Source organism: Marinococcus luteus (assembly GCF_900106595.1).
Classification (GTDB): Bacteria; Bacillota; Bacilli; order Bacillales; family Marinococcaceae; genus Marinococcus; species Marinococcus luteus.
The window spans coordinates 113,072-170,742 of the sequence record NZ_FNNC01000007.1; the positions used below are offsets into that span (position 1 = coordinate 113,072).

Consider the following 57,671-nt stretch of genomic DNA (forward strand, 5'->3'; position numbering starts at 1 on the left):
CCGAAAAGTTCGCCATCTTCAGCAGTCAAAGCATCGCCGGCAATAAGCGTATGGCTGTTTTCATGATACAGGCTGATATGTCCGGGAGCATGACCGGGCGTATGCACTGCGGTCAGCCCTTCCACAGGTTTATTTCCTTCTTCCACGGTTTCACTGATAAGCGATGGTTCGGTTTTATCGAGCATATAGCCAACTCTGTTCCGCTTTTCTTCCGGAAGGGTATCGATCAGGTTTGCTTTAGCGTTACTGCTAAGTTTAATCAATGGTTCTTCTCCGTCTACGTAAGGTTTGTCCGCATAGTGCGCGAGAATACGCAGTTTGGGATGATCGTGAAGAATTTCGGGGAGGCTCCCGATGTGATCAATGTCCTGATGGGTTAAGATGATAGTATCAAGGTGATCGGGATTCAAATTTTCTTTTCGTATCAATTCATATATTTCTTCCTCGTATCCGGGCATACCTGTGTCAAAGAGAATAAGACGGCCATTGTTATTCATGAGGGTTAAGTGTAATACCATGGTATCTTTTCCCTGGGGCACAGAAAGCTCGAGCACGTGCATGGTTTCTGTCAGCTTCATAGCGGCCGAAGCACTTGGCTTCGGTTCACCTCCTTGTAGTAATAATGAACCTAAAAGAATTATTCCTCATTTTCTTTTATCTATAACATGTGCATAATAGAAAAATGTGTGCATATGGACAAGGGCGGAAATATGGTACCGTATCTTTGGCCTTATTTTTAAGACAATGGAGAGAAAGGAGGAATATCGATGGCTTCGAAAAAAAACAAACATTCTCTGGACAGCTATACTCTCGGACTGATAGCCGCTCCGGAGCTGCCAAAGGAAATCTGCGACGAGATGGCAGAAGAACTTCCCGATTTACTCAAAAACTATGTAGATGACCGGAGAAACTGGGAAGTGGAAGTGGTTCTTGACCCTTTTGCCGGGGTGATAGAAAAATCAGAGCCGGTGATTGAGGAAGCACAAAAACATAAACAAAAACATGAATGGGATTATGCCCTCTGCTTTACGGACCTGCCAATTGTAGACGGCAAAAAACTGGTGATAGCTGACGCCAGTTCGGACCGTGAAATCGGCCTTATTTCCCTGCCGTCCCTTGGAGCAATGCCAATGAGAAAGCGTGTTCGTGAGGCGATGATGCAGCTTGTAAATGAAATGCACCACGGAAGCTCTGAAGAAGAGCGGGAACGGCAGAATGAACGTATCGCAGAAAACCAGGAGCAGCTTGAGAATCATGAAGATGAACATTCCTATCAGGTCCGGGGCAGAGGATCAAGGGAACTGATGGGGAGCCGTTTGTATGAGCGCTTTTCCCCGATTAAACGTACGGTGTATTCTAACGAAGAAGAAAGCCAGCATGTCCGCTTCTATGCTAACCTGAATATGAGAGGACGCACGAGGCTGCTTTCCGGCATGGTGCTGGCAAACCGGCCCTGGACGATTTTTCCGGCCTTTAAGCGTGTGATTGCTTTAGCTTTTGCTACCGGAGCTTATGGACTGATCTTTCCAAGTTTCTGGATGCTGAGTGACACCTATGGCTTCTGGCGTTTTCTTGCTGTTATGTTTACGGCCATGGTGGCCATGACTGTATGGTTTATCGCCGCCCATGGGCTGTGGGAAAAAGAGTCAAAAGCAGAGTCCAAATTTTTAGTCCGTTCTTACAATAAAGCTACAGCCGCTACAATCGGCATTGCTATTATTCATTATTATATTATTCTATTTTTAATGTTTTTGGTAGTTTCTCTGCTGTTTATCCCAGCTTCCCAGCTGGCATTGAATTTACAGGGGGCCGTGACATTTGCGACGTATCTGAAAATATCCTGGCTTGCCTGCACGGTAGCTACGCTTGGCGGGGCGCTTGGAGCAGGACTTGAAAGTGAAGAAACGGTGCTCAAAGCGACCTACGGCTACCGTCAGCGTATCCGCAATGAACGTGCAAAATCGGAAAAACGGCAGGAATCTTCCTCTTAAAGAAGGTGAAAGAAGGCGTCTATGCCTTTATGGTGGAATTAGAATGCCTGTTTCTGTGCCTATGACTTTTCTTCACATATTACAGCGAAAAACAGCTGAATACGCCGTCAACGGAAATTATTATTCCTGGAAACAAAGTGGTAAAATGATGACAGACCTGTCATTTACAGCCATCATAGGAACAATAATCTTGCCTCACTGATAAAGGGTGATTACGATGTCCAGGCAGTATTCCATTTACACCGTAATGGGGACGCTAGCTGTTTTTGCTGCTGTATTAGGCTTTTTAGTCTATAATGTGCATGAGCGAAGCCAGACAGCCGAACAGGAAGCAGAAGAAAAGCAACAAGCTGCAGAAGAAGAGACAGAACAGAAAGCAGAGGCACCTGAACCGGAGGAAGAAAGAGTAGCCTCGAGTGAAGTGCCTGAGGTGGAAAATGAAGAACTGCTTGAACGGGCTGTTCATGCAGAAGCCAAAGATGAAACTTTTGAAGGCATGGTGGCCGTGGCAAGTGTCATTTTGAACCGCATTGAATCTGAAACCTTTCCAGACGATGTCGAAAGTGTCATATACGAAGAAAACCAATTCCAGGTAGTAGATAACGGAAGTATAGAAGAATCTCCTTCTGAGCGTGCAGAAGAAGCAACAGAAGAGGCTCTGAATGGATCGGAGCCGGTAGGGGATTCATTATTTTTCTGGAGTGAAGACGTGCCGAAAGACAACTGGCTCTGGGAAACAAAGACCGTTGATTACGAAATTGGCGGACACGTATTCTCAGAAGACGTATAAGAAGGGCCAGCGGTGACCAGCCGCTGGTCTTTTTTTGTTTATATTGGTTAAAATCATGCTTACAGGATAACTGGGCAAGGAATATAGTAGAAGAGCAGCATAATAGTGAAGGGGAGGATAAGATGAAATTTTCGGTATGCAGCTGGATTTTTGGAGACCAGCCAATTGAACAGACAATACGCGACGCAGCTTCCATGGGATACGATGAAATTGAAGTTCACGCGAAGGATTATAACTGGGAGGGATTAATCCAGCTGGCGGATACCCTTGGTATCCGTATCCGGGGTCTGTGCGCGGATGCAGGCTGGCCGCGAAAAGAAACAGATTTATCACAGATTGATCCTTCCATGCGAAAAACAGCTGTAAATTATTTTAAAGAACAGATCAGCCGTGCATACCGGGCCGGAGCAGAATATATGGTGCTGTCCCCATGCGCACCGGGCAAATCAGAGCCGGAAGGAAGCGGCAGAGAGGAATGGGAAGCAGCAGTTTTATCACTTCAGGAAATAGCTCCCTATGCGGAAGAAAGAAACGTTGCTCTGGTGATTGAGCCATTAAATCGTTACGAAAGCTGTATTATTAATACCGGATGGCAGGCGCTTGTGCTCGTGGAAGAAACCGGGCACCCATTTGTGACGACGATGCTCGATACATTTCATATGAATATTGAAGAAAGCAGCATGGAGGCACCTTTTCATCATCTTGGCCCAGCCCTCAGCCATATACACGTGGCAGATACTAACCGGCAGGGTCTGGGATACGGAAGACTTCCCTGGGACGCGATTGCCGAAGCTGTTAAAGCAACAGGGTACGAGGGGACGATCACAGTAGAATGCCTGGCCCCGGAATTGAATATATTTCCTTCAGCTGAAAAAAAGGCCAGTATAGATTACGTTAATGAATATGCCGAGAAGTCGCTTGAAAAACTGCAATATCTTTTCCGGTCATAAGTAAGCTGCGTACTGTTAATTACATGAATAACAAATAGAAATCTAAGAATGAGGTGAAAATATGGACAAACACCGTTTTCCTATCGGAACATTTGAATGGCCGAAAACGATAAGTGCTGAAAAACGAAAAGAATGGACTATAACATTGGCGGCTGTTCCTTCGCTTTACAGGGAAGAGGTGGAGCATTTAACGAGGCAGCAGCTGGATACTCCTTACCGGGAAGGCGGATGGAGCATCCGTCAGGTCGTCCATCACGTTCCTGACAGTCATTTGCACGGTTATATACGCTTTAAACAGGCATTAACGGAGGAAGAACCTGAAATTAAACCATATGATCAGACGGCGTGGGCTGAACTGACGGACAGCAGCGGAGAAATAGAAATTTCTCTTAAACTGCTCGAGGGCCTTCACCAACGCTGGGTGCTTTTATTAGATGAATTACAGGAAGACGACTGGCTCCGCACTTTCCGTCATCCTGAATCAGGCCGTTCCACACTTGAGGAGGCCTTGAGTCTTTATGCCTGGCACAGCAGGCATCACTTAGCCCATATTACATCTCTGAAAGAGAGAATGGCATGGGGTTAAATAAGAGATATAAATTAGTATAAATTAATTATTAGTTAAAATTCCCGCCTCTTTTGTACATACGGAGGCAGGAATTTTTATTTGTCGTAAAATGTATAATAATGATAACGCTTACCATTTTGAAAAGTTTTCTTACATAGAAAATAAAAAATAGTTTGAATTCTTATTGGACGAAAAGAAATTATATGCTACTGTACTAATTAAGGAACATTTAAAGACAATGTCCTAAAAGGAGTGTATAATGAAATGAGTTTAGAAAATGGAAAAAAATCTGTATTCATGAAGTTTCTTGACGGAGTGGAAAGAGCGGGGAATAAACTCCCGCATCCATTCATGCTGTTTATATATTTAGCAGCAGCTGTCATTTTAATTTCTTCGGTCGTCGGATGGGCGGGGGTTTCCTTCGAAGACCCCCAAAATGGAGAAACAGTAGCTGTGCAGCCGTTAATTTCTGAAGAAGGTTTGGAGTATATATTATCTTCAATGCTGGATAACTTTACTGGATTTGCTCCCTTAGGTCTTGTACTTGTAATGATGCTTGGCATCGGGTTAGCTCAAAAAGTCGGGCTTATGGAAACGTTTATGACTTCTGTCATATTAAAGGCACCAAAAAAATTAGTTACATACGCAGTTATTGGTACAGGCATTATTGGAAATCTGGCCTCAGACGCAGCATTTGTTATTATCCCTCCTCTGGCAGCTATGGTCTTTTATGCGTTGGGCCGTCACCCTCTGGCCGGAATTGCTGCTGGCTTCGCCGGTGTAGGGGCAGGCTTTACTGCTAATATTATTATTACCGGCACTGACGCTCTGCTTTCAGGTATTTCAACGGAAGCAGCGCAGACCGTAAACGAAAGTGCTAACGTCACACCGGTTGATAACTGGTATTATATGATTGCTTCTGTGCCCATGTTAATGATTGTAGGGGCGTGGCTTACGGAGAGAGTAATAGAGCCAAGACTTGGAATATATGACGGAAGCTACAGTGATGGTACTGTTCTGGGTAATCAAATAGAAGAAATTACTCCGGAAAGGTTCCGAGGGATGAGAAACGCTGGTATCGCCGGCGCGGTATATTTAGTTTTGATTGCTATTATGGTAGTACCTGCAAATGGCTTGTTACGCGGAGAAAATGGAGCGATTGTAGAGTCACCGTTCATTTCAAATATTGTGCCACTGATACTGTTTTTCTTTATCATCGTAGCTGTTGCTTACGGGGTGACTACGAAAGTAATTAATTCTACCTCGGATGTGCCGGAATTTATGGCGCAGTCCATGAAGGATATGGCAGGCTACATTACATTGATTTTTGCTGCTGCCCAATTCATTGCTTACTTTGAATGGACAAATTTGTCTTCTTACATGGCTGTGAGCGGGGCAAACTTTTTAACAGCAGCTGACTTTAGCGGTCTACCAGTAGTAGTCGGTTTTATTCTCCTTGCGGGTGTGCTGAATATGTTTATTTTCAGCGGCTCCGCTCAATGGGCCTTAATGGCTCCTATATTTATTCCGCTATTCATGTATTTGGATTACAACCCGGCTTATATTCAATTAGCTTATCGTCTTGCGGACTCTACAACAAATGTTATTACACCGTTGAATCCTTACGTACCAATGATTTTAGCTTTTATGAAACAATATGATCACCGTGCCGGATTTGGAACATTATTTTCTATTATGCTGCCGTATACTCTCGTATTTTTGACCCTTTGGATTGTTATGTTCATCGTTTGGAATTTATTAGGGCTTCCTATAGGGCCAGGAGTTTATATGGATTTGTAATTGTATAAAGGGAGAGACCACAATGAACATCAAAAGATTAACAGAAGAACAAATAAACGAAGCAATAGATACAGCTTTAAAATACAGACATTACTTTCACCAGTATCCTGAATTAAGCGGGGAAGAGTACCAGACTTCGGAAACAATACAAAATTTTCTTTATGAAGAAAAGATTGAATACACAACTGGTTTTGCCGGGACTGGAATTCTTGCCATCATTAAAGGTGACCGTCCTGGAAAAACGATAGCTCTCCGCGCGGATATTGATGCTCTCCCTATCGAGGAAAAGCCATCTCCGTCATATCGATCAAAAAAGAAGAAAGTTATGCATGCATGCGGTCATGATGCTCATACAGCTATGTTGATGAGCACTGCATCCCTGCTTCAGAAAAATAAAAAGGAATTAGAAGGTACAGTATTATGTGTATTCCAGCCTGCAGAGGAACAGGCTCCTACAGGCGGAGCAGCTAAAATGCTCGAAGACGGATTATTTGAAGTTTATCAGCCGGATGCTGTTTTAGCTCAGCACGTATGGCCGGATCTCCCTGTGGGGAAGTTCGGAGTGATGAGTGGTCCTATCATGGGGAACTCTGATCGGTTTGAAATCATAATAAAGGGAGCAGGAGGCCACGCTAGTATGCCGCATCAGACAAAGGATTCGATCGTAGCGGCAGGTCAGCTGATTGGTCAAATCCAATCTATTATCAGCAGGAATATCAATCCACTGGATGCGGCAGTTGTTACTGTAGGTACGGTCCGGGGCGGAGAGCGTTATAATGTAATCGCAAGTGAAACTACTCTCGAAGGCACGGTGCGGACATTTGAAGATGGAGTGAAAGAAAGAGTTAAAACAAAGCTTGGCCAGCTGCTGACAGGGATAGAAGCATCATTTGAAGTGATCTGCCAGATAAAATATTTTGATGGCTACCCGGCTACAATAAATACACCTGTGTGGGCGGAACATGCCAGAGAAACCGCCCGCCGTTTGTATGGTGAAGAGTCGTTACCGCAGGTAGAACCGAGTCTTGGCGGGGAAGACTTTGCCCGTTTCCTGGAGAAATACCCTGGAAATTACCACTGGCTTGGGACTGCTATTCCTGAACGGACAGTCCAGAAGCCTTTGCATGATCCTTCCTTTGATATTGATGAGCGAGCTCTTGGTTATGGTATCGAATTTATGTACCATGAAGCGGTTGAAGGCTTAAAACTGCTGAAAGATGAGGAGTAGTTAGACATGTCTGTAAACAAAATCGATGAGTATATCCAAAAGCTTCTCCCGAAGCTCAAGGAATGGAGAAGGCATTTTCACAAATATCCAGAGGTAGGCTGGACAGAAATCTATACCACTTATGTCATTGCGCAAGAGCTGCAGCAGCTTGATGGTAAAGTCATTTATGGTAAAGAACTGACCAAATCAGATGCCAGGCAGGGTGTGCCGGACAAAAGCACGTTAAAAAAAGCAAAAAAGCGGGCAGAGGAGCTTCAGGTTCCTGAAGAGTTTATTAAACAGACAGAAGACGGGCATACGGGGGCGTTAATTCAGTTTGAAGGAAAGGAAGAAGGCCCGCATGTGTGTTATAGGGTGGACATTGATGCACTTCCTATCACAGAAACTTCTGCAGCTTCTCATTTTCCTAATAGGGAAAATTTTGCTTCAGCCTTTCCAGGAGAAATGCATGCCTGTGCCCACGATGGTCATATTACTCTTGGTCTCGGTCTGGCCACATTTCTTTCAGAGCACCCCGAAGAATGGAATGGTAAGGCTACTATCATATTTCAACCAGCGGAAGAAGGCAGCAGAGGTGCAAAAGCAGTCGTTGCAAACAGGTGGCTGGACGATGTCGATTATTTTATGAGCGGCCATATCGGTATTACAGATATGAAGGTAGGGACTATAGCCGCCACTGCTGCTAAATTTTTGGCTACTACTAAGTTTGACGTTATTTTTAAGGGTGTCTCCTCCCATGCTGGAGCGAAGCCCGAAGAAGGTGGAAATGCGTTATTGGCAGCAGCGGCGGCAGCTGTTCATACTCAGGGTATTTCCAGACATTCTAAAGGAGACACAAGGATTAACATTGGGGAACTGAACGCGGGTTCGGGGCGCAATGTTGTTGCCGATTATGCGAAAATTATTGGGGAAACACGGGGAAGTTCTACACAGGTAAATCAATATATGATGAACGAAGCAGCACGTATGATTGAAGCGAGTGCATTTATGTATGGAGTGGAAAGTCAAATAGAGTATACAGGGGAAGGGATGGCCGCCGAGTGTGATTCTGAATGGCAGGAGTGGATAGCATCAGCTTTGGAAAAAAGCAGCTTAGTAAAATACGTAGAACCGTCGAGAGAAGTGGGGGCTTCAGAAGACGCTACAGTAATGATTAACCACGTCCAAAAACAAGGTGGAAAAGCTACCTATATGCTTTTTGGAACAGAGCTTGCTGCTGGTCACCACCATCCTTCATTTGATTATGAGGAAGCAGTATTCGGTCCAGCGCTCGCAGCTTTTATCTATCCTCTTGTTAATTCAATATGGAAGGAGGAAGAAAATTGAAGAAATGGTTGGAAAAAAACTTACTGCGATTAAACGTTACTTCTACAATGAACAGGCCGGAAGGATTTAACCGGCCTGGTTATTCGGATCAGGAAATGGAAGCAGTGCAGGAGTTTATTCATTTAGCAGACAGCCTGGGCATGCAGGTGCAAAGAGATGAAGCGGGAAATATTCTGGCTGTGTGGAATCCTGGGCAGAGTGAAAAATCAAGTATAGCTTTTATTTCTCATCTGGACACAGTTACTAGTGGAGGCGGATATGACGGTGTTGCCGGAGTATTGTGCGGGCTCGGTGTTATTCAATATTTAAAGGAAAAAAATTGGACACCGTCCCGTCCTGTGACGGTGATCTGTGCATCTTCTGAGGAATCCTCCCGTTTTGGCGTATCGACAATTGGAAGTAAAGCAATGGCCGGTTTGCTGACTCCTGTACTGCAGAATGAGTTAATAAATTTGAAGGATTCTGAGGGCATGACTCTGGAAGAGGCGGTACGCAGCCAGGGGCTTGATTGGAATAATATGAACCTGGCTGAACAGCCAAAAGATGCTTTCCACCGGGTAGTAGAACTTCACATTGAGCAGGGAACTAAAATTGAAAATGCCCAAAAAGACGTTGGTATTGTAGGAGGCATAGCATGTCCGCTTCGTTTGTCTTTTGTATTTACGGGAGAGGCTGGTCATACCGGAACAACGCCTATGAGCAAAAGAAAAGATGCGTTGGCTGCTTCTGCTCCTTTTATTCAAACGGTGGCGGATACTGCCAAGAAAATTGAGGCAGCAAGCGGAGAAGAAATTGTAGCTACGGCAAGTACTATTGAATGTGAACCGAATGAAATGAATGTTATACCGGGAAAAGTTACTATTGGTGTCGATATTCGAAGTGTAAACGATAAACGTAAACAGGAAGCCGGAGACATTCTCCGCACAAGTGCCACTGAATTAGCTGATAATCAAAATATCCATGTAGATATTGAAACGTTGGTCGATAATGCTTCAGTACTTCTTTCTCCGGAAGTAGCCGATGAATTACAGGAAGCTGCCGTAAAAGCAGGTTATCACTATCATGATATGGACAGTGGGGCAGGGCATGATATCATGAACATAGCTAAAAAATGGCAGGCGGGGCTGGTCTTTATTCCTTGCAGGGAGGGGAAAAGCCACGTGCCTGAAGAACATGCAAGTATTGACGATCTTTATAAAGGTGTTCAGGTTTTAGCTAATTATGTGATGATGCAGACAGGAGAGTTGAAAAAGTGAATATACGTATAGGTGTGGTCGGCCCGGAAGATTCTGTTCAATCTATGTTAAAAGAGCTGGATCCGTATGAGGATTTTCAGGCTGTACCGCTCACCTACGAACAGACGAGTGAAATTAAAGAAATTGTACCAGAAAATCAGCACAAGGTTGATTTCTGGTTTTTTTCCGGCCAGTCCCCCTATGATGTGGCAGTTTCCAATCAACTGGTGAGTGAAAAAGATGCAAGCTTTCCGCCTCTTTACGGGGCAAGTTTATTGGGAAGACTGCTCGAAGCCCAGTATAAAGAAAATCAATTATTGCTGCACATTAGTTTAGATACTATTCAGGAAAATGAAATTCAAGAAATACGTGAAGAGTTTTTAGGGGAAGATATTGAAATATTCAACCTTTCTTACAAAGGGTATATTTCTCCGGGTAAAATAGTTTCTTTTCATGAAGATTTGTACAATGAAGGGAAAATTGATGCCGTATTCACGAGTATCCGGGAAGTGTACTTAGCTATGAAAGAAAAGAATATCCCTTGCTACCGGGTGCGTCCTACAAAACTGTCCATACAACTCACGCTTAAATATGTTAAAGAGCGTGCACAATCGATGCTTTATCGAAAATCCCAAATAGCCATAGTGGCGATCGAAGTGGCTAAAGACCAAAAAGCTCTGCAGGAAGAGTCTTATTCTTTTAAGCGCAAGCACAGGGAATTAGATCTGCACCGGTGGCTTCTTTATTATGCAGAAAAGGCCCGGGGCTCCTATGTGCAGATGGGAGACGGCCTGTATTTTATATATACCACCCGGGGAGAAATCGAATTCGAAAGTGAACAATTATGGTTTCAATTTGTGGAAGATGCCCGGGTTAATACGGCTCTTGAGGTACGGACCGTCATTGGATACGGAAGAACGACTCTTGAATCCGAAGAGAACGCCCGGCGAGCCTTGCAGGAAGCAAGGGAAACGAAAACCAATTCTATTATTATTGTGGACGAAGACCTTCGTATTACAGAATACGAAGCTGCAGTTGGTTCTTTTACTTATGAGCAAAGAAATATGAATAGCGGAGAGGAAAAAGGCATAGAAAACAGCTTGAGCCCTGCCTTTCTATCCAAACTTCATTCATTATCGCGTTATTATTCTCAGGATATTGTGACTGCTCAGGATATCGCGCGGTGGTTAAACAGTTCTCTGCGAAATGCACGTCGAATATTGTTGAAGCTGGAAGAAAATCAGATAGCGGTGCAAACAGGAGAAGAGCAGTCAGGGCACCGGGGGAGACCGAGAAGAGTTTACCGCTTAAAATTCCGTGAGAAATAATAAAATTAAGATCGATTTGAAAAGTAAAATTATTCCTTATGAGGATGGCGCTGAAATTAAAAGAGCGTTTATGGAAATGTGTTTAAAGGAAGTAGAAGGGTAGCCAAGCATTAACAGAATAAACGAAGGCAGCAATCGCGGGATTAAGCCTTGCGGTAAGCCAGGAAAAGAGATACGTCTTTCCCTGGCTTTTTGTGTTTTATAAGCCAGGTTCAGAAAGGAGGGGGAATATGAAACACGTTAAAGCATTAACCGGAAAAGGCCTGTTCACCGCAGCTCTGTTGTTTTTGGTGCTCGGTATCGCAAACGGGGTCTCTGTTTGGAATGTACTGGTGCTTGCTATTATTATCGGGGCACTCAGCTATCCGCTCGGTGATCTCGTGCTGCTGCCCCGTGTAAAAAGCCTGATCGCAGCGGTTGTAGATACCGGTCTGGTATTTGTGGTTATTTTAATTGCAGGTGCTGTGATTTCCTTTTCAGGCTCAGTGCTGCTTGCAGCAATAGTAGCCGCTGTGCTGATGGGGGCGGCAGAATATATGTTTCATTTTTATATGGGCACGCACGTGCTTTTTTCGAGCAATCGCGTAAAGACGGATATGTAACGTAGGAGGTTTAGTCATGTCAGAAAAAAATGAAGCGATGCTCCGGAGAAACCAGGCGAATTACGCCGGAAGAAATGTGTTATCCGGCTTTCTTTTTGGTCTCGGCCTCATCGCTTTTATAGATGAAGTAGTTTTTCATCAGCTGCTGAACTGGCATCATTTTTATGATTTATCGACAACGGCTGTCGGGATCGTTTCAGATGGCTTTTTTCATGCATTCAGCTGGTTTGCTACAGTAGCTGCCCTGTTTATGGTTGCTGATCTCCGGCGCCGGCAGAGCTTTTGGCTGCGCCGGTGGCTGGGGGGGATGTTGACCGGGGTTGGCTTTTTTCAGCTGTATGACGGGATCGTTCAGCATAAGTGGATGGGAATCCATCAAATAAGATACGGTGTGGACATTCTGCCATATGACCTGGTATGGAATATCAGTGCGTTCGTACTCCTTATTGTTGGAATACTCATATGGTGGCAGACTTCGCAGATAAAAAAGCAGAGAGCAGTCGTATAAACCGATGACTACTTCACATTATATGGCAGAAGGGGTGCTTGCAGCCCCTTTTGTAATTGTCTGTCTCTTGTATCTTGCTGCGGCTTTTCGGGACGCCGCGTGGCCGGTATACCGCATCGGCCTGTTTGCTGTTGGTACAGCGGCAGCAGTCGTTTCTGTGCTTGGGCCGCTTCCCCGTATGGCACATGATTCGTTTGTCATTCATATGACCGGGCATCTGCTGCTTGGTATGCTGGCCCCGCTTTGTATGGTACTCGCGGCTCCGGTGACGCTTGCTCTCCGCACTCTCCCGGTACCTTCAGCGAAAAAACTGTCTAAATTACTGCGGAGCCGCTTTGTGGCAATAGTATCTCATCCGCTGACGGCCACAGTGTTAAACATTGGCGGTTTGTGGCTTTTGTATACGACTGGATTGTACGCGTCGATGCATGAGTCCGTTGTTGTTTATACCGCCGTTCATATTCATATTTTTTTAGCGGGATATGTTTTTACAGCTTCTATTATTTATATCGATCCGGCGCCGCACCGGTATTCTTTTCTTTTTCGGTCCGGGGTGCTTGTAACGGCACTTGCAGGTCACGGCATTTTGTCCAAGTATTTGTATGCGTCACCGCCGCCCGGGGTCGGGCAGGAAGCTGCTCAGGCAGGCTCAATGCTGATGTATTACGGGGGCGATGCTGCGGATATTGCCATTATGGTTATTCTCTGCTGGCACTGGTATAAAGCGGCCCGCCCAAGACAGGAAGAAGCAATGGCCGCCTGAATAACTATAAGGAGGAACTATAATGACTAATAGTAAACGTGTCCCTTTATATCCAAATTCTTTATGGCTTAAGGAGAGCGAAACTACACACATGCCCGCACACAGCGGAGAAGACACGGCTGAAGTTACTATCACAGGAGCCGGGGCAGCCGGCATCACAGCAGCTTACTATTTAGCGAAGGCTGGAACGAAGGTGGTGCTGCTCGAAGCGGGCAGGGTGCTGGAAGGTACAACCGGGAATACAACGGCAAAAATATCCTCCCAGCACGGGATGGTGTACGATGAACTAATTCAGAATCACGGCCGGGAAAAAACAAGCCAGTACTTTGAAGCTAATGAAAAGGCGATCAGCGATATGCGCAAACGGGTTACTGAGCTTAATATTGACTGTGAATGGGAAGAGCGGGACGCTTTTATTTATACGAAAAGCGAGCAGCAGAAAAAAGTGATGGAGCAGGAAGCGGAAGCATACCGGTTATTAAATGTGAACGGCGGCGATGCTTTGGAAGAACATGATCTTCCGTACGCTGTCGAGCGGGCCCTCGTTATCCATGATCAGGCTCAGTTTCAGCCAGTACATTATTACCGGGCGCTTCTTGAAGAAGTTGTTCGTCTTGGCGGTCGTGTGTACGAGAATACACGCGCAGCTGATGTAAATAAATCCAACGGAAAAGTAGTGGTAAATACAAACAACGACAGCACGATTACCAGTGACTATCTCCTGGTAACAAGTCATTTCCCTTTTAATGACGGTATGGGGAAATACTACAGCCGTCTGCATGTGGAGCGTTCCTACATCATTGGGGCAAAAGTTCAGACGATGCCAAAGCACATGTATATTAGTGTAGATACCCCTTCGCGGTCACTTCGTACAGCAAAGGATGAAAACGGGGAGGAACTGCTTTTAATCGGCGGGGAAGGCCACACGTCCGGAAAAAATGAAATAAATACGTTCGAACGGTACGAAGCACTGCGCGCCTTCGGGGAAGAATATTTCGGTCTGCAGACAGTACCTTACCGATGGTCGGCACAGGATATGATCACTCTGGATAAAATGCCCTATGTGGGCCCAATGACATCCGGGGAAGAGCAGATTTTCACTGCCACCGGATTTATGAAGTGGGGAATGAGTAACAGTGAAGCAGCAGGGAAAATGCTCGCCGATTACGTACTCGGTAATGAAAATGTGTACAAGGAAGCTTTTGATCCGACGCGTTCTGAACTGAAAAAGAAAAACATTCAATCCTTTGCAGCCGAAAACATGGACGTGGGAAAAGAAATGGTTAAAGGAAAGTCCAACCGGGGCGATAAAGAAAAGAACCTGGAAAATGATGAAGGGGCTTTAATTAATACTGAAGACGGGAAGGCAGGAGCCTACCGGGATGAAACAGGAAAGCTGTATGTTGTCGACACCACCTGTACGCATATGGGCTGTGATCTCTCCTGGAACAACGCAGAACGGAGCTGGGACTGTCCGTGCCATGGTTCGAGATTTTCCTACGATGGAGAGGTTATTGAAGGGCCGGCAGTAACGCCGTTGAAGCGTAAAACAGATCTTGAATAACAAAGAAGGCCGGGAGAAAAATCTCCGGGCCTTCTTACTCGTATTACAGCTTCAATTTCTCTATTTTCCAGGTCGCAAGATAAAAGCCGTTTTTGCTGTGAAGCAATAAAATCGCTTGCAGCCAAATAGTTTCAATGGTGGAGGTGTATTTGTTATATGGATCGTTACCAACCTGTGAAATCATTCATATAAACATTTTTCCAAAAGTGAAGCTTTTTATAAAATCTTCCGAAAATTTGTTTATGTTCTTCCCAAAAAAGGGAATTGGTAAGAAGAATTTCCTAAAATGGCGAGGAGGTATCATGATGGCTTCAACAAAGGAAATATTAGGACAGGACGCGGATTATTTATTAAATCATGAAAGCAAAACAGTGCCGAAAGAAAATCTTTATGTGCCGGGGCCCGACTTTGTCGACCGAGTGTACAAATCAACAGATCGTTCTCCGGTAGTTCTGCGCAACCTGCAGAGCCTGTTTGATCACGGGCAGCTTGGCGGTACGGGTTATTTATCCATTCTGCCGGTGGACCAGGGCATAGAGCACTCGGCAGGCGCTTCGTTTGCCCCGAACCCGATGTATTTCGATCCGGAGAATATTGTGAAGCTTGCAATGGAAAGTAATTGTAACGCGGTAGCTTCAACGGTTGGGGCACTTGGCTCGATCGCAAGAGACTATGCGCACAAAATCCCTTTCATTGCCAAAATTAATCACAATGAACTGTTAACGTACCCGGAAACACACGACCAGATTATGTTCGGCTCTGTCGACCAGGCCTACAACATGGGCGCCGTAGCAGTCGGGGCGACGATTTATTTTGGTTCAGAGCAGAGTGACCGGCAGATCCAGGAAGTATCGAAAGCCTTCGAACGGGCTCATCAGCTCGGTCTTGGCACTATTCTCTGGGCTTATCTGCGTAACCCTGGCTTTAAAAAAGACGGCACCGATTATCACACGGCCTCCGATCTGACGAGTCAGGCGATCCATTTATCAGCAAGTCTGCAGGCTGATATTGTGAAACAAAAAATGCCGACTAACAACGGCGGCTATACGGCTGTCGGCTACGGCAAAACACATGATAAAGTATATTCAGAGCTTACAAGTGACCACCCAATTGACCTGACCCGTTATCAGGTAATGAACTCGTTTATGGGACGGGCCGGCCTGATCAACTCTGGCGGCGGTTCTGCAGAATCGGATTTAGAGGATGCTGTAAAAACAGCGGTAATTAACAAGCGTGCCGGCGGCATGGGACTGATTATGGGACGCAAAGCGTTCCAGCGTCCGATGAAGGATGGTATAGAGATCATCCGCTCTGTGCAAAGCGTCTATGCGGATGAGTCGATTACTTTAGCATAAGGAGTAGAAAAAAAAGGGGGGGGGGTTCCTCCCCTTTTTTTATCTGATATATTCAGAAAATTTAAACATCGTCTGCTGTGTCTCTGGCTATCTTTATAAACAGGAGGATTTTATATGCCGAAAAAACTGTTTGAAGTAGACCTCAACAAAACAATGGACCAACAGACGACGCCGGGGCATAACAGGTGGCACCCGGACATTCCTGCCGCCTTTTCCGTAGAACCGGGGGAGACGTTCCGGATGGAATGCCTGGATTGGACCGATGGCCAGATCAGCAACAATGATGACCCTTCAGATATTAAACATGTGAACCTGGACCGTGTGCACGTACTAAGCGGGCCGGTGCACGTGAACGAAGTGGAGGCGGGAGACCTCCTCGTTGTTGATATTTTGGATATCGGAACGTTTCACTCGCATGAATGGGGATTTAACGGGATTTTCGCCAAAGAGAACGGCGGGAGTTTTTTAGTGGATCATTATCCGGAAGCGGCCAAATCCATTTGGGATTTTGAGGGTATTTATGCGACTTCCAGACATGTGCCGAATGTAAAGTTTGCAGGCATTATTCATCCGGGGCTGATCGGCGTGGCACCCTCACAGGAGATGCTGAATGAATGGAACCGCAGGGAAAAGGAGCTGGTGGATACAAACCCTGACCGGGTGCCCCCGCTTGCGAATCTTCCAACGAAGGATTCGGTCGTGCTTGGTGAGCTCAAAGGAGAAGAGTTCGAACGGGTGGCAGCCGAAGGAGCAAGAACCGTCCCGCCCCGGGAAAATGGGGGGAACTGTGACATCAAGAACCTTTCGAAAGGATCAAGGGTATACTTTCCGGTGTTTGTAGATGGGGCGAAGCTTTCCGTAGGAGATCTTCACTTCTCGCAGGGAGACGGGGAAATTACGTTCTGCGGGGGGATTGAAATGCCCGGCTGGATTGACCTGAAAGTGCACGTGATAAAGAACGGCATGGAAAAACACCGTATTAAGCGTAATCCTGTCTTTAAGCCAGGGCCGGTCATGCCGCATTATAATGAATTTCTCGTTTTTGAAGGCGTGTCAGTGAACGAGTTTTCGGGCACCCAGACCTATCTGGATGCCAACGTCGCTTACAGGAATGCGTGCCTGAATGCGATTGATTTTCTGAAAACACTCGGTTACACAGGCGAGCAGGCCTATATGCTTTTAGGTACTGCGCCGGTGCAGGGCACTGTAGCAGGCGTTGTAGATATACCGAATGCGTGCTGCACACTCGCCCTGCCTAAAGATATATTTTATAAAAATATTTTGCCGGAGCTTGATTAATATGGCCCAGTTTACTTTTAAATGCCGGACATGCGGCACGTTTGAAAGCTGGATGGTAACAAAAGGAGCCCGTGTTAATGAAGCACCGTGCCCCTTATGCGGGGAAACGTCAGGGAGAGTCTTCCAGCCGGTGCACGTGTCAAAAATGGATGCGAAAGTAAAGTCCCGGATTGAAAGCGGAATGCAGCCGAAAACAGTACAGCGAAAAGATCTGCCCGCAAAACAAAGACAGCTGCAGCGGGCGCCCCGCCCGTGGCAGGCGGGACACTAGAGAAAGGAGACCCGGACAGACGGGTCTCCTTTAACTGTTTTTGACTCCCTAATTAATTTGTATCTTTCTCTTTTCCGGCTATGCCAATAATCGCTATGACGGTCAGCATCACACCATACACAATAGAAGAAGAAAGAAGAGGCCTTTTAGTGATTTTAAAAAATAAACGGTTAGACTTACCAGCTTTGTTCCCTATGTTTTTGTTCATACATACCTCAGCCTCCTTCAGGAGATTTGCATAACTTTACCCGCGGAAAGCATAGTTCAATCGCAGCCGGAAGAAAATCGGGAACAGCTGTTGTAAACGAATTCTATTAATTTTCTTTCTTCGTGTAATCAATACCGTAATGGTGAAAGAACAATTGGTTGTCGTTTTGGTACTTTTCCTGAAGTACCTGCTGCAGAGACTCCGGGAGATAATATTTTTGGTGGTGAAGCTTAAAACTTGTCCGGCTTTGCAGCATTACCCGGGAGAGGGGACGTCCTCTTTTTGTTGGCACAGGGGCGTTTGGGTTAAACGGAGTTTTCAGGAAATAGTTCATTTTTCTGGCCGCCTTCACCTGCATCGTGCCATAGCTCCGATTTACTTTTGTATTGCTGTAGGAGGGAACTTCTTTAATGCCCATATACTGGAGCAATTCAGTAATTTCCTTCATTTCATTTTCCCGGAACTGCTCGTACTGCATAAGATAATAGTTGTTTTTGCCAAAAAGCTGCGTGGCACGCTCCATATAGCTGAAATAATAGTAGCCATTGAGTACCCCGAGCTGCTCCCACTCTTCAAATACGGCAGCGGCTTTCTTGTACCCGCCCTGGTGAATATACTGCACATAAAGGGAAGTGAGAAGGTCAAGCTGGCGCCGTACTCCAACAATGATATGCACGTCATAGCTTTCCTCAGGGAAGATCCGGCGGAGATCCTTTAAAATAGTGTGGTTGTCTTTGACCTTTTTTTTCGTGGACATTGGATTGCCGGAGAGTCCCTCGTACGAAATAAGGAGCGGTTTTTTCTCCTCCATCATTGACTCAAAATCGTTACGTAAATCAGTAATGGCTTTATCTGATAATTTTTTGTGACGTATTTTATACAAATATGGCTGAATATGTCCCCGGGAGAGATATGTAATTTGGGGCGCCAGTTTTGGATAAATGCTTTTCTGTAAAAAAGTAGTAGCTGTTTTGTGATAACCCACATGAATGTAAATGGTTTTGCGCATTGCCCTGCCTCCTACGGAATGAATGCATCCATCATACCGAAATCCATAGGAGCAATCAAAGTAAAAGGACCAGGGAGTTTGGTCGCATATACGTTCACTGATAAGGGTAAATTCTTCTTGAATTGCGCGGATATCGGAAAAAGGCTTTTAAATCCCCCTGATAAAGGTATAGAATGCGTATATACTAAAATTAGGACTACAGGACGCGGTAAAAGGTCCCTGTCTCCTATTGAAAGCTTTTTTCATTCAGTATACAGACAGCAGCAAGGTCAAAAACAAAGCACTGGGGGCAGTATCCATGGGGAATCAGCGTACAGATATAATGGAGGAAGTACAGGGGATGTATACTTCCTTATATAATGTTACTTTGGTAGTCGTCGACGGCCTGGGAAACGAAGCTGCTTTTACCGATGGGGAAAATAAACTATTCGCAGCATTGGATGCTGTCCCCGAGGCAGGACTTAGAGATAAAATAAATCATATGTTTGAAGGAAGGTTAAGTGCACGAGAGCCTTTTTTCTACGATCTTTTTCCGGGGGTTCATATGGCAGTGGTGCCGCTGCAGAAAAATGAAAATCCGGACTATTTTTTATTGGCTGGACTGCTGGTTGAAGAAGGGGCTCAAAAAACGGTGGAAACAAGCCTTGAATCAGCATATGGAAAAAAGAACGACTGGAAGGAAATAATCAGGCAGACACCGGCGTTTTATATAGAGGAAAGAGAAAAATGGCTTGCCCGCTTCCAAAAGGCGGCTAATGTTCTGGCGCTTTGCTTTGACGGGCAGTCTTCACCCGAAAATCACGCCAGGTTAATGCACCGGGCCCTGCAGCGGCATTCTACTGAAGAATTACTGGATCTGCTTATCGATGGTCTTGAAGAAGCAGAGGTACTCGGAATAGCTGAAGAGGGAGAAGACGGTGTGTACGAAACGACGTCGGTGACAGGAAAGCATAAAGAGGCAATAGAGCCTATCTCATTCTATCCAGGGGAAGGACCGCTTGGCAAAGTACTGCTGTCAGAGGAGCCTTTATTTCTGGAGAATTTAAAGGACCGCCCCCAAAGTTATTTTTGGCAGCGCTACGGGCTGTCTCCTCACTTGTTTTTTGCGCTGCCGATCCAGAAAACAAAAGGCGCCTCCGGTGTCATATTTGGAGGAAGTTTTTCACGCGGATTTTTAACCGGGAAGGGGAAAGATTTTTTACTCACCATGGTCTCGGTGATAGAAGCTAAAGTGAAAACAGACTGGCTTGCAGAAGAAAATAGTCGTCAAATTCAGCAGCTGGAGTCCCTGGTCGAAATAGGCAGGCAGATGGCAGCCGGACCGAATATAAAAAAAGTCAGCTATATACTTATAGATGCCAGCCTGAGCATGAGTCGGGGGAATTTTGCCATGCTGCTTTTGAAAAAGAAAGAGCGTGGAAAGTACCGGATGATTTCAAGGGGGTATTCCCGGCAGGAGCTGGAGTTTTATGCAGAAAGTGCCGCGGCAGAATACTTTTCTGGACTGGATACAGAGCTTGAAAAAGTGAAGCAGGCAGAAGCACCGTGGAAGGAGCCGGTGCTCGAATGCCCTTTAGTTTTTCAGGGGGAAATACTTGGAGTACTCTGCGTAGGTACGCAGGAAGTGAGAACCCGGAAGATGGAAGAGTTTTTGGAAGCTCTCTCTGTAATTGGCGGTGTGTCCATGAAGCTTGCCGGGGAGGAGTCGGGGCTTAGTATGGACAAGCAGCTCGGCGCTATGCATTTGGCGGTAAAGCAATTTGATCCGGAAGCCTTTGCCCTGTCGAGCCGGGCAGCGGAGATTGCTGAGCAGTATACAGCTGATGGGAAATTTTCTGCTTCCTTTGCTTCCTCCATCACAGGAGCGTGCCGGCTGAGTGCTTATTCCCCGGCGATTATTCAGGAATTAATGCCGGACAGCCAGGTGGGGGAAGTATTGGAAGAAGGCCGCTCTCTGAAGGAAGGCGTTAATAAATCACGCTTAATAACAGGGGCGCAGGCTGAGGTGTTTGCGATGACCCTGTTGTATGCCGAAGACGGGGAACAGAAGAAAATAAAAGCGATGACGAACATCTCAGAGGAGTGGAAGAAGAGCTTTCTGAATTTTTTAGATGGAACGTTTATCAACGACCAGGAGCTGTTTATTCAGGGGACTGCAGAAGCGGCAGAAGAACCAGTGGTCTCGGCATTACAAAACAACTCATCACTCTCCTCCCGTGAGCAGGAAGTACTGGAACTGATTATAAAAGGAGATAATAATCGCGAAATCGCTGAAAAGCTGTTTATTAGTGATCACACGGTGAAAAATCACGTTACAAAAATTTTCAGGAAGCTGGAGGTGCCGGACCGGGCCCGAGCTATTTCGAAAGCCTATCAGGTGAAGTATGAAGGATTTTAAATGAGTAAATATAGGAGCATGTATAGGATTTATAACCTATGAAAGTGAATGGATAACAGGAACATAGAGGGGTGTTTTCCAGTTAATTTCCGGTATATAATCGTTTTATAAGCCAAAAGGCTTGATTCGAAAGAGGCAATCACACTGACAGGAGGTGCCAGGCATTTGAAGTTGGTGGATCTTCATTCCAGGAAGGTTATAGCGGAAAATGTGGCAGGGGCATACAATTTTTATCAACGATTCAAGGGATTAATGTTCAAAAAACATTTCCCAGATAGTTCAGGTCTTCATATTTCCCCCTGTCCATCTATTCATACCTTTTGGATGAAGTTCCCTGTAGATGTGCTCTATCTCAGCCGGCAGATGGAAGTTCTTGAAGTGGACGAAAAGCTGCGCCCTGGGAAAATCGGAAAAAAGGTGAAAGGTACGGCTTCTGTGATCGAGCTTCCTTCGGGAAGCATTCAGGCAGCAGGCCTTGCACCCGGCGACGTTCTTGCCCTTGAAGAATTCCCCAGCCGGCAGATTAGTTGACCCGTCCTGTCAGAAGGTACTTACTCATAATTAAAGGAGAGTGTTCAGAATGGTCAAAATTTTTAAAAATTTAGTGGTGGAAGAAGAAGGACAAGGCATGACAGAGTACGGCTTAATTCTTGGGTTGATTGCGGTAGGAGTTATCACAGCATTGGTTACTTTAGGTGATCAAATATCCGGTTTCTTCACCGATCTTACAGAAAGCATTCCAGGCGGCGGAGAATAATAATTGGCCCTCTTGAAAAGAGGGCCTTTTCTTAACTAAGTCAAAACTGAAAGGAAGGGATGAAGCTTGGGACTTATCGACTGGATCCTGATCGCGGTTCTGCTTATCTGTGCGATTACAGATATAAAGGAACGAAAAATTTATAATAAAGTTCTGTTTCCTGCCATGCTGCTCGCCTTTATTTTCCACGGGGCAGTTTCAGGGTGGGAAGGACTGTTTCATTCCTTCCTTGGATTTTTGATTGGCTTTGCCCTTTTGTTTATTCCATATGCCATGGGCGGCATGGGGGCAGGAGATGTGAAGCTGCTGGCCCTCGTGGGAGCATTAAAAGGCGGCACATTTGTGCTGCAGTCCTTTATATTCATCGCGCTTCTCGGCGCATTGATGGGACTTATTGTGCTGCTTCGCCACAAAAATATTTTGAAATCATTTTTTTACAGACTTGTTCGTATAAAGAGCGGAACGAAGGTACCGGGTGGATTGTCGAGACAATCACTTTCAAAAACATACCCATACGGTGTAGCTATAGCTCTCGGTGCCGCTATGAATTTATTTACGGAAGGGATGCTGTTTTAAATGTGGAGGCAGGAAGACGGACAGTCGCTGGTTGAATTTGCGCTCGTTCTTCCGCTTATTATTGCACTTCTTATTGGTATGGTGGATTTCGGTCGGGTGCTCTACACGCATCAGGAGCTCGAGCTCATTACCCAGGAAGCGGTCCGGATCGGCAGTTTCGGAGAGAGCGATGAAGCAATCAGCAGTTACGTGACCGACAATTTTGACAGCGGGAACCCGGCGGAGCTTTCTGTTACGGTCACGCCGGAAAATCGAAGCTCCGGAGAATATATGACGGTAGAGACGGCGTACCCGGCGTCCATTTTTAATTTGCTTGGTGATTATTCTATTCCCTATACGATCGAAACGAATTCAACAATAAGGGTGGAGTGACCTTTATGAAGGCATGGATAAAAAATGAAAAAGGAAACGCTTTAATTCTTATGGCGATAGGTCTTGGGATGGCTACAGCGATGTGCGGGGTGGTTATTGACGGCGGCCATTTATACAAAACACAGAGCAGCCTGCAGAAGACGGTGAATGCGACTGCTTTGTCCGGTGCCCAGGAACTGATGAATTCTGAAGAAGAAGTATCAAATGTAGTGGATGAAGTGCTGGGAGCACATGGGGAATCGGAAAGCTTATATAATATGGACGTTTTGGAGGAACAGTCGCTTCGGGTGGAACTGGAACGCCCGACCGACGTGTTTTTTTCTTCTTTATTTGGGGTGGAGACCGTAGATATTAACGCATCGGCCAATGTAGAGGTGGCTGCTGTCGGGGAAGCGTCAGGAGCTGCTCCGTTTGGCATCAATGAAGAAACGGATTTGGTTTTTAATGAGACATATGATTTGAAGGTGGATTCGGGCGATTCCACAGGAGGAAATTTTGGCATATTGGCCCTGGAGGGGCCGGGCGCTAAAACGTATGAGGAAACATTGAAGAATGGTTACGATGAACCTTTGCGCATTGGGGATGAAGTAGATACGCAGACAGGTAATATTTCCGGCCCTACGGAACGGGGAGTCAATCACCGTATCGATAATTGCCCGAGCGGCGATATATATGACCGTGACTGCGACAGAGTAATGCTTATCCCTGTATATGCTCCTATTGGAAATAAAGATAATTACCGGGAAGTGGAAATACGAGGATTTGCCTATTTTTACCTGGAGGAGCGTATGAACAAGAATGATGATTCTGTCCGGGGAAGATTTATTAAACGGGTAGGCGGGGGTACTATAGTAGAAGGAAGTGCCAGTCGGGGGGCATATACAACCAGATTGACTCAGTAGGGATGGGATAACATGAGGCCAAAAAGACTGTTGCTGTTTGCTTTAATAGCCGGCGTGATAACGACGGTGGTTTTCTACATATTTATTACAAGTGACACACCGGAAGAAGCAGAAGAGACAGATATGCAAATGATAGAAGTGGTTGCTGCAGCAGAAGCGATTGAAGAAGGAACGAGAATTTCCGGGGACATGGTGGAAGTGGTCGAAATAGCGGAGGAGCAGATGCACCCGAATGCTGTCCGTGAGCCCGGGGATGTGACCGGCACTTACGCGAAGTCGGACCTCGCGGAAGAGGAAGTGATTCTGGACAATCATTTCCAAAGCGCTGACGACAGTGACGCTCCATTGGCCCAACAGGTGGAGGAAGGACGGCGCGGAGTTTCAGTGAACGTGGACTATGAAGAATCCGTTTCATATCTGCTGGAGCCGGACGATTATGTTGACGTTCTATCGACAAGGCCAAATGAAGACGGAGAAATGCAGACAGAGGTTCTGATCGAACAGGTCCGGGTGCTTGCCATAGGTGAACGTTTTCAGGAAACGTCAGCCGCTGCCCCTGATGAAGAAGGAGAAAGCAGTGAGGAGGAAACGACAGAGTATCAGGCAGTAACGCTTGAGCTGACGCAGGAAGGCTCAGCGCAAATCATTAATGCCAATCAGGATGACGGGGACCTGCACCTGTCTATTTACAGCCAGGCTGTTGAAGGGAACGGACCGGGGGAGTCGGCTGATAACGCAGTGGAAGTCATCGCCCCTTCTGTAGAAGCAAATAGTGGAGAGGCTGCAGAGCCAAATGAAAATGATGCGGACAACAGTAGTCAGGAAACCGAAGAACAGCCACTCCCTGAAGAAAATGAACCAGGGTCTTCCGAAGAGGAAGGTAATGAAACAAATGAGGAAACGGCGCCGGAAGATGAGGCTCCTGCACAATCGGAAGAGGAACCTTCTTCTGGAAATATTCAGGACTCCTTACAGCTGTCGCCGTACACGTACCGCGCTAATATCCGGGAATCCCCGAGCCTTGAGGCTCCCGTGCTGGAGGTAGTCGACAGCAGTACCCGGCTGGAGTACACCGATCAGTTTGAGCAGGATAAAGAAAACAGAACCTGGGTATTTGTAGAATACGGAGAAGACAGCTCCGGATGGATCAGCAACCGCATTACCCAGTTTGAAGAAAGCGGGGAGTAAAGCGTGGAACAATCAACTGACCTTAGAGCAGGGCATGGGAAGATGGCTGTTGTATGCAGTGCTTCCGGCGGCACGGGACGAACTGTGCTGACGGCGAACCTCGCTGTTTATCTGGCTTCCCAGAACCAGAAAGTTACTGTTGTAGATGGCGATCTGCAGTTTGGGGATCTTGCGCTTGCCCTGGATATAGAGCCGTATTCAACTATTTTGGATGCAGCGAAGCCTGTCCAAAAAGACCGTCTGCAAAACTTCTGTATTAAGCATGAAAATGGGTTCCATCTACTGGCAGCGCCGTCCCGGCCGGAATTGGCAGATCTTATAGATGAAAGCCAGCTGTCCGCTATAGGTGCTTCGTTAAAACAGGATAACGACCTAGTAGTAGTCGAAGCAGCGGCTGGTCTGAATGACCGCAGTCTGCCCTTTATTGAACAGGCAGATGATATTTTCATCGTGACAACCAACGGCATGGCTCCGTTAAAAAATGCGAGCTTGATGGTTGAAGCCCTTCAGGGACTCGGACTAAAGGATAAATGCAGTGTAGTGGTGAACCGGGCGACCGTTAAAGGGAAAATGGCCGGGCAGGACTTTTCAGACCTTTTTGCAGTGAACGAACTGTTTTATATGCCGGAGGACAGCAGCCGGGTGGTAACGGGCATGGACACCGGAAGGCCGGTTGTGATCGACCATCCAAAAGCAGAGATTTCCAAAAGGATAAAGCTCATCGGGAAAACACTTCTGCCTGCCGCGCAGGAACGACCTTCTGCTTCCTCCCAGCCCTTTCTTCAGCGACTGCTGCACAAAACAAAGCTGACATCGGGAGGTGATAAATAATGGGACTGCTGAATCGTTTAGAAGCAAAAAATAAACCGGAGCCCGTGGCCTCCCCTGCTCCAGAAGAAAAACAAAAAGCCGCTCCGGAAAAGCCGGAAGTAAAACCTGTTCAAAAGGAAAAGGCTAAGGAAAAGCCAGCCAAGCCGGCCAGTCCGACAGGACATGCAGAAGTAAAAAGCCTGGTATTTAAATACATTTTAAAGGAACGGAAAAATGATGAGGTGGAGGAGATCGTTCCGGAGCTCGAAGACATTATCTCGGAAGTGATTGAAGAAAACGATCAGCTGCCGCCGATCAGGGAACGGGCCGTTCTGATCGAAGATATTAAAAATGATCTGACGGGCTACGGTCCGATCAACCCGCTGCTGCTGGATGAGGATGTTTCAGAGGTCATGGTGAACGGTCCGGATAAAGTATATGTGGAACGGAACGGAAAACTGACCCTTACAGATGTTGTATTTCGGGATAACGAGCACGTTATGCAGGTGCTTGAAAAGATTGTGGCCCCGCTCGGACGCCGGGTGGATGAAAGCAGTCCGATGGTGGACGCACGGCTGCAGGACGGGTCCAGGGTAAATGCTATTATCCCTCCTCTTGCACTTGGCGGGCCGACAATAACTATAAGGAAATTTTCCAAGGATCCTTTTACCATCCATGATCTTGTAAACTTTGGTACGCTGACCGAAGAGATGGCCGATTTTATTGAAGCCTGTGTGCAGGCCAAGCTGAACATATTTGTCAGTGGGGGCACAGGATCCGGAAAAACAACCACGCTGAACGTGCTGTCCTCCTTTATCTCTAATGAAGACCGTATTGTAACCATCGAGGATGCCGCCGAGCTGCAGCTTGGTCAGGAGCATGTCGTCTCACTGGAAACACGGCCGCCGAATATTGAAGGCAAAGGCGCCATCTCCATCAGGGATCTGGTGCGGAACTCGCTAAGGATGCGTCCGGACCGCATTGTGATTGGGGAGGTCCGGAGCGGGGAGGCGCTTGATATGCTACAGGCGATGAATACGGGGCACGACGGCTCGCTTGCAACAGGTCACGCGAACAGCCCGAGAGATATGCTCTCCCGGCTTGAAACAATGGTGCTGATGGCTGGGATGGATCTGCCGATACGGGCGATTCGTGAGCAGATTGCCGGGGCTCTCGATGTTATCATCCAGCAATCCCGCCTGCGCGACGGGACACGCCGGATTACGAGCATTACAGAAGTGCAGGCGATGGAAGGCGATATTATCGTACTGCAGGAGATATTTACGTTTCAGCAGGATAGCATTGATGAAAATGGAAAAATCATCGGTAAACTTGTGCCTACCGGTGTCCGCCCGCAATTTTACGAGCAGATGGAGCATGACGGTATTTATCTGCCGCCTTCGCTTTTTACAGAACGGGTGGTGGATTAACTTGCTTTTAACCCTTTTATTCATTTTTATGTTTCTCACCTGCTTTCTTCTGGTCGCTGCAGGAAGTCTTGCCGTTTCCTCCAATGCTTCGGTAGAAGCAGGGGGAGAGGCTGAAGTGCCGAAAAAGCCGCTTTCCTTAAAGGGTTACCTTCGTGAAGCAAATGGAAAGCTCAAGCTGCTTTTAATCCGTAAAAAAAAGCCAACACGCAAAAAGGAGCAGCTGGAGCAGCAGCTGAGCGCTGCAGGCGTGCCGATGAAAGCAGAAGAATTCCGGGTGTTCCGGTGGTTTGCAGTAATTATCAGCGCGGGATTATTTTATCTGATTACAAACCTTATTGGCACTTTAGCCATTGGAGGAGTGATCGGCTACGTTATCCCTTCTGTCTGGCTTAAGAAAAAACAATCGAAGCGTCTTCAGCAATTTAATCAGATGCTTCCCGATATGCTGACGACAATCATTGGCTCACTTCGCGCAGGGCACAGCTTCCAGCAGTCCCTCAAGATGGTTTCTGAGGAATCGGACCCGCCGATTAAAGAGGAAGTTTATCTGGTGCTGAAGGAAATTCAATACGGAAGCACGATGGAAGAAGCATTGAATAATTGGAAACGCCGTATGCCGAGCGGAGATCTCGAACTTCTCGTCGAAGCGCTTTTGATTCAGCGCCAGGTCGGGGGGAATCTTGCCTACCTGCTGGATAAAATTGTAGAAACGACGAGGGAACGGGAAAAAATAGCCAACCAGGTAAAAACGCTCACGGCCCAGGGGCGGCTTTCGGGTATTATTATCAGTCTTCTTCCAGTGGGACTCGGAGCGGTAATTTATGTAATAAATCCTGAGTATATAACAACATTATTTATTGAACCGATCGGCAGAATTATGCTGGCTGTTGCTGCAATAGGTGGTGTTATAGGCTTTATTCTGGTCCGGAAAATTACGACGATTGAGGTGTAGAAATGATCATCTTATATGCTGCTTTTTTTTCCTTCGTAACCCTGTCTGTCTACACCCTGCTCAGCTACCGTTTTGACAAAGCGTACGTGATCGAGCGCCGGATCCAGACATACTTTTATCCTGACCGGGGAGAGCAGACAGAAGAAAATCCAACGTTTTACGAGCGTGTCGTACAGCCGGGATGGAAAAAAATAAAAAAGTTTTATCAGCGCAAGATGAACCGCGGAAAAGTGACAGAGCTCGAACAACGGCTGCTGCAGGCAGGGCGTCCCTTCGGGTGGAATCCTGTAGATTTTAATATCTTCCGTGGAATTCTTATGGTCGCTCTCCCCCTGGCTGCGGTTATTTTATCGTGGGCGGCAGCGACAGCACTGCTTCCTGCTGTACTGATGGTGGTATTTGCTCTTGCTCTCGCCTGGTTGATGCCGAGCTATTACTTAAAAATGAAAGCCACGCAGCGAAACAAACAAGCTTTGAAGGAACTTCCGGACGTATTGGATCTGCTCACGATTTGTCTGGAATCGGGTCTGGGCTTTGATGCAGCTTTAAATAATGTAACGGCCAGAAAAAAAGGAGTTTTGATTGACGAGTTTAAAGTGTGCCTCGAAGAGCTCCGGCTCGGCCGCACGAGAAAGGATGCCCTGAACGGGCTGAAGGAAAGGCTTACGGTCGATGAACTGAACGCTTTTATATACAATATCATTCAGGCAGAAAAGCTCGGTATTGGTATGGTAAACGTATTGAAGATCCAGGCGGAGGACGTCCGGGAAGGCCGGCGCCAGCGTGCAGAGGAAGCGGCGATGAAGGCTCCGATTAAAATGATGTTTCCGCTTGTCTTGTTTATTTTTCCAACGTTATTTATTGTGCTGCTCGGCCCGGCGATCCTGCAGTTTATGGACGCATTCTAAAAGGAGTCTCTTCCATTACGGAAAAGACTCCTTTTTGTGTGCTTAAAAATGAACGACATAGACGGCCCCGGCCAATACGATGCGGTATAAAGCAAACGGGATCAGACGGATTTTGTTGATAAGCTTTAAGGAAAAGAAGAGCAATTTATTTCGTTTTCTACGAACAGCGAGTGAAAGTTAAAATACTGACCTCTCAGTATTATGCAAACAAAAACCCGGAGAACAATTCTCCGGGTTCAAGTGTATTAGTCTTCCTCTTCTTCCTCTTCTTTCACGACGCGTACGCGTTTGATCTGATTATTATCCATTGTCAGTACTTCAAAATGAAGATTTTCGTACTGGAAGGTTTCCCCCTCCTCAGGAATATGATCGAATTCCCGGTAGAGCAGTCCGGCAATAATATCCTCTTCTTCTTCCACGCGGGTATTAAAGATTTCGTTGAAGCGGCTGATGGCGAGCTTTCCATCACAGATGATAACCTCGTCGGTCAGCTCCTCAATCAACTGCTCGGAGCGGGTATCATGCTCGTCTTCAATCTCCTGGCCGATCATTGCTTCGATAATGTCCTCTTGGGTGACCATGCCCATCGTACCGCCGTATTCATCGAGGACTACTGCAAGGTGCTTCTGCTCATTCAGCATCCGTTTAAACACGTTGTCGACAGAATTGGTCTCTACTACATACAAAGGGTTGTTATCAATAAAATCATTAAGGGTTTTGTCGTTTTGTTCAGCCCAGATGAGGAGCAGTTTGGCATGAAAAACACCGACGATATGATCCATATTATCGTTGTATACCGGATACCGGGTATGATTGTGATTTATGGTAATGTCACGTACTTCCTGAAAGCCACTCTCGATCGGGATCCCGGTAATCTCCATACGCGGGACCTTCAATACGTCACGTATATCCTTACGGTAAAAATCAATTACCCGCTTAATCCGGTCCTGCTCCTGCTTTTCAAAGGTTCCCTCCGAAGAGGCCACGTCGACCATCGTTTTGATCTCTTCGCGCGAATACGTCTGTGATGGTCCTTCGCCCCGGGTGATCAGCTTGATCACCCCGCGTGTGAAAGAATTCAGTAAAAACGTGAGCGGCTTAAAGATGAATACGAGCACCGCAATTACCGGTGCGACTATGTAAGCCACCTTGTCTGCAAAGGTAGCAGCAATAGATTTAGGCAGAACTTCCGCGAAAATGATAAGCACGAACGTCAAAATAGCCGTAGCGATGCCGACAGAAAAATCGTAATTCAGGGCGAGCACGGTAACGAGGGTAGGAAGCATAATATTGGAGATGTTGTTTCCGATGAGGATGGCTGTAATTAATTCATCCGGTTTTCTCGTCAGTTTTAATAAATTTTTCGCCCGTTTGTCGTTTTCTTCGGCACGGGACTGCATTCGTGCCCGGTTTGCTGCTGTTAAAGCTGTTTCGCTTCCTGATAAAAAGAAGGAAACGAATAAAAAGAATATAATAACCGCTATCATAAGTAACCTCCACTGGCGTATTCTCTACATATTATTTCCTGGGTGCAGTAAATTAAACGTTTCAAACAAATATCCAACATTAAAAATAACATAAAACAGTCCGGGAGGATTTAAATATGCAAAAAGATTTTATTCCCATTTTTCCTGTATGAGGAAAAATAAAATAAAGGCATGAAACTTTGAAGTATATTTGTAACGCATCAAAATTGCACATGGCCAAATAGAAACAAAAAATATATGGAAACAAATGAAGATAACAGTCCAGTTACCACTCCGCTCGAAGAAGTATTTCATCTCGAGTAAAAATCAGAACTATCTCCGCTGAAAATAAATTTATCGGCGGATATTTTGTTCAAAATGCGTAAAAACGGGAATAGAAAAGTATAAAGAAGGTGGCTGTCAGGCGTACAAAAAGAACATGGGGGGGAATGCGGATGAACAGCCGTACACGTGAATGGCCAATGTTTAAGTAAATCGTTCAGGAAACCCCGGTTTAATCTTTTGATAAAACTCAGCTGCAAAAAGGGGGAGTACCAATGAACCGCCGATTGATTGACGACGAATATGAACGTGAAATAGACCGCATGGTTAATGAAGGCGGATATATTCCTGTGGAAATAGATTTTATAAAAAAACGGGCTAAAGTTAAAAAGGATAAAGATGAAAGCACTAAGGAGAAGCAGGACAAAGAAGCAGACGACTCTAAAGAAAAAGCCTGAATATAGTAGTGAAAGTTAACAGCTGCCACCGGCGGCTGTTTATTTTTGTCGACAAAAATAAATAAAGATGGAAAAAAAAGGTAATATTCTGCTATACTTATTTAATCTGTGTAAGAAGTGCACATTTCATCAAGCCTTTTGTATCAATGTACGAAGTTGGTTTATGGAATGTAAATCACAATATTGTACAGCAAATGTTCAAAAGACTGCGATGAAAACGTATACATTTCGATTACAGCGGCTGATAGAATAAAAATTAACCAAAGGGGGGAAGGAGATGCCGCTAAGTGAACGGGATAATGAAATATTAAATGAACTAATCCGCAATCCATCGGTCACTAGCATGGCGCTTGAAGAAAAGCATCAACTGACACGAAGACAGCTGGGCTACAGCATTAATAAAGTAAACGACTGGCTCTTAAGCAAAGACCTTCCGGTTATTGAAAGAACGCGCCAGGGGCATTTCATTATTGATCAGTCCGTTTACACCAATTTCGGTATGGATGAAGAAATCATTGCAGCTGAAAAACCAATACTCACCGGGAAGCAGCGTACTTATTATCTTATTATGATGCTCGTCGGCAGCGAAGAGACGCTTTCATTAAATCATTTCACAAGTGAGCTGCAGCTGAGTAAAAACACCGTATTGAGTGAGCTGAAAGAAGCGCAGCAGTATCTCGATGACTATCATGTTCTAATCAAGTATTCCCGCAAAGAAGGTTATCTGGTTGACGGAAAAGAATTTCAAATCCGGAAACTGTTGATGAACGTGACGTATCAACTGCTGTTCATGCAGGATGGTGCGGCAAGAATCAAAAAAATAGCCGGAATTGACGAGGAGGAACTCGATGATTACCGCAAACGGATTGAAAATGTCGAAAATAAGCTCAGCCTGAAATTTACTGATGAAAAACTGGAGACGATGCCTTATATATTAGCTTTAATTTTAAAAAGAATTAAAAAAGGCTTTGCTGTTAATACATTTTCAATCCAGTATGAAGAGCTTTCGGATACGAAAGAGTACCAGGCGACAGAGGAAATATTTAAAAAAAATGAACACATCCCGATGGAAGAACGGTTGTTTGTCACGCTGCACCTGCTGACAGCAAGTGTTTACAGCATCTCTTTTCCGATGGAGGACGACGTGATACCGAATTTAGGCTCCGCCACAGATGACATGCTGCGCCAGTTTGAGAAAAGCGCCTGTGTGTACTTACACGAGCGCGACCAGCTGCTCAATAAGCTGCTTCAGCACATTAAGCCGGCTTATTACCGTATCAAATACCAATTGTCGGAGACATCATCCACACAGGTGCCGCTGAGTAAGGAATTCAAAGCTCTGCATCATCTGGTAAAGCAATCCACTGCGCCGCTTGAACAGTTAATCGGCAGCCGGATCCCGGACAGCGAGAGCAGCTTCATTACAATGCTGATCGGGGGCTGGATGAAAAGACAGGGCGAGAGTATTGAAAAGAAAGTAAAGGCCATTGTGGTGTGCCCTCAGGGTGTGTCTGTTTCAAGACTGATGCTTAATGAGCTGAGTGAGCTTTTTCCGGAATTTGTTTTCCTGGACTCTTTATCTGTACGGGAATTTCTTCATTACCATCTGGAGTATGACATTGTCTTCGCTCCGACGTTTCTCGAAACTGACAAAAAACTGTTCGTAGTAAAAACATTTTTAGGCAGGGAAGAGCGGCAGCGGCTTCGCAAGCAGGTAATGCTCGAGCTTTACGGATATCTGCCGAACCATCTGGACATCGATGAAATCATACAGATTATTGGCCGTCATGCTCATATTCATAATGAAGGTGCACTTATAGAAGATATTCAGAATTATATTAATCAGGATAATGAAGATTCAGTAAATTACAGCATGGGCAAGGCTGAATACAATTTGGATGAATTAATCACTCCAGCTTCCATTACCCTGAAGGATAAAGCAGGCGATTGGGAAGAGGCAGTTAAAGAGGGAGCCAGGCCGCTTCTCGAAAATAAAAGTATTACGGGCGACTATGTGGACAGTATGCTTCGCTATACCGAAGAAGACCCCTATATTGTAATAGGGCCAAATATTGCGATTCCCCACGCTTCTCCGGAAGACGGGGTGAATGAAGTAGGAATGAGTTTGTTAAGACTGAAGGAAGGGGTTCTTTTTTCCGAAGAATACCGAATCAATCTGGTGATTGTCATTGCTGCTGTAGATAAACAGAAGCATATTCATGCGCTGATGCAGTTAATGAAGCTTGCAGGCTCACAAACCGCAAGAGATCAAATAACAGCCGCTGATTCCGTCAAAGATATATATAAAATTATTCAGTCGTATTCCAAAGACTGACCAAGAAAAATTTGAACTTCACCAAGGAGGGGCCTGATGAGCGATTTGTATTTTGATACTCCTGTGATTCTTTTAGATATGGACGGGGGATCCAAAGAAGAAGTATTGCGGACAATGGCACAGAATTTAGTGAACAACGGACTGGTAAAACAAAGCTTCGTTGAAGCAGTGATCCAGCGGGAAAATGAATATGCTACCGGCCTGCCGACCGGAGACATTGCAGTTGCAATTCCTCATACAGATGTAGAACATGTAGAGCAAAAAGCGATCAGTGTAGGAATACTGAAGAATCCTGTCGACTTTATCGTCATGGGAGACGATACGGAAACGGTACCGGTCAAGATAGTATTTATGCTTGCCATGGATGAGGCTCATTCCCAGCTGAAGCTGCTGCAGCAGCTTATGCAGGTGTTTCAGGACCAGAGTATTTTAAACGAGCTCATCAGTGCATCTGATGAAAAGCAGATCAAGCGGACCATGGAAGAGAAATTAGACGCGTTATCCCTTAAAGGAGGTGAAAAATAATGGCAAAAAAACAAGTATTAGTAGCATGTGGAGCCGGTGTGGCAACTTCCACAGTTGTTAACGGTGCTATTGAAGATATGGCCAAAGAACACAAGTTATCAGTGGATCTTAAACAGATTAAAATAGCGGAGGTAGAAAGCTACGTTGATACTGCTGACTTACTGGTAACAACGGCTACCATCAAGAAGGAATATCCGTTTCCGGTAATCAACGCACGTTCTTTCCTGACAGGGATTGGAATGGAAGATACCAAACAGGAAATTCTGGATGAATTGAAAAAATAAGAGTATTCCGGTTTCCTGTTTTAAGGGGAAACCGGGCTCATTATTACAGGTATGAGGGGGAAGTGGCATGCAAGGATTTGTAGATCTTGTGCAGGGATTTTTAGATCTCGGGGCAACAGTAATTTTACCAGTGGTTATCTTTTTGCTCGGTTTATTATTTGGGCAGAAGCCGGGAAAAGCATTCCGGTCCGGTCTAACAATCGGGGTAGCATTTGTAGGGATATTTCTTGTTGTTGACCTGCTGGTTAATAACTTAGGGCCGGCAGCGCAGGGAATGGTTGATCGATTAGGAGTTAACCTGGACGTAATTGACGTCGGCTGGCCGGCGACATCATCTATTGCCTGGGCTTCTACGGCAGTAGCAGCCTTTATTATTCCGTTAGGTTTGCTTGTAAACGTTATCATGCTTTTGACAAAAACAACGAAAACAATGAACGTGGATATTTGGAACTTTTGGCATTATACCTTTATGGCTGCGGTAGTATACACCGTATCCGACAGCATTATTCAAGGACTTATCGCTGCAGTTATCTTTCAAATTGTCACCTTGAAAATTGCTGACTGGACGGCTCCGATGGTGGAAGACTTTTATGAGCTTCCCGGAGTATCAATCGCTACAGGAAGTACCGTATCGTACGCGCCAGGTATTTTTCTTGTAAAAGGTCTGCAGAAAATTCCCGGCATCAACCGTCTGAGCGCAGATCCGGACAGCATTCAGAGAAGATTCGGTGTGTTCGGCGAATCCATCTTTATCGGGTTGTTTCTCGGTGTTGTAATTGGCGCCTTAGCTGGTTACAGCGTAGGTGAAGTAATCGAAATCGGGATGGCCATGGCTGCTGTTATGGTACTGATGCCACGGATGGTTAAGATTTTGATGGAAGGCTTAATGCCTGTATCAGAGTCAGCCAGAAACTGGTTGAATAAACACTTCAGCAACAAAGAAATTTACATCGGCCTGGATGCAGCTGTTCTTCTGGGACACCCATCCGTTATTGCAACTGCATTGATCCTTGTACCGATTACGGTTGTACTGGCAGTGTTTCTGCCTGGTAACGCTCTGCTTCCGTTTGGTGACCTGGCGACAATTCCATTTGTTGTTGCGTTTATCGTCGGGGCAGCGAGAGGTAACATTATACACTCTGTGCTGGTAGGCACCGTGATGATTGCCCTTTCACTATACATGGCTACAGATATCGCAAACGTATTTACGACAATGGCTCAAAACGCTGATTTTGACATGCCGGAAGATTCCGCGCGAATTTCAAGTATTGACCAGGGCGGAAACCTTATCAACTGGCTCATCTGGAGATTCTTCGAACTGTTTAATTAATTTCCCTCTCAGGCAGGATATACATGAAAATTAACACATCGGGAGGAAAAGAGCATGAAAGCATTGGTAAAAACAGATTTAGAGCATGGAAGTATCGAAGTACAGGATAAACAGGAGCCAACGCCCGGGAAAGACCAGGTGAAAATCAAAGTAAAATATGCCGGGGTCTGCGGCACTGATATTCATGCCTATGAAGGTCACTATAAAGTTAATGCGCCGGTGACGCTTGGCCATGAATTTGCCGGGGAAGTGGTAGAAGTCGGCGAAGGAGTCAGCGATTTTAAGCCCGGGGACCGGGTCACCTCCGAAACGACGTTCTATATCTGCGGCGAGTGCCGGTACTGCCGGGCTGGCGACTACAATTTATGCAGTTGGCGCAAAGGGCTTGGCAATCAGTACGACGGTGCCTTTGCAAAGTATTTAATAGCCCGGAAAGCGAGTCTTCATCATCTTCCGGAAAATGTCGACTACCAGTCAGCGGCGATGACAGAACCGCTTGCCTGCACGCATCACGCGGTAGCTAAAACAGAGATCTCGGATGGGGAAATTGCGGTCGTTATCGGCCCGGGGCCTATCGGCCTGTTCACTGCCCAGGTGGCACAAAGCAGGGGAGCCAGAGTTATTATAACCGGGCTTACAAATGATAAAGTACGTCTGGAAAAGGCGAGAGAGCTCGGAATTGATTACGTTGTTAATTCGCAGGAAGAAGATCTTCATGAATTCGTCAACAGTGTAACCGATGGGTACGGGGCAGACATCGTTTTTGAATGTTCAGGTGCTGTACCGGCGGCCAAACAGGCAATTGGGCTGCTGCGGAAAAAAGGTCAATACGCCCAGGTGGGCATTTTCACTACACCGGATATTCAATTTGACTTTGATAAAGTAATTCAAAAAGAAATTCGTGTAGTTGGAAGCCGCAGCCAGAAGCCTGCTGACTGGGAGCCTTCGCTTGAACTGATGAACAGCGGGCTTGTGAATGCCCGGGCGATGGTCACTCACGAATTCGACATCACAGAATGGGATCAGGCCTACCAAAAAATTAAAGACGGAGAAGCTATTAAAGTACTGCTTACGCCTGTGGATTAGTACGCAGGTACTAATGCACGGAAAGGCAGGGAGCCCGGAAAAGAAACAGCTCCCTGTCCGCCGTCAGCGGCGGAAAAATACTCATTGAAAAGAAGCAGGGAGGAAAACTATGACAGAACTAATGCTTGATTTTATGTTGGGACCGATGCGTGCGATCGGTGAATTTTATTTTGACTACCAAATGATTTTCAATCCGATTATTGTTGGTGCGGCGTTAATAAAAATTTTGTTTGGAAAGAAAAAAGTAAAAAACGAATCAGCGAATTCAGAATCGTAATATCGTTTCTTTTGAAGGGAGAAGAACATGAAAAGTCTAAAACTTTACGGACGGCAGGACCTTCGGTTCGAAGAGACGTCAAGGCCGTCTGTTGAGAACGCTGATGACGTTGTTATTAAAGTCAAAGCTGCAGGTCTTTGCGGCTCCGACATTTCCCGCTACAAAAAGCTGGGCCCCTACGTGGAAGGAATGATTTTTGGCCACGAGTTCGCAGGAGAGGTCGTAGAGACCGGTTCAGGGGTATCGCAGATACAGCAGGGGGACCGCGTGGCAGGATGTCCAACGTTTCGGTGCGGGAAGTGTCTGAGCTGCCGGAAAGGGGAGCTTTCACGCTGTGAAAACCTGACTGTGATCGGTGCCCGTCACCCGGGCTCCTATGCTGAATACGTCAAGCTGCCGGCTGAAAATGTGCTGCCGCTGCCTGAACAGGTAAATTTTGACACCGCTGCCCTCGTGGAGCCTGCAGCTGTAGTGGCTCACGGGTTTTACCGTACGAGTATCCAGCCCGGAGCGGAAGTGGCTGTAATGGGCTGCGGAAGCATTGGCCTTCTGGCGGTTCAGTGGGCGAAGATATTTGGGGCTAAAAAAGTATATGCGATTGATATTGATAATGTAAAACTGCAAACCGCCGGGGAAGTCGGCGCGGACGTATTGATTAATTCGAGTCAGCGTCCGGCCCATGAACAGGTGGAGGAGCATACAGGCGGGTACGGGGTGGATCTTGCGGTGGAATCTGCAGGAGCACCTGCGACGTCTGCCCAGGTGCTCGCTCTTCCGAAGAAGGGCGGCGAGGTTGTGTTTATGGGCATCCCATATGCAGATGTCACTATTGAACGTTTTTATTTTGAGCGCATTGTACGTAATGAATTGCGGATACTCGGCTCCTGGAACGCGGTATCGTCGCCGTTTCCGGGGAAAGAATGGACGTCCGCGCTTCATTATATGAGCACCGGCCAGATTAATGTAAAGCCGATGATCTCGCATACTCCAGCTCTTTCAGATGGACCTGGGACTTTTGACGATTTAATTAACGGAAAAGGAAATTATGTGAAGGTCGTTTTTCATCCGGAAAAATAATAAATTAAATAAAAACCAGGCTGTTCCCCGGGTGAAGGGAGCCGGCCTGGCTTTTATATTTTATTGTTCTTCTTCCGGCAGGCGGGCAAGTAAAACATCACAATCTGCCCGGTGCACGATTCCTTCAGAGACGCTTCCAAGAAAAAATCGCTCTGTAGTATTTAAACCGGAAGCACCGACGATGATAAGGTCGGCTTTATACTTTTTAGCCAAATCTTCCGCAATAACGACCTTAGGAGCACCGTGGTGAAGCTCGGCTTCCACGTGCTCGAGGCCGGCATTCAGAGCTTTTTCCCGGTATTCTTCGAGCATTTTTTCCGAATAGCTTTCCATTTCAATAAACAGCCCAGTGTCATGCTGCTCCATGGATGTGAGTACAACTGAATCAATCACATGTGTAATCAAAACGGCTGCATTTTCTTCAATTGCCAGGGCGATTCCTTTGTTAAAGGCATGCTCTGCTTCTTTAGAGCCGTCAATGGCAATGATAATCCTTTTGTAGTCACTGTCTGAATCCTTTTTCCGGACGACGAGCACATCGCATTTGGCATTGCGCACGATGCCTGTAGAAACACTTCCCATAATGAATCGCCCGACCGTTCCAGCCCCGGAGGCGCCGGTAATAATTAAATCTGTTTCATAATCTGGAGCGAGATCTTTAGTAATGATGGTTTTTGGTACGCCGGTCTCCATTATTGTCTGAATATCAACACCGGCCCCTTCAGCCTCTGCTTTGTACAAGTTTAACAGTACTTTTCCCTGTTCACCGGCAGTTTCCATAATGGTTGGTATATAATGAATCAGGCGGTTCAACGTTCTGTACTCCACGACATGGGCGACCGTCAGCCGGCTCTGATGTTTCCTGGCCAGTGAGAGACTGCGGCGGAATGCCTGCATGGATTCATCCGAACTGTCTACAGCTGTGAGAATATTCTGGTAATGTTTGATCATGGTAACGCCCCGCTTTCTTTATAAAAGTAGATTTTCGAGCACGAAATGATCGGAAACAAAAGCGTAATGTCTCTCTATCTATGTCTATTATGAAACATATAAGCGAAGAACTCCACTGTATAATTTGGCAAAAAAAGTACAATAGAAAATCTGAATATAGTGCTATAATAGAGAGAGAACTAAGATAGCCGGGCTTACGGAAGCAAAAATCATTTCTGGCAGCGCCCGGTTTTGACGATGATGGATAGGGGGCAGGCAATATGGAAAAAAGGTACAATCGTATTTTAGTGGCAACAGATGGCTCCGTGGAAGCTGGGTATGCATTGAAAAAAGGTATTGCGCTCGCCAAAGCGTATGATTGCTCATTGGGGATCTGCTACATTATCGACTACAACCATTACAGCCAGGCCCGGCTTCATACTACGGATTTATTACAGGCTTCAAAGGAAAAAGGGGAAGAAATCATTGCTGATTGCAGAGAGAAAGCCGAAAATGCAGGGCTGACAGATATAACTGTGTTTTTGGAAAATGGCTCTCCTAAAACTACTATTCCCAAGGACATCGCGAAAAGATTTAAAGCGGACTTGATTCTTTGCGGGGCTTCAGGAATAGGCACATTTGAAAGATTCATTGTTGGAAGCGTTTCCGCAGGCATCGTACGGAATGCGGAATGTGACGCCTGGGTAGTTAGAAATAAACGGGATATTGAAAAATATAATAGCATACTGATCGCAGTAGATGACTCAGAAATGTCAGCCAATGCCTTTCGTGCCGGCCTGGCCATGGCAGAAGAGGAAGAAGCGAAGGCCGTGGTCACCCATGTTATTCATACACCGCTTGTCTCGTCAGTAGAGCAATCGAGGGGCAACGTCATTGAAATATTTAAGAAAAACGGCAGGAATCTGCTTGAAATATACCGGGAGCTCGCGTTAAAAAGCAACGTTCCCAACGTTTCCTTTGCTTTGGAGTACGGTTCACCTAAGATGGTGATTCCAAAGGATGCTGCAGAAAAATACGAGGCAGACTTAATCGTTTCCGGCGCCTCGGGGGTCAGCAGCGCAGAACGTCTTTTGCTTGGAAGTGTTGGGGAAAGTATCGTCCGCCGAGCGGAGTGCGACGTACTCGTTGTCAGAAATGAACACATTTAAAATTTTTTCAAATTTAATTTGTCAGTGAAGCTGGCTTTTTACGCAGGAAACCCGGCTGGACGGCAGCCGGGTTTTTTAATGGCAACTGCTGGTTGGCAGAAAAATATGCTGTTACAGGTAAGTGTGTTTTACCGTATGAAGAAGCCCGGCCGTTTCAAGAAGAGGTTCTGGCGCTAAAAAAGTAACAGTAACTACGCCGGGATGTCTTCCAATCTCAATAGAGCCTGTAATGGTTGCTCTGTTCATAATTTCCGGCAGGGTGCATGGCATGCATGCCGCAAAAATAGAAGCCGCTTCCGGTGACTTTACTTTATAAAAAACCGGGACTCATAAGGAGTCCCGGCAAAAGCTTTCTTATTCTCTTACGTTGTGAATCCATGCTTTGTCCTGATCCATCATTTTCTTCGCTGCTGCAATCGTCAGGAACTGTATGACGATTATTGGCAGTCCCATAAGTCCTGAAAGAACTTCGAGCGGAGGAAGGCCTCCAATTCTCATTAAGATCAAAGCGAGCGTGGTGATGATGACAGCAACCACAATACGAAGGAATTTAGAAGGCTCATTTTTACTCATATCTTCGGTGCTTGCATACGCTGAGATAGTATACGTCGTAGAATCAAGAGTCGTAGTCAGGAAGATCAATGCGACAACCATAAATATGACCAACGCAAGACCAGAAAGCGGCAGCGTAGTTAAAATTTGCGGTATAGCTGCCATACTGCCCTGATTTTCCACGATGCTCAGCACGTCGAGGTTTCCATTTAAAAACCTGTCTACGCCAAGTCCGCCGAGAACTCCTGTAGCAAACCAGGAGATAATCGTTGGAGCCATCAGATACGTCATAATCATTTCTTTAATGGTCCGTCCCTGGGAGATTTTCGCGGCAAATACGCTGTGCAGCATAGCCCAGGTAGCGTTATAAGCGAACCAGAATACGGTATTACCTTTTATATAGCTGGCTTCACCGGAAGAAAGGGCTTCAGTGTAAAAGGAAATGTTAATATAGTTGGTCATAAGAAACCCAAGACTGCCGGTGAAATAATTCAAAATAAATATTCCCGGGCCGGCTATCATAATAAACAGGGCGAATATCCCTGCCAAGTACATGTTAAACGTACTAAGGCGTTTGATTCCCTTTTCGATCCCGAGATAGGCGCTTAGAGAAAACATGAACACCCAGACGAGTGTTACGATGAGTGTAAGGCCAAAGCTTATTTCGATTCCCAACAGCTCTGCCAGGTTGTTGGTAATGATCGGGGACCCGAGCCCGAGCGTCACTGCAGCGCCTGCCAGAATACTGATCAGGAAAATAACATCTAAAAATTTACCGCCAAGGCCATCGGTAAACCGGTCACCAAAAAGCACCCGGCATGCTTCAGAAATACGCATTAACGGACGTTTGCGCACATGAAGAATGTAGGCCATCGCTGGCGCCGCCATAACGAAAATAGCAAATGTTTGAAAGCTCCAGAGGAACATACTGTAGGAATTCCCCCACATAAGGGCCTGTGTGGAACCGGCTTCCACACCGGTTGGCGGGTCGCTTGCTACGGAGGTCCACTGCACCATTCCGGTACGCATAATAGTGGAGCCGAGCCCCATAGCAATTAGAATTGACGAATATTCAAATAATGAAAAACGCGGTTTTTCCAACGGGTCCCCCAATACAACTTTTCCGTATTTGGAAAAAGAAAAATACAGCCCGGCAGCAAGAAGTATTAAACCATACCAGAGATAGCCCCATGTAAATACTTCCACAATGGAATCAAAAATCCCATTTAAAACTTCCATGCTGCGTGTCTCGTATAGCGCAAGCGGTATACAGATAGCAACAATGATTAAAAGTGCTGGTACAAAAATTCGGTAATCAATCAGCTTTAATTTTGACTGCTGATTGTTGTTCTGTTCACTCATTGATATTGATAGCCTCCTTTTTATTTTGTCTTTTCATGATGGCTGTGACAATTATGAATTGCAGGAAACAATAAGCAAATGAATCACAATAACTCCATATGAAAAATATCAATAATCCTCTCCTTCCTCAAAAAACAGCCGAATAAACTAAAACATGAATATTATTTACCCATTTAAAATCAAAAAAGCAGCGCCAGGAAGAGCGCTGCTTAAAAACTAAAATTAAATAGATCCGAGGAAAAAGAGAAGGGCAGTAATACAGCAGGTGTTTACTAGAACGAACAGTGCCTGCCGCCATTTTTTATAAAATATTTGTTCATAGTAAAAGTAATGAATCACAAAAACACTGACTATGGAGATGTACCCTGGGATATCCAGAAATCCCGCGAGAGCAAAGAAGCAGCCGGCGGACAGCAGGAGAGCTGGAAACTCCACTGCTACGGCCATTATAATCCATGGCATAGTCATCTTCGTATTCACCGCCACCATCCATTCTACTGAATTTTCTTTTATTGTAAGGCAGCATGAACAAAAGGAGGATAGGTCCATATATATAATTTTTTTACAAAGATAGAATGCTGGTTAGTTAATAAAGAAAAAACTAAGTCTGGAGTCCTGCTTCAAAGATTCTCATCAAGGGAACATAAATAGAAAGAATTAAAATAAAAGGAGCGGGTACAAATGGCGTCAATTAAACCTTTTCTTATGTTTCAGGGGAATGCAGAAGAAGCACTTAATTACTACGCGAGCCTGCTTGATGAAGCAAAAATTGTGAGCTTAAGCCGGTATGGACCGCATGAATCCGGTGAAGAAGGAAACGTTATGCAGGCCGTGCTTTCGCTGCAGGGGCAGGAATTCATATGTATGGACAGTAACGTAAAGCACGAGTTTACGTTCACGCCCTCTTTTTCGCTTTTTGTCAACTGCGAATCCGACCAGGAAATTGAGTACTTGTACAATCATCTTTCCGAAGGTGGTAAAAAGCTGATGGCTTTAAAAGATTACGGGTTCAGTAAAGGCTTCGCCTGGATCCAGGATAAATTTAATGTTTCATGGCAGCTGAACCTGCCTTCTGATTAACAGAGGTCTGGCCTGGGTGGAGAGTACACTTTGAAAAATCTTTACTGTTTTTCATTTATTGATTGTAGATGAATACAGCAGCCATTATAATAAAAATATCAGCATAGCCATTACTTTTGGCAAATTTTGAAAACGCATACAATTAATGTTTATTGTAATACAGTTTATGTCATCAGCAGAAAGCAGGAGAGCCGGACATGAAAGAAAAAATTCAGAATGAATTGCATGCAGTACTGGATGGGCTGCCGGAAATGAAGTTTTCGACCCGTGAAGAAATCAGAAACAGCCGTGTATTAACGAAACAGGCATTTGAAGGGGAAGCGCCCATCAGCCGCAGCAAAGTAAGAGTCACAGATAAACATATCCCCGGCCATGAGGAAGGGCAGAATATACGGGTTCGTATATATGAGCCGGTCATGCCGGTGAAAACAATTTCTCCGGGTTTATATTGGATTCATGGAGGCGGATATTTGAGCGGAACGCCGGAGATGAATGATGAGTTGTGCGAAAGGTTTGTGCTCGAAGCAGGATGTGTAGTTATTTCTGTCGCTTACCGGCTCGCTCCGGAGCATCCTTTTCCAGCCGGGGTGGAGGACTGCTATACAGGGCTTAAGTGGATGGCAGAGCACGCCGGAGAGCTTGGCATAGACGCAGAGCGTATCGGAGTAGCCGGGCACAGCGCCGGCGGGGGCCTAACAGCAGCTGTATCCTTGATGGCAAGAGACAGGGGCGGTCCCGAGATTGCTTTTCAAATGCCTCTTTGTCCGATGCTGGACTATAGAAATATTACTATTTCAAGCCGGGAAATTACGGATACGAGAGTATGGAATTATTATTCCAACCAGGCGGCATGGAAAGCCTATCTCGGTGATCAGACCGAAGATGTTCCCGCCTACGCTTCTCCAGCTCAAGCAGAGGATTTTTCTGGTCTTCCGCCTACTTATACCATGGTGGGAAGCGCTGATCCGTTTCGGGATGAAACGATAGAATATATCTCACGATTAAGCCAGTCCGGCGTTCAGGCAGAATTTCACCTGTATCCAGGATGCTTCCACGGCTTTGAAGGCATTGCGCCACAGGCAGAAGTCAGCCAGCGGGCGGTCAGAGGATATGTAGATGCTTTAAAGAGAAACTTATAATGAACGACATTATGCCCGCAGGATTCAGAAAATGATCGAAGATAATAAAAATACCGTCTAATAGCGCGAAGCCTCCTGATACCTTCAGGGGGCTTTATTATACGCACAGTACTGGAGGATGCTTGTTAAATGCTGAGGTGTAAAATTAGTTCCCTAGTAGAAGATTGAAATCCTCCTGGAAAGGTAATGGTATATATATGGCAAAACATTAAAAATCAGAAAGGAAAATCCGTCACGGTGCAAAAACACTCATCTATAAGGAGATGTTAATCGTGTTAGTTCTTCCTGGCCGAATAGTAAAAATCCGTATTCCATTAGATGATAAGGCTTCAGGAGAGAAAAAAGACGGCAAATACACCTTTGGGTTTCGATTTCCACAATGGCAGGGTAAAGGACGGTATGCTAACGGCGTGAAGAAACGGGCACGCATGATTTTTTATGTGAAAGATGAAGAAGGCCGATTAGTATTTCAATATCCGATTACAGAAATTCAGCGACAGGATCACTGCGTGATTTCCACAAGGTATGAAAAGCGCATTCCAAGTGAATTCCAAAGAGAGATTCGGCAGATTATTATCCACTTTGTGTGAATTAAATATAATAATACATTCTCGATCGAGAGAAATGAAAAGAGGGATTGCATTGGCTAAAAAAGAACAATCATCAGAAGAGCAGGCAAATGTCGTTATCACGAATGAGAACGGAGAAGATGAAGAAGTGGATCTTTATATGATGAGCGTAAAAGATATAAAAGCTCTTGCTGAAGAAAGTGGCCTCGAATTATCTTCCACCAAAAAACAGGATATGATTAACGAAATCATGGAAGAAGTGGGAAGTGAAGAAAGCGGAGAAGACCAGGGGTCGGAAGACGAAGAAAATAAAGAGAACGAAGAAAATCAGGATCAGCAAGAAGAAAGCGACGAAGAGCTTCCCGAAGAAGAAGAGCAGGAAGAGCCGAGCAGCGAAAATGAGGAGGAGGCTTCCTCATCTGAAGAGGAAGGGCAGGACCAGGCAAACGTCGTTATTACGAATGAAGACGGTGAAGACGAAGAAATTGATTTATATATGCAGAGTATAGAAGACATTCAGGCTCTTGCTGAAGAGAGCGGCCTTGAGCTTTCCTCTACAGATAAAAATGGGATGATTGATGAAATAATGGCCGAGGTTAACAGCGGCGAAAGCGGGGATCAGCCCGAAGAAAATACGGACAGGGAGTCTGAGGAAGAAAATCAGGAACCAGCGGGCAGTGAGGAAGATGCGGATGAAGATTCTTCAGAAGCAGAAAGCAGTGAAGAAGAACAGGAAGAGCCGGCTGCAGAAGACAACGGTGCGGAAGACAACGAAGACGCAGACTCTTCGCAGGAGCAAAACATCTCATCAGAAGAAAATGAAGAAGAAGCAGAAGAAAACAGCGGTGAAGTGGAACAGGAAGAGCCGGCAGCCGAAGAAGACAGTGCAGAAGAAGGTTCGTCGTTTATTTCTGAAGAAGCAACCAGCCAGCTTCTCGAAGATGTAAAGCAGTCGCTGATTGACGAATTAAAAGATGATTTATATGAAGATGTAAAGCAGGACCTGGTCCAACAGCTGCACGATGAGCTTATCGGTGATTCTAAAGGTGATCTGCTGGATGAAATCAAGTCTGAGGTTATGGAAAGTGTCAAAAAAGACTTGAACAGCGCACTTGCAAAGGATGAATCCGCATAAAAAGGCCCCGTTTCCGGGTCTTTTTTTATGTTTACATCCAGGGCAGGTCCCTCTTCTATGTTTAACCTGCCGGACTAAAAGGAAAACCCTATTCTGTGGTTAAAATAGATGTTCATTAATCATGGCAGACATCTTCGTTTAGCTTAAAACAACTAGGAGGCTTCACCAATGAGCAGATTTACGATTCCAAGAGATATCTATTTTGAAGATAACGCGCTTGAAGTACTGCGCACTTTTGAAGGAAAAAAAGCCACGCTCGTTATTGGCGGCGGCTCTGTGAAAAAAAACGGCAATTTAGCCCGCATTCAAGAGCATCTTGCTGCAGCAGATATTGAAACTGAAGTTCTGGAAGGTTATAATACGGAGCCAACCGCAAAAATGGTTAAAGAAGGAGCAGAAGAAATGCGTTCCTTTGCACCTGATTGGATCATAGGTATCGGCGGTGGTTCCGCAATGGACGCTGCTAAAGCGATGTGGCTCTTTTATGAACATCCGGAGCTTTCCTTTGAGGATGCAACGAAACCTTTTGAACTGCCGCGTCTCCGCCAAAAGGCGAAATTTGCCGGTATTCCTACGACAAGCGGAAGTGGATCTGAAGTTTCCAACCTTTCAGTAGTGGCAGACGAGAAGACAAACGTTAAGTATCCACTTGCGGACTTTGGCCTGACGCCGGATATTGCTATTATTGATCCGGTCATGGTGGAAGATCTGCCGAAGCATATTGCTGCTTACACGGGTATGGATGCTTTTACCCATACGATCGAATCGTACGTAGCCAAGCCGCGGACGTTATATACTAACATCCTCGCTCTCGGCGGTGCAGAAGTGATTAAAGATAATTTGAAGGCATCGTATAACGGCGACCATGAAGCCGGAAAGCAGATGCACAGCATTCAGGCGATGGCTGGAATGGCGTTTGCGAACGCGGTTCTTGGTAATGTGCACAGCCTTGCCCATAAAAGTGGTCCTACATTCGATATTCCGCACGGTTATGCCAACGCGATTTATCTCCCGTATGTTATTGAGTTCAACCGTGCAGTGGTAGAAGACCGCTATGCAGAAATTGCACGCCGTTTGCATTTAAAAGGACAAACAGATAAAGAATTGACAGATTCGCTTGTAGAGTATATTTTTGAACTCAACAAAGATTTAGGATTGGCTGTTACGCTTGAAGAATTCGGTGTTCCTGAAAAAGACTTCGAAGAGCATCTGGATACAATGGCTCAAAACGCACTAAGCGATCCATGTACCGGCACCAATCCAAGGGAAACATCCTTCGAGCAGATGAAAGACTTGTTCAAGGCTTCATATTACGGAAAAGAAGCTCTGGTAAAAGGCTGAGTATAAAAGGAAAAAGATAAACCGGAAACCCCGATTGCTTCGGGGTTTTTTCCTTTGGTACTGCTCCTGTGGCAGAGATCAGGAGAAGGAGAGATGTGTTATGCCGAAAGAACAAAAGTTCGGGACAGCCGACCGGCAGTATAAAGAACCGCCCGAGGTGGTGCAGGCGTTTGGAGAAAATGGACGTAACCACTTAAGCAAGGAATTCAAGGCACAGTTTCTGCTGGCAATCCTGGCAGGATCATTTATGACTTTCGGGGCGGTTTTTTCGATTCTCCTGGCAACAGGTGTAGAAGCGAAAGGGCTGTACTATCTGCTCTCGGGACTTGGTTTTACAGCGGCTTATGTGATGGTGTTTTTATCCGGCGCTGTATTATTTACAGAAATCAATATTCTGCTCCCGAGTTACTTATTTCGAAAGCCCAGCGTCTATTTTATGCCGATTGTAAGGTTCTGGTTCGCGACATACATCGGAAACATGGTTGGTGCACTATTCGTTGCAGCAGTTATTCAGCTTTCCGGCTCCCTGACGCCGGAATTTTACGGAGAGTTGCAGGTGTATTTATCGGACAAAATGAAATTTAAAGAAGCCGGCGGCATCGGCTGGTTCCAGGTTGTTTTGTCCGGCATTCTGGCTAACTGGTTAATCGGCATGGCATCGTTTCTTACCACAGCCGCGAGAGACGTTACAGGAAAAGTAGTGGCGACTGCGCTTCCGGTCATCTTGTTTGTGGCCGGCAATTTCCAGCACAGCGCGGCGAACATGGGCTACTTCAGTATGGGTGTATTTTCAGATACTGAGCACGCCTGGTATGAATACCTGCTTTTTAATCTTGTACCGGCAAGTATCGGGAATTTAATCGGCGGCGCTCTCCTCGTTTCTCTGCTGTTCTTATTTGCCTACCGGGAAGAGCTTCGTGATGGTGACGGCATTGAATAGAAAAAACTGCTCCTGAAAAGGGGCAGTTTTTTTATGGAATATTTTACTTTTCGTTAAAGGAAGTTTTTTGCGGGGAGTGGGAAGGCATCAGCCTGTCGAGAAGGCACCCGGCGGCGGCTCCGATAAGCGCAGGCACGACCCAGCCAAGCCCCTGATCAAAAAACGGCGAGGTCTGAAGAATACTTGTGACAGCCGGGGCGGAGAATCCTATACTTGAAAGCCCTTCGTAAAGCGCGAAAATTCCCGTAAAGATAATCGAGAGCTGGTACATTAGCGAACCTTCACCAATAATAGGGCGCAGAAGTGAAAGTACAATGAGCACAATAGCGAGTGGATAAATAAATACGAGTAAAGGAACCGCGATGCTTAAAATTAAAGACAAGCCTAAATTAGTGACCAGCATCCCGATGACTGTAAAAAATACGACAAACGTTTTATAGGCGACGCGGGGCATTACGCTGTGAAAAAATTCAGAGCATGCCGTTATTAGGCCAACGCTGGTGGTCAAGCAGGCAAGCAGAACGATCAAGCCAAAAAAGAAACTGCCGGATGGTCCAAAGAGCATGGCTGCGGCTGGTTCAAGGATGCCGGCTCCGTCGGTAATTCCCTCCTGCTGTGACATCTGAGCGCCAATCCATCCAAGCGAAACATAGACTATAGAAAGACCGAGTCCAGCTACTACAGTAGCTGCTGCGGCGCCGGACATCAGTTCGCGTTTAGAATGCGCCCCGTGGGCACGCAAGCTGTTAACAATAACCATACCGAAGGCAAGAGCACCGAGAGCATCCATCGTCAGATATCCTTCAAGAAATCCTCCAATAAAAGGAGAACTATTATAAGTGGCCCCAGCTGAGGAAGGATTTGTATCGAAAATAAAAAACGCCCGTATAAACAAAGCGGCTAAAGTAATAAATAGAATAGGCGTCAGCCATTGGCCCAGACGATCGACTATTTTTTCGGGATTTAAGCTCAACCAGAGGGTAACTGTGAAAAAGAGTAAGGAAAAAAGTAAAAGTGTCCACCAGGTTCCGATACCTGCTGCCGGAACAAAACCAATCTCATAGGCGACGTTAGCAGCCCTGGGAATACCATATAATGCCCCGATGGATAAATAAATCAGCACAGCAAACAACAGGCCGAATATGGGATGGACTCTGCTCCCCATGCTGATAAGCCCGTGTCGTGCCTGCACGACAGCCAGAATAGCAAGAATGGGAAGAAGAACGCCCGTAAAGAGAAAACCAAGGATAGCAGAAGTGAAATTATCCCCTGCAGAATAGCCAAGAAATGGCGGGAAAATTAAATTACCAGCTCCGAAAAATAACGAGAAAAGCATAAAACCGATAAAAAGAATACGTGACTTTTTCATACCGGCACCTCCTGAACGTAAGTAATGTCGCCACACAACGCAAAAAACCCGTTCCCAAAAAGGAAACGAGCCAAATTCTTAAGAGAGTCCTTGAAATATCATGCTGTACTGGATCATCTTGTGAGAAAATGACTATATAAGGAAAAGCATTATGTAAGTTTAATAATCATTCTATAATGTAACGCGTATCAGACGGAAAGTAAACCGTCAGCGTGCGAGGAGATAGATAAAAAAGTGTAAGCGGATACGCGGGGTGCTTGTGAAAAAGCCAAAGAAAAAATCAATTTTTTAATAATTTCGAGTGTATATCACATATGATAGGGTATATATGCATAGGTCCAATATCACTTGGGGGGAAAACTATGGGTAGAAGTATGAATTGGGTCAAAAACCATCAGTTTTGTTCTACAGTTGAAGAGCACAATGATATCGTTATTTTGGAAGTCCCTTATACAGCAAGCAATGAGCAATGGGAAGAAATACAGGAAATTATTAATGTTCTTCATGATAACGGATATGTGGAAGGTCAGACAAAACGTATCGATCAACTGCAGATTGAACTTGTGGGATTTAAAATCCCATGGAGCCAGCAAAGAATGAATTCCGGATAAAATAAGTAACAAAAATAACCATTTGATGAACAAAAGATTAAAGAAATTACGTTTACGTTACAAGTGAATAATAAAACACAAAAATCATATTTGGGTTGATATGATAGTGTTTAATTAATTATTTGGAGAAAAGAGGTCTGCAATTTGCGTAACCCAATTGTATTAATGATGGTAATGGGGCTTTCTATGTTTTATGTTATTGTGCCGTTTATGAGTATTGAGCAAATGCCGACCATGCTGACAGATGTGCAGCAGATTATGAAATCCATTACATCCATCAGTTTTTTATAATATACGTTCCATACGAGCCTCTCTGCTTATCTGCAGGAGGTTTTTTATCTTTTTAAAGGGAAGAAAGCACCCATTTATGCAAACTGTCTAAAAAATAAGGTGATGGCTCTTAACCTAAAAAAAGCAGCCCCCCTTCCCGGGAGCTGCTTTTTTAGGCAGACTGGCGCACGCTGAACGCAGTAATGGAGACCAGAATAATAACGATACCCAGGGCCTGAATGATTGCCAGGCTGTCTCCAAGCAGAACTACTCCAAACAATGAAGCGGTGACCGGCTCTGCCATGGCAACCATTGAAGCAGTAACCGGGGTAGTCAGCTTTATGCCGATAACGTACAGTACAAAGGAAATGCCTGCACCAACGAGCCCGAGCAACATAAACCATCCAATGTCACTGGAGGTCAAAACGGATACTGCTTCCTGTTGGTCGACAAACATCAGAAGAATCACACAAAAAACAAAAAAAGCGATCGTTAAAGAGGTTTCGGGCCTGCCGACTGCAGAGGCGTATTTAAATCCGAAAATAAACAACGCATACGAAAGGCCGGCACCGAGGCCAGCGGCGGCACCTGCAAGTGTAACCGAAGAACCTCCGGTATCATAAGCCCCGGTCAGAAGAAAGATTCCTACAAGCACTATTGCGATACATGCCCACTTGAAAAAAGTAGAGCGCTCCTGCTTTAGAAAAAAAGAAATCAGAAATACAAATATAGGTGCGGTATACATTAGCGTGGCAGCAATTGCTACGCTTGAGGCCTCGATACTAAGAAAGTAAAAGGTGAAATTGCCGGCGACGCCTGCCCCGGCGAGAACGGCCCATATAAATAAGCGGGCGGAGGGGGACCCGGTCTTTCGAATCCGTAAAAGGAACCATATAAAAATACAGACAAAACCTACGGCCCCCCGGTAAAAGGAAATAACTAACGGGTCCCAGCCCTTATGTAAAAGTATATCTGCCAATCCACCTGAAATACCCCATAGTATCGCGGCCAGTACTACTAAAATCGTACCTGAAAATTTCATTGTCAGCCTCCGCGATAGTGTGAATATAAGTGTTTACCCTGAAAGAAGTTGTTTCAAACGGATTTTGCAGCGCCGGTCAGGTTAAAGCATAACTTCGATAAGAACGTAGCCGGAAAAAGATAATAAAAGCGAGCCGCAAACTGCCACGGTAAACATCTTTAAACTAATTGTTTTAAAAGAGGCGGCAGGCATCTGCATACCAAAGCCGGCCATAGCCATGCCAAGAAAAACATATGAAGCTGAAACCATAAAAGCAACTGTGAAATCGCTGAGCAGATTAAAGGTATTGGCCAGACTCATTGCTAAAAATCCGAAAATAAACCAGGGAACCGGAATCACATGAGAACTCTGATTTTCTCTACGGCTTTGAAGCATGGCAATCCCAAGTGCTACCGGGATGAGAAGAGCGACTCTCGTTAATTTAATTACGAGGGCGTGGTCCTCCGAGACTGTACCGCCGGCTTCGGATGCTGCTACCGCATGGGCCACTTCATGGAGGGTCCCTCCGGATAAAACGCCGTATTCATATGCATTCATCCCCAGAAACGGAAACAGAAATGTATAGGAAATGGAAAAAACTGTACCAACTACTGCGATAATCGCGATGCTCGCAGTAGTTGTTTTTTGTTCTGCTTTTACAATCGGGGCGATGGCTGCGATAGCTGAAGCTCCGCAGATAGCTGTGCCACAGGCCGTTAACAGACTGAGCGTTTTATCTACCTTTAAAGCTTTGGCAACAAAGTAAATGAAGAGAAGCGCAATTAGTAACCCGGAAGCAGCGATAAAAAAAGCGTTAAACCCGGCTTCGTAAATATCTCCTAAATGTAGACGCGCGCCCAGCAAAATAATCCCGAGCCGAAGCAAATGCCTGCTTGAAAAAGTGATTCCCGGCAGCGCCCGTTCGGGCACGCCTGCGGTAAACCGCCAAAACACACCTAAAAGTATCGCAGTAACCAGCGCGCCCATCGCTGAGAATGGAGCGATCTCTGCGAGTGCGCTGCTGAGTACAGCAGCAATGAATGTAAAGATGACTCCGGACAACAGCGTGGGAATGGAAGAGGCAAATCGTTTCATCAGTCTTCAACTCCTAATCGTTACTGCTATTGTACTCCTGGGCTTTTTATTATAAAAACAAATATATATAATAGAATTAATTAATATTTTTAATAAATAGGAGGGCATATGCATATTGATGAAGTGAAAACTTTTTTGACCGTAGTGGAGGAAAAAAATTTCACAAAAGCCTCGGAGGTACTGTCCCTCTCCCAGCCGACTGTAAGCGTGCATATAAAAAACCTTGAAAAGGAATTTCTTGCTCCGCTGTTTCAGCGGACAACAAAGTCATTGATGCTTACAAGGGAAGGTGAGGTGTTTTTGGATCATGCCCGCCAGTTGATGGGCACCTACGCCCATATGAAGGAAGCCTTATATATGATGCACGAGGAAGTGAGTGGAACCATTCATATCGGGGCCAGCTTTACGATTGGGGAATACGTGCTTCCAAAAGTAATGGCCAGAATGCAGCAGGAGTATGAAGGTATTCAGTTTGAAGTGACGATTGCCAATACAGAAGAAATCATTCAGCTGGTCCGGACGCTGAAAGTCGATATTGGTCTGGTGGAAGGGCACAGCAGGGCTGCCGATATTACGCTGACACCGTTTCAGACAGATCGTCTGGCAGTAGTAAAGAGTACCTCCGACTCCTTTTCACCTGTAACCCGGGGGGAACTGCAGGACCAGAAATGGGTGGTGCGCGAAAAGGGATCCGGGACCAGGGAATCGTTTGATTATGTAATGAATGCAAACGGGATTCGCATACGTTCACTTTTGGTAATCAGCAGCACACAGGGGATTAAAGAAGCTGTTAAAAACGGCCTTGGATTATCTTTGTTATCAGAAGCAGCGATTGAAGAAGAACAAAAACACAATACGCTCGAGCTTTTATCCATCGAAGGCATCGATGCGAAACGAGTTTTTTCATATGTACTTCCGAAAAGAGCAGAGCGGACAAAAAATATACAGTTTATGATCGGATGCCTGACAGAGAATCTTTAACATTCGGCCAATTCTTTTTCTATAAAAACCAATTTGTTGTATACTAATACCGCGGTCTCAAGGGAATCACCAATGATGAATTTGTATTCACTGGTGTATAAAGCCTTTTGTTCAATGCCAGGAACAAAAGCTTATTATACTGAAATGAGGAATGGGTAAATGATTCAAATTGAACCATTTTTGCGCAATGATCAGTTTAATTTTATTAAAGAGCATGTATGGAAATTCGCTCATGCGCACGCTACAGTAAAAGATGCCGACGTAATTAGTGCATTAAAACACAGTGTTTTTGATCAAATTATTAACAGCTTTCATTCTATGAATGACGAGCAGGAAAAGCTGTTAGAAAAGGTTCTGTATGTAGAGGACAGCACTCAGGCAGAGCAGATTCTCGGTGAGTTGAAAATGTATGTTATTCCATTCCCGGCTGTCACCGCAGAACGGATTAAAAAGCTTTTTCCAAAGGCGAAAAAGCTGACAATTCCGCCGTTGGAAAAAGTGGACCTGAAAAATATATCCTATCTGGGCTGGAATGACATCCGGTCAGAACGAAAATATATTATTACTACGGACCAAAGGAGATTGACGGGTGTGTTTGGAACATTTCGGAACACTCCCGGAAAAGGCATCTGTACGATATGCAACAAACAAGAAGAGACAGGGCTTTTTATGGCAGTAATAAAGGCTGGAAAAGAAACATATACGAGCCGCGGCAACTATATCTGCCAGGACAGCGGCAGGTGCAATGAAAATATTACGGATCTCCGGCAGCTTGAAACATTTATGTACCATCTGAAAAAGTGAATACTATAAAAGCCGGGGAAAGAAGCGTTTCCCCGGCTTTTATGTATTATTGCAGTGTATGCAGATGGATGGTCCCGTCTTTTTTATAATCGTCGATTTCCTGGCGGATGTGGTCTGCGAGACCGATTTGTTTCATCGTATCAAACATGGAACACGCCTGATTCCAATCCTGAAGAGCAGGTTCATCAAATCCTAGCACCAGAAGGTTTTGTCCTCTTTGATAAAGCAGTTCCCCTAAAACGTAGCTGTTCTGCAGATCAATGCAGCGGTCGATTCCCTTTGAACACCAGTCGATGGATTGCTGGTAAGCACCCTGATAGGTCAGCGCTTTGGTTAAAGTATATGTCAGCTTTAATTCAATGTATTTATTCTCGGGGTGCAACAGGCTCTGATGGTCCTGCAGAGCTTTTCGGCATATGTCCGCGGCTTTCCTGTATTCATGTTCAAGGTTGTAAATAATCGCCATGGCGTTTATGATTTCACCTTTACGTTCCGTATAAATCCCTTTGTGGTAAGCATCGAGGGCAGAAGAAGCCAGTTCCAGAGCCCGCTCCGGTTCGTTGTCCAGTTCATAAGCGCAAATAGCTTCATGCCAGAGCATATACTGCTCGTAATAGCCTATTTTGAAAATGGGATTGTCTTCCTCTCTGGACAGCAGCTCCCGCATCGAAACGTAATCATGCTCGAACCGGCACGTTTCAAGCATACTGAATACAGAGCGGACGTAATCACTCCGGTCTGTTAACGCTTCTTCAAAAAAGTAATACATACTGGCTCCGAGCCGTTCAGCAATATAAAACATTGTGCTTGAATACGGAACGATGGTCCCCTTTTCAATCTTACTGATCTGCGCCTGGGTACAAATGTCTTTAGCGAGCTCTTTTTGTGTGTAGCCCCGGTATTTTCGCAGTTCCTGTATTTTATTTCCAACCCGTGAAAAGTCCATCAATATAGTTCTCTCCCTGTCTCTCAAATATTCCTATAATTATTTTACGGGAAGAAATCCAGAGAAAAAAGAGGAAAGTCTTAGGAAAATGATCGATTTTGGAGCCAGAAGCGGAAAACACTCTTTTTATAGTTCGAATATACTAAAACGAACATATAGTAAAGAGGTGAAGAAATGAAAAAGGCGGGTTTATGGTATGCTGCTTTTATTGTAATAATGATGGCAACAGCTGCACCGGTTCAGCAGACAGCACCGGTGGCAGGTGAAATTATAACGAGGGACATCCCACACCAGTATTAAAAAACAAGCCGCGGACATCACTGATGCCTGCGGCTTGTTTCTTTATACTGCCTGGCTTTTTCAACGTATTCGAGACGGATACGCTCCATGTCTTCCTTGTCCTCTTCGGTGAGGTCACGAACAACTTTGGCCGGACGTCCAAAGGCAAGCACGCCGGCAGGAATCGTTTTGCCGGGCGGGACCAGGCTGCCGGCACCGATGAACGCCCCTTCTCCGATCTCTGCGCCGTCAAGCACTGTAGATCCCATACCGATGAGCGCCTTTTTTCTTACAATGGCGGAATGAAGCATCACCTGATGACCGACAGTAACATCGTCTTCAATAATCAGAGGATGTTTCGGGCTTTGATGCAGCAGGCATTGGTCCTGCACGTTAACTCTGCTGCCAATTAGCGTCGGTGCGACGTCCCCGCGGATAACGGTGTGAAACCAGATGCTCGATTCTTCGCCGATGGTAACGTCGCCAGTGATGATCGTGAAATCCGCTAAAAAAACGGTGGAAGCAATGGAAGGGTACTGATTATTGTACGGATAGATCATAAAAAACCACACTTTCCGAAATTTATTCTGCATTTCTAATGCAAGTGTAGCAAAAATAATAGTAAAATAAAGAAAGATATATTTCCTAGTGTGCTGGACCAAGGGAAAAGGGGGCGATGATATTGGAAAAAAGATTAGTAGACCGCCCGCGTGGAGTTGTTGTGCTGGTTCATGGATCAGGAGAACACTACCGGAGATATGAATGGCTGATCCATGTATTGAAGCGCCAGCATCTGCATGTGATAACCGGAGATTTGCCGGGACACGGGGAGACTGACGGGCGAAGAGGACATATAGACAGCTTCCGTGAATACACAGACACCGTATATGAATGGTACAGAGAAGCAGCTTCCTTTAAGCTGCCTATTTTTATGCTTGGGCACAGCATGGGAGGATTAATTGTCATCCGGGCGGTGTCCGAGCGGTACATGCCGGTGAAAGGTATTATTTTATCCTCTCCGGCACTCGGATTATACGAATATCCAAACAGGATCCGGGAGCTCTCCGGCAGGCTGGCGCACCGTCTTGTGCCTGGCAAGTCACTCCGGACCGGAATCCAGGCCCAGTATCTAACAAGAAATCCGGAAATAAGAGCAGATTACCAAAAGGATGAACTGGTGAATGATACGGTAACAGTCCGCTGGTACCAGGAAATGATCCGGGCGATGCGGATCAGTCTGGCGCAGCCGGAAAGCTTTCCAGACACACCGCTTCTGGTTATGCAGGCCGGAGAGGATTATATTGTTGATAAAGAAGCGACTGTTCGTTGGTTCAACCGGCTGCATACATCTGAAAGAACAATTAAAATTTGGAATAACCTTTACCATGAAATATTAAACGAGCCGGAGCAGGAACGAGTAGTAAGATATATCATTCACTTTATGAACCAGCATTCCTAATATGAATCAGCCAATCAAGGAGGCCTTTTGAAATGTCAGCACCAACGTCTATACCAGCTATTATGTATTACGGGGTAAAGCAGACCCTGCCGGCTGCCCGCCAGTACTTAAGTGAATGGAAGCAGAAGGCAGAACAGATTCCGGATGATCTTTACCGCCAGGCAGCACTCGAAGCAATTGATGAAAAAACCTTTCATTACGAAGGGGGATCGCTATATGCATTGATTGCTCCTGAACATATCCGGAGCGAGTTACTGCGTTTTATTGTAGCCTATCAAAATATCAGCGATTATTTGGATAGTATCTGTGACATGAGCCAGGAGGAGGGCGTAACTTTTTATCGTGATATTCATGAAGCCTTAAAGCACGCCCTGGACCCTGCGGCCAGTCAGCAGGATTACCTTAAAAAGA

The 57,671-nt window shown here is 45.5% G+C and carries 60 protein-coding genes and 1 pseudogene (2 of these 61 running past the window's edge); 49 read left to right on the forward strand and 12 right to left on the reverse strand.

Annotation, left to right across the window (positions count from 1 at the left end):
* Positions 1-578, reverse strand: partial view of an MBL fold metallo-hydrolase gene (locus tag BLV22_RS13710; RefSeq protein ID WP_091616506.1) — the 5' portion only. Its footprint begins 148 nt before the window's first position; 578 of the gene's 726 nt are visible here — the first part of the coding sequence; its start codon is at positions 576-578; its stop codon lies off the left edge, out of view.
* Positions 579-767: 189 nt separating this feature from the next.
* Between BLV22_RS13710 and BLV22_RS13715 the strand changes: the two genes are divergently transcribed.
* The 16 genes from BLV22_RS13715 (at position 768) to BLV22_RS13790 (ending at position 17,578) form a co-directional block, all read left to right on the forward strand.
* Complete coding sequence (locus BLV22_RS13715) at positions 768-1,991, forward strand: MFS transporter (RefSeq protein ID WP_091616508.1); 1,224 nt, start codon at positions 768-770, stop codon at positions 1,989-1,991.
* Between the two features lie 217 nt (positions 1,992-2,208).
* Positions 2,209-2,781 (forward strand): cell wall hydrolase, encoded by a 573-nt coding sequence (locus BLV22_RS13720; RefSeq protein WP_091616510.1) that lies wholly within the window; start codon positions 2,209-2,211, stop codon positions 2,779-2,781.
* Positions 2,782-2,903: 122 nt separating this feature from the next.
* The gene (locus tag BLV22_RS13725; RefSeq protein WP_091616512.1) at positions 2,904-3,731 is read left to right on the forward strand and encodes a sugar phosphate isomerase/epimerase family protein; all 828 of its coding nucleotides are present in this window, start codon (positions 2,904-2,906) and stop codon (positions 3,729-3,731) included.
* A 61-nt stretch (positions 3,732-3,792) separates the two neighbouring features.
* On the forward strand, positions 3,793-4,317 hold the full coding sequence (locus BLV22_RS13730) for a YfiT family bacillithiol transferase (protein WP_091616514.1): 525 nt from the start codon (positions 3,793-3,795) through the stop codon (positions 4,315-4,317).
* A 246-nt stretch (positions 4,318-4,563) separates the two neighbouring features.
* The gene (locus BLV22_RS13735) at positions 4,564-6,099 is read left to right on the forward strand and encodes an AbgT family transporter (RefSeq protein ID WP_091616516.1); all 1,536 of its coding nucleotides are present in this window, start codon (positions 4,564-4,566) and stop codon (positions 6,097-6,099) included.
* Positions 6,100-6,121: 22 nt separating this feature from the next.
* Complete coding sequence (locus tag BLV22_RS13740) at positions 6,122-7,327, forward strand: M20 metallopeptidase family protein (RefSeq protein WP_091616518.1); 1,206 nt, start codon at positions 6,122-6,124, stop codon at positions 7,325-7,327.
* Between the two features lie 6 nt (positions 7,328-7,333).
* Entirely contained in the window at positions 7,334-8,653 is a 1,320-nt protein-coding gene (locus BLV22_RS13745) for an amidohydrolase (RefSeq protein ID WP_091616520.1), read from the forward strand.
* Positions 8,650-9,909: a M20 family metallo-hydrolase gene (locus BLV22_RS13750; RefSeq protein WP_091616522.1), complete on the forward strand. Its 1,260-nt coding sequence runs from the start codon at positions 8,650-8,652 to the stop codon at positions 9,907-9,909. Before BLV22_RS13745 ends, BLV22_RS13750 begins: the two co-directional genes overlap by 4 nt.
* A complete protein-coding gene (locus tag BLV22_RS13755; protein WP_091616524.1) occupies positions 9,906-11,216 on the forward strand; it encodes a helix-turn-helix domain-containing protein in 1,311 nt (436 codons plus the stop codon). Before BLV22_RS13750 ends, BLV22_RS13755 begins: the two co-directional genes overlap by 4 nt.
* A gap of 230 nt (positions 11,217-11,446) precedes the next feature.
* The gene (locus BLV22_RS13760; protein WP_091616526.1) at positions 11,447-11,818 is read left to right on the forward strand and encodes a DUF2512 family protein; all 372 of its coding nucleotides are present in this window, start codon (positions 11,447-11,449) and stop codon (positions 11,816-11,818) included.
* Positions 11,819-11,834: 16 nt separating this feature from the next.
* The gene (locus tag BLV22_RS13765; RefSeq protein WP_091616528.1) at positions 11,835-12,326 is read left to right on the forward strand and encodes a DUF2243 domain-containing protein; all 492 of its coding nucleotides are present in this window, start codon (positions 11,835-11,837) and stop codon (positions 12,324-12,326) included.
* Between the two features lie 4 nt (positions 12,327-12,330).
* Positions 12,331-13,089: a cytochrome c oxidase assembly protein gene (locus tag BLV22_RS13770; RefSeq protein ID WP_091616530.1), complete on the forward strand. Its 759-nt coding sequence runs from the start codon at positions 12,331-12,333 to the stop codon at positions 13,087-13,089.
* Between the two features lie 22 nt (positions 13,090-13,111).
* Positions 13,112-14,653, forward strand: a complete 1,542-nt coding sequence (locus BLV22_RS13775) for an FAD-dependent oxidoreductase (RefSeq protein ID WP_091616532.1) — start codon at positions 13,112-13,114, stop codon at positions 14,651-14,653.
* A gap of 305 nt (positions 14,654-14,958) precedes the next feature.
* Positions 14,959-16,008, forward strand: a complete 1,050-nt coding sequence (locus BLV22_RS13780; RefSeq protein ID WP_091616534.1) for a class I fructose-bisphosphate aldolase — start codon at positions 14,959-14,961, stop codon at positions 16,006-16,008.
* 114 nt (positions 16,009-16,122) lie between these two features.
* Positions 16,123-17,307, forward strand: a complete 1,185-nt coding sequence (gene fmdA, locus BLV22_RS13785) for a formamidase (protein ID WP_091616536.1) — start codon at positions 16,123-16,125, stop codon at positions 17,305-17,307.
* Position 17,308: 1 nt separating this feature from the next.
* The gene (locus BLV22_RS13790) at positions 17,309-17,578 is read left to right on the forward strand and encodes a hypothetical protein (RefSeq protein WP_091616538.1); all 270 of its coding nucleotides are present in this window, start codon (positions 17,309-17,311) and stop codon (positions 17,576-17,578) included.
* A gap of 52 nt (positions 17,579-17,630) precedes the next feature.
* On the opposite strand, the gene BLV22_RS15115 is transcribed toward BLV22_RS13790, so the two are convergent.
* Together BLV22_RS15115 and BLV22_RS13795 are read right to left on the reverse strand one after the other, a co-directional pair.
* Positions 17,631-17,786 carry a hypothetical protein gene (locus tag BLV22_RS15115; protein ID WP_176967787.1) on the reverse strand — a complete coding sequence of 52 codons (156 nt, stop codon included), beginning with the start codon at positions 17,784-17,786 and terminating at the stop codon, positions 17,631-17,633.
* Positions 17,787-17,892: 106 nt separating this feature from the next.
* Positions 17,893-18,795, reverse strand: coding sequence for a sulfotransferase domain-containing protein (locus BLV22_RS13795; RefSeq protein WP_091616540.1), 903 nt, complete (start codon positions 18,793-18,795; stop codon positions 17,893-17,895).
* A 298-nt stretch (positions 18,796-19,093) separates the two neighbouring features.
* Between BLV22_RS13795 and BLV22_RS15150 the strand changes: the two genes are divergently transcribed.
* From BLV22_RS15150 to BLV22_RS13850, 11 genes are all read left to right on the forward strand, one after another.
* Entirely contained in the window at positions 19,094-21,193 is a 2,100-nt protein-coding gene (locus tag BLV22_RS15150) for a LuxR C-terminal-related transcriptional regulator (RefSeq protein ID WP_218130606.1), read from the forward strand.
* A gap of 174 nt (positions 21,194-21,367) precedes the next feature.
* Positions 21,368-21,724, forward strand: a complete 357-nt coding sequence (locus BLV22_RS13805) for a DUF192 domain-containing protein (RefSeq protein WP_245724113.1) — start codon at positions 21,368-21,370, stop codon at positions 21,722-21,724.
* A 49-nt stretch (positions 21,725-21,773) separates the two neighbouring features.
* Positions 21,774-21,950 (forward strand): Flp family type IVb pilin, encoded by a 177-nt coding sequence (locus BLV22_RS13810; RefSeq protein ID WP_091616542.1) that lies wholly within the window; start codon positions 21,774-21,776, stop codon positions 21,948-21,950.
* A 66-nt stretch (positions 21,951-22,016) separates the two neighbouring features.
* A complete protein-coding gene (locus BLV22_RS13815) occupies positions 22,017-22,526 on the forward strand; it encodes an A24 family peptidase (protein WP_091616544.1) in 510 nt (169 codons plus the stop codon).
* Positions 22,527-22,898 (forward strand): TadE/TadG family type IV pilus assembly protein, encoded by a 372-nt coding sequence (locus tag BLV22_RS13820; protein ID WP_091616546.1) that lies wholly within the window; start codon positions 22,527-22,529, stop codon positions 22,896-22,898.
* Between the two features lie 5 nt (positions 22,899-22,903).
* On the forward strand, positions 22,904-23,800 hold the full coding sequence (locus BLV22_RS13825; protein ID WP_091616547.1) for a TadE/TadG family type IV pilus assembly protein: 897 nt from the start codon (positions 22,904-22,906) through the stop codon (positions 23,798-23,800).
* A 12-nt stretch (positions 23,801-23,812) separates the two neighbouring features.
* Positions 23,813-24,988, forward strand: a complete 1,176-nt coding sequence (gene cpaB, locus BLV22_RS13830; protein ID WP_091616549.1) for a Flp pilus assembly protein CpaB — start codon at positions 23,813-23,815, stop codon at positions 24,986-24,988.
* A 3-nt stretch (positions 24,989-24,991) separates the two neighbouring features.
* A complete protein-coding gene (locus tag BLV22_RS13835; RefSeq protein ID WP_143030989.1) occupies positions 24,992-25,819 on the forward strand; it encodes a CpaE/TadZ family protein in 828 nt (275 codons plus the stop codon).
* On the forward strand, positions 25,819-27,228 hold the full coding sequence (locus tag BLV22_RS13840; RefSeq protein ID WP_091616553.1) for an ATPase, T2SS/T4P/T4SS family: 1,410 nt from the start codon (positions 25,819-25,821) through the stop codon (positions 27,226-27,228). Before BLV22_RS13835 ends, BLV22_RS13840 begins: the two co-directional genes overlap by 1 nt.
* Before the next feature lies 1 nt (position 27,229).
* The gene (locus tag BLV22_RS13845; RefSeq protein ID WP_245724109.1) at positions 27,230-28,180 is read left to right on the forward strand and encodes a type II secretion system F family protein; all 951 of its coding nucleotides are present in this window, start codon (positions 27,230-27,232) and stop codon (positions 28,178-28,180) included.
* A gap of 2 nt (positions 28,181-28,182) precedes the next feature.
* Positions 28,183-29,088, forward strand: coding sequence for a type II secretion system F family protein (locus tag BLV22_RS13850; RefSeq protein WP_091616557.1), 906 nt, complete (start codon positions 28,183-28,185; stop codon positions 29,086-29,088).
* A 245-nt stretch (positions 29,089-29,333) separates the two neighbouring features.
* Here the strand turns inward: BLV22_RS13850 and BLV22_RS13855 are convergent, their stop codons facing one another.
* Complete coding sequence (locus tag BLV22_RS13855) at positions 29,334-30,575, reverse strand: hemolysin family protein (protein ID WP_091616559.1); 1,242 nt, start codon at positions 30,573-30,575, stop codon at positions 29,334-29,336.
* A gap of 536 nt (positions 30,576-31,111) precedes the next feature.
* Here BLV22_RS13855 and BLV22_RS13860 point away from each other — a divergent pair.
* The 8 genes from BLV22_RS13860 to BLV22_RS13890 all read left to right on the forward strand — a co-directional run bounded on the left by BLV22_RS13860 (position 31,112) and on the right by BLV22_RS13890 (position 38,208).
* On the forward strand, positions 31,112-31,294 hold the full coding sequence (locus BLV22_RS13860) for a hypothetical protein (protein WP_091616561.1): 183 nt from the start codon (positions 31,112-31,114) through the stop codon (positions 31,292-31,294).
* 277 nt (positions 31,295-31,571) lie between these two features.
* Positions 31,572-33,629: a BglG family transcription antiterminator gene (locus tag BLV22_RS13865; RefSeq protein WP_091616563.1), complete on the forward strand. Its 2,058-nt coding sequence runs from the start codon at positions 31,572-31,574 to the stop codon at positions 33,627-33,629.
* 36 nt (positions 33,630-33,665) lie between these two features.
* A complete protein-coding gene (locus tag BLV22_RS13870) occupies positions 33,666-34,154 on the forward strand; it encodes a PTS sugar transporter subunit IIA (protein ID WP_091616565.1) in 489 nt (162 codons plus the stop codon).
* On the forward strand, positions 34,154-34,438 hold the full coding sequence (locus tag BLV22_RS13875; protein ID WP_022794068.1) for a PTS sugar transporter subunit IIB: 285 nt from the start codon (positions 34,154-34,156) through the stop codon (positions 34,436-34,438). The genes BLV22_RS13870 and BLV22_RS13875 overlap by 1 nt, the downstream gene beginning before the upstream one ends.
* A gap of 67 nt (positions 34,439-34,505) precedes the next feature.
* Positions 34,506-35,768 (forward strand): galactitol-specific PTS transporter subunit IIC, encoded by a 1,263-nt coding sequence (locus tag BLV22_RS13880; RefSeq protein WP_091616566.1) that lies wholly within the window; start codon positions 34,506-34,508, stop codon positions 35,766-35,768.
* 54 nt (positions 35,769-35,822) lie between these two features.
* Positions 35,823-36,854 carry a zinc-binding dehydrogenase gene (locus tag BLV22_RS13885; protein WP_091616568.1) on the forward strand — a complete coding sequence of 344 codons (1,032 nt, stop codon included), beginning with the start codon at positions 35,823-35,825 and terminating at the stop codon, positions 36,852-36,854.
* Positions 36,855-36,963: 109 nt separating this feature from the next.
* Positions 36,964-37,131 (forward strand): hypothetical protein, encoded by a 168-nt coding sequence (locus BLV22_RS15120; RefSeq protein WP_176967788.1) that lies wholly within the window; start codon positions 36,964-36,966, stop codon positions 37,129-37,131.
* A gap of 27 nt (positions 37,132-37,158) precedes the next feature.
* Positions 37,159-38,208, forward strand: coding sequence for a galactitol-1-phosphate 5-dehydrogenase (locus tag BLV22_RS13890; protein ID WP_091616570.1), 1,050 nt, complete (start codon positions 37,159-37,161; stop codon positions 38,206-38,208).
* A 60-nt stretch (positions 38,209-38,268) separates the two neighbouring features.
* Here the strand turns inward: BLV22_RS13890 and BLV22_RS15210 are convergent, their stop codons facing one another.
* On the reverse strand, positions 38,269-39,159 hold the full coding sequence (locus BLV22_RS15210; protein WP_091616573.1) for a universal stress protein: 891 nt from the start codon (positions 39,157-39,159) through the stop codon (positions 38,269-38,271).
* 260 nt (positions 39,160-39,419) lie between these two features.
* Between BLV22_RS15210 and BLV22_RS13900 the strand changes: the two genes are divergently transcribed.
* Complete coding sequence (locus BLV22_RS13900) at positions 39,420-40,307, forward strand: universal stress protein (RefSeq protein ID WP_091616575.1); 888 nt, start codon at positions 39,420-39,422, stop codon at positions 40,305-40,307.
* Positions 40,308-40,418: 111 nt separating this feature from the next.
* On the opposite strand, the pseudogene BLV22_RS15215 reads toward BLV22_RS13900, so the two are convergent.
* Positions 40,419-40,568 (reverse strand): annotated as a pseudogene (locus BLV22_RS15215) (acetamidase/formamidase family protein); the annotation flags it as partial.
* A gap of 93 nt (positions 40,569-40,661) precedes the next feature.
* Entirely contained in the window at positions 40,662-42,221 is a 1,560-nt protein-coding gene (locus BLV22_RS13905) for a BCCT family transporter (RefSeq protein WP_091616577.1), read from the reverse strand.
* 681 nt (positions 42,222-42,902) lie between these two features.
* On the opposite strand from BLV22_RS13905, the gene BLV22_RS13915 reads away from it, so the two are divergent.
* From BLV22_RS13915 to BLV22_RS13940, 6 genes are all read left to right on the forward strand, one after another.
* A complete protein-coding gene (locus BLV22_RS13915) occupies positions 42,903-43,301 on the forward strand; it encodes a VOC family protein (protein ID WP_091616581.1) in 399 nt (132 codons plus the stop codon).
* 197 nt (positions 43,302-43,498) lie between these two features.
* Positions 43,499-44,440, forward strand: a complete 942-nt coding sequence (locus BLV22_RS13920) for an alpha/beta hydrolase (RefSeq protein WP_091616583.1) — start codon at positions 43,499-43,501, stop codon at positions 44,438-44,440.
* A 272-nt stretch (positions 44,441-44,712) separates the two neighbouring features.
* Positions 44,713-45,030 (forward strand): hypothetical protein, encoded by a 318-nt coding sequence (locus BLV22_RS13925; RefSeq protein ID WP_091616585.1) that lies wholly within the window; start codon positions 44,713-44,715, stop codon positions 45,028-45,030.
* A 52-nt stretch (positions 45,031-45,082) separates the two neighbouring features.
* Positions 45,083-46,144, forward strand: coding sequence for a Rho termination factor N-terminal domain-containing protein (locus BLV22_RS13930; protein WP_091616586.1), 1,062 nt, complete (start codon positions 45,083-45,085; stop codon positions 46,142-46,144).
* 168 nt (positions 46,145-46,312) lie between these two features.
* Entirely contained in the window at positions 46,313-47,485 is a 1,173-nt protein-coding gene (locus BLV22_RS13935) for an iron-containing alcohol dehydrogenase (RefSeq protein ID WP_091616588.1), read from the forward strand.
* Positions 47,486-47,585: 100 nt separating this feature from the next.
* On the forward strand, positions 47,586-48,425 hold the full coding sequence (locus tag BLV22_RS13940; RefSeq protein ID WP_091616590.1) for a formate/nitrite transporter family protein: 840 nt from the start codon (positions 47,586-47,588) through the stop codon (positions 48,423-48,425).
* Between the two features lie 43 nt (positions 48,426-48,468).
* Here BLV22_RS13940 and brnQ read toward each other — a convergent pair whose 3' ends face one another.
* A complete protein-coding gene (brnQ, locus tag BLV22_RS13945) occupies positions 48,469-49,794 on the reverse strand; it encodes a branched-chain amino acid transport system II carrier protein (protein WP_091616591.1) in 1,326 nt (441 codons plus the stop codon).
* A 362-nt stretch (positions 49,795-50,156) separates the two neighbouring features.
* Between brnQ and BLV22_RS13950 the strand changes: the two genes are divergently transcribed.
* Together BLV22_RS13950 and BLV22_RS15130 are read left to right on the forward strand one after the other, a co-directional pair.
* The gene (locus BLV22_RS13950) at positions 50,157-50,405 is read left to right on the forward strand and encodes a hypothetical protein (protein WP_091616593.1); all 249 of its coding nucleotides are present in this window, start codon (positions 50,157-50,159) and stop codon (positions 50,403-50,405) included.
* 144 nt (positions 50,406-50,549) lie between these two features.
* Complete coding sequence (locus tag BLV22_RS15130) at positions 50,550-50,696, forward strand: hypothetical protein (protein WP_176967789.1); 147 nt, start codon at positions 50,550-50,552, stop codon at positions 50,694-50,696.
* Between the two features lie 151 nt (positions 50,697-50,847).
* On the opposite strand, the gene BLV22_RS13955 is transcribed toward BLV22_RS15130, so the two are convergent.
* Together BLV22_RS13955 and BLV22_RS13960 are read right to left on the reverse strand one after the other, a co-directional pair.
* Positions 50,848-51,717 (reverse strand): DMT family transporter, encoded by an 870-nt coding sequence (locus BLV22_RS13955; protein ID WP_091616595.1) that lies wholly within the window; start codon positions 51,715-51,717, stop codon positions 50,848-50,850.
* A gap of 81 nt (positions 51,718-51,798) precedes the next feature.
* Positions 51,799-52,791: a YeiH family protein gene (locus BLV22_RS13960; protein ID WP_091616597.1), complete on the reverse strand. Its 993-nt coding sequence runs from the start codon at positions 52,789-52,791 to the stop codon at positions 51,799-51,801.
* A gap of 108 nt (positions 52,792-52,899) precedes the next feature.
* On the opposite strand from BLV22_RS13960, the gene BLV22_RS13965 reads away from it, so the two are divergent.
* Both BLV22_RS13965 and BLV22_RS13970 read left to right on the forward strand, forming a co-directional pair.
* Entirely contained in the window at positions 52,900-53,772 is an 873-nt protein-coding gene (locus tag BLV22_RS13965) for a LysR family transcriptional regulator (RefSeq protein ID WP_091616599.1), read from the forward strand.
* A gap of 159 nt (positions 53,773-53,931) precedes the next feature.
* Positions 53,932-54,576 carry a FusB/FusC family EF-G-binding protein gene (locus BLV22_RS13970; RefSeq protein WP_091616601.1) on the forward strand — a complete coding sequence of 215 codons (645 nt, stop codon included), beginning with the start codon at positions 53,932-53,934 and terminating at the stop codon, positions 54,574-54,576.
* 46 nt (positions 54,577-54,622) lie between these two features.
* On the opposite strand, the gene BLV22_RS13975 is transcribed toward BLV22_RS13970, so the two are convergent.
* Entirely contained in the window at positions 54,623-55,522 is a 900-nt protein-coding gene (locus BLV22_RS13975; protein ID WP_091616603.1) for a helix-turn-helix domain-containing protein, read from the reverse strand.
* Positions 55,523-55,696: 174 nt separating this feature from the next.
* On the opposite strand from BLV22_RS13975, the gene BLV22_RS15255 reads away from it, so the two are divergent.
* Positions 55,697-55,822, forward strand: coding sequence for a hypothetical protein (locus BLV22_RS15255; RefSeq protein WP_281241116.1), 126 nt, complete (start codon positions 55,697-55,699; stop codon positions 55,820-55,822).
* A gap of 17 nt (positions 55,823-55,839) precedes the next feature.
* On the opposite strand, the gene BLV22_RS13980 is transcribed toward BLV22_RS15255, so the two are convergent.
* Positions 55,840-56,361, reverse strand: coding sequence for a gamma carbonic anhydrase (locus BLV22_RS13980; RefSeq protein ID WP_091616605.1), 522 nt, complete (start codon positions 56,359-56,361; stop codon positions 55,840-55,842).
* A 122-nt stretch (positions 56,362-56,483) separates the two neighbouring features.
* Here BLV22_RS13980 and BLV22_RS13985 point away from each other — a divergent pair, with 122 nt between their 5' ends.
* Both BLV22_RS13985 and BLV22_RS13990 read left to right on the forward strand, forming a co-directional pair.
* Positions 56,484-57,260, forward strand: coding sequence for an alpha/beta hydrolase (locus tag BLV22_RS13985; protein ID WP_245724110.1), 777 nt, complete (start codon positions 56,484-56,486; stop codon positions 57,258-57,260).
* A gap of 32 nt (positions 57,261-57,292) precedes the next feature.
* Positions 57,293-57,671, forward strand: the 5' portion of a protein-coding gene (locus BLV22_RS13990; protein WP_091616609.1) for a tetraprenyl-beta-curcumene synthase family protein. Its footprint extends 680 nt past the window's final position; only the first 379 of its 1,059 coding nucleotides appear in the window; its start codon is at positions 57,293-57,295; its stop codon lies off the right edge, out of view.

Bases quoted from the DNA above. Each gene is read 5' to 3' on its own strand.
- BLV22_RS13905 (WP_091616577.1), bottom strand. From the start codon at position 42,221: ATGAGTGAACAGAACAACAATCAGCAGTCAAAATTAAAGCTGATTGAT.
- BLV22_RS13855 (WP_091616559.1), bottom strand. From the start codon at position 30,575: ATGATAGCGGTTATTATATTCTTTTTATTCGTTTCCTTCTTTTTATCA.
- BLV22_RS13725 (WP_091616512.1), top strand. From the start codon at position 2,904: ATGAAATTTTCGGTATGCAGCTGGATTTTTGGAGACCAGCCAATTGAA.
- fmdA (WP_091616536.1), top strand. From the start codon at position 16,123: ATGCCGAAAAAACTGTTTGAAGTAGACCTCAACAAAACAATGGACCAA.
- BLV22_RS13740 (WP_091616518.1), top strand. From the start codon at position 6,122: ATGAACATCAAAAGATTAACAGAAGAACAAATAAACGAAGCAATAGAT.
- BLV22_RS13765 (WP_091616528.1), top strand. From the start codon at position 11,835: ATGTCAGAAAAAAATGAAGCGATGCTCCGGAGAAACCAGGCGAATTAC.
- BLV22_RS13840 (WP_091616553.1), top strand. From the start codon at position 25,819: ATGGGACTGCTGAATCGTTTAGAAGCAAAAAATAAACCGGAGCCCGTG.
- BLV22_RS13810 (WP_091616542.1), top strand. From the start codon at position 21,774: ATGGTCAAAATTTTTAAAAATTTAGTGGTGGAAGAAGAAGGACAAGGC.
- BLV22_RS13790 (WP_091616538.1), top strand. From the start codon at position 17,309: ATGGCCCAGTTTACTTTTAAATGCCGGACATGCGGCACGTTTGAAAGC.
- BLV22_RS13875 (WP_022794068.1), top strand. From the start codon at position 34,154: ATGGCAAAAAAACAAGTATTAGTAGCATGTGGAGCCGGTGTGGCAACT.
- BLV22_RS13720 (WP_091616510.1), top strand. From the start codon at position 2,209: ATGTCCAGGCAGTATTCCATTTACACCGTAATGGGGACGCTAGCTGTT.
- BLV22_RS13915 (WP_091616581.1), top strand. From the start codon at position 42,903: ATGGCGTCAATTAAACCTTTTCTTATGTTTCAGGGGAATGCAGAAGAA.
- BLV22_RS13975 (WP_091616603.1), bottom strand. From the start codon at position 55,522: ATGGACTTTTCACGGGTTGGAAATAAAATACAGGAACTGCGAAAATAC.
- BLV22_RS13730 (WP_091616514.1), top strand. From the start codon at position 3,793: ATGGACAAACACCGTTTTCCTATCGGAACATTTGAATGGCCGAAAACG.
- BLV22_RS13735 (WP_091616516.1), top strand. From the start codon at position 4,564: ATGAGTTTAGAAAATGGAAAAAAATCTGTATTCATGAAGTTTCTTGAC.
- BLV22_RS13760 (WP_091616526.1), top strand. From the start codon at position 11,447: ATGAAACACGTTAAAGCATTAACCGGAAAAGGCCTGTTCACCGCAGCT.
- BLV22_RS13960 (WP_091616597.1), bottom strand. From the start codon at position 52,791: ATGAAACGATTTGCCTCTTCCATTCCCACGCTGTTGTCCGGAGTCATC.
- BLV22_RS13860 (WP_091616561.1), top strand. From the start codon at position 31,112: ATGAACCGCCGATTGATTGACGACGAATATGAACGTGAAATAGACCGC.
- BLV22_RS13900 (WP_091616575.1), top strand. From the start codon at position 39,420: ATGGAAAAAAGGTACAATCGTATTTTAGTGGCAACAGATGGCTCCGTG.
- BLV22_RS13920 (WP_091616583.1), top strand. From the start codon at position 43,499: ATGAAAGAAAAAATTCAGAATGAATTGCATGCAGTACTGGATGGGCTG.
- BLV22_RS15120 (WP_176967788.1), top strand. From the start codon at position 36,964: ATGACAGAACTAATGCTTGATTTTATGTTGGGACCGATGCGTGCGATC.
- BLV22_RS13955 (WP_091616595.1), bottom strand. From the start codon at position 51,717: ATGAAATTTTCAGGTACGATTTTAGTAGTACTGGCCGCGATACTATGG.
- BLV22_RS13820 (WP_091616546.1), top strand. From the start codon at position 22,527: ATGTGGAGGCAGGAAGACGGACAGTCGCTGGTTGAATTTGCGCTCGTT.
- BLV22_RS13780 (WP_091616534.1), top strand. From the start codon at position 14,959: ATGGCTTCAACAAAGGAAATATTAGGACAGGACGCGGATTATTTATTA.
- BLV22_RS13940 (WP_091616590.1), top strand. From the start codon at position 47,586: ATGCCGAAAGAACAAAAGTTCGGGACAGCCGACCGGCAGTATAAAGAA.
- BLV22_RS13870 (WP_091616565.1), top strand. From the start codon at position 33,666: ATGAGCGATTTGTATTTTGATACTCCTGTGATTCTTTTAGATATGGAC.
- BLV22_RS13795 (WP_091616540.1), bottom strand. From the start codon at position 18,795: ATGCGCAAAACCATTTACATTCATGTGGGTTATCACAAAACAGCTACT.
- BLV22_RS13890 (WP_091616570.1), top strand. From the start codon at position 37,159: ATGAAAAGTCTAAAACTTTACGGACGGCAGGACCTTCGGTTCGAAGAG.
- BLV22_RS13715 (WP_091616508.1), top strand. From the start codon at position 768: ATGGCTTCGAAAAAAAACAAACATTCTCTGGACAGCTATACTCTCGGA.
- BLV22_RS13885 (WP_091616568.1), top strand. From the start codon at position 35,823: ATGAAAGCATTGGTAAAAACAGATTTAGAGCATGGAAGTATCGAAGTA.
- BLV22_RS15255 (WP_281241116.1), top strand. From the start codon at position 55,697: ATGAAAAAGGCGGGTTTATGGTATGCTGCTTTTATTGTAATAATGATG.
- BLV22_RS13980 (WP_091616605.1), bottom strand. From the start codon at position 56,361: ATGATCTATCCGTACAATAATCAGTACCCTTCCATTGCTTCCACCGTT.
- BLV22_RS13950 (WP_091616593.1), top strand. From the start codon at position 50,157: ATGGGTAGAAGTATGAATTGGGTCAAAAACCATCAGTTTTGTTCTACA.
- BLV22_RS13770 (WP_091616530.1), top strand. From the start codon at position 12,331: ATGACTACTTCACATTATATGGCAGAAGGGGTGCTTGCAGCCCCTTTT.
- BLV22_RS15150 (WP_218130606.1), top strand. From the start codon at position 19,094: ATGGGGAATCAGCGTACAGATATAATGGAGGAAGTACAGGGGATGTAT.
- brnQ (WP_091616591.1), bottom strand. From the start codon at position 49,794: ATGAAAAAGTCACGTATTCTTTTTATCGGTTTTATGCTTTTCTCGTTA.
- BLV22_RS13865 (WP_091616563.1), top strand. From the start codon at position 31,572: ATGCCGCTAAGTGAACGGGATAATGAAATATTAAATGAACTAATCCGC.
- BLV22_RS13880 (WP_091616566.1), top strand. From the start codon at position 34,506: ATGCAAGGATTTGTAGATCTTGTGCAGGGATTTTTAGATCTCGGGGCA.
- BLV22_RS13970 (WP_091616601.1), top strand. From the start codon at position 53,932: ATGATTCAAATTGAACCATTTTTGCGCAATGATCAGTTTAATTTTATT.
- BLV22_RS15115 (WP_176967787.1), bottom strand. From the start codon at position 17,786: ATGAACAAAAACATAGGGAACAAAGCTGGTAAGTCTAACCGTTTATTT.
- BLV22_RS13935 (WP_091616588.1), top strand. From the start codon at position 46,313: ATGAGCAGATTTACGATTCCAAGAGATATCTATTTTGAAGATAACGCG.
- BLV22_RS13745 (WP_091616520.1), top strand. From the start codon at position 7,334: ATGTCTGTAAACAAAATCGATGAGTATATCCAAAAGCTTCTCCCGAAG.
- cpaB (WP_091616549.1), top strand. From the start codon at position 23,813: ATGAGGCCAAAAAGACTGTTGCTGTTTGCTTTAATAGCCGGCGTGATA.
- BLV22_RS13775 (WP_091616532.1), top strand. From the start codon at position 13,112: ATGACTAATAGTAAACGTGTCCCTTTATATCCAAATTCTTTATGGCTT.
- BLV22_RS13965 (WP_091616599.1), top strand. From the start codon at position 52,900: ATGCATATTGATGAAGTGAAAACTTTTTTGACCGTAGTGGAGGAAAAA.
- BLV22_RS13825 (WP_091616547.1), top strand. From the start codon at position 22,904: ATGAAGGCATGGATAAAAAATGAAAAAGGAAACGCTTTAATTCTTATG.
- BLV22_RS13850 (WP_091616557.1), top strand. From the start codon at position 28,183: ATGATCATCTTATATGCTGCTTTTTTTTCCTTCGTAACCCTGTCTGTC.
- BLV22_RS15210 (WP_091616573.1), bottom strand. From the start codon at position 39,159: ATGATCAAACATTACCAGAATATTCTCACAGCTGTAGACAGTTCGGAT.